The 47,493-nt window shown below is 37.7% G+C and carries 44 protein-coding genes and 2 tRNA genes; 10 read left to right on the top strand and 36 right to left on the bottom strand.

Annotated elements, in window-relative coordinates; genetic code table 11:
- Positions 1–437: 437 nt before the first annotated feature.
- From D5281_RS16580 to D5281_RS16660, 17 genes are all read right to left on the bottom strand, one after another.
- A tRNA-Ser gene (locus D5281_RS16580) sits at positions 438–525 on the bottom strand.
- A gap of 96 nt (positions 526–621) precedes the next feature.
- The gene (locus tag D5281_RS16585) at positions 622–1,350 is read right to left on the bottom strand and encodes a lysophospholipid acyltransferase family protein (protein ID WP_160561219.1); all 729 of its coding nucleotides are present in this window, start codon (positions 1,348–1,350) and stop codon (positions 622–624) included.
- Positions 1,351–1,378: 28 nt separating this feature from the next.
- A complete protein-coding gene (locus tag D5281_RS16590) occupies positions 1,379–1,930 on the bottom strand; it encodes a Fe-S-containing hydro-lyase (protein WP_160561220.1) in 552 nt (183 codons plus the stop codon).
- Positions 1,931–2,031: 101 nt separating this feature from the next.
- Positions 2,032–2,874 carry a fumarate hydratase gene (locus tag D5281_RS16595; protein WP_160561221.1) on the bottom strand — a complete coding sequence of 281 codons (843 nt, stop codon included), beginning with the start codon at positions 2,872–2,874 and terminating at the stop codon, positions 2,032–2,034.
- 35 nt (positions 2,875–2,909) lie between these two features.
- Positions 2,910–3,320, bottom strand: a complete 411-nt coding sequence (locus tag D5281_RS16600; protein ID WP_160561222.1) for an HIT family protein — start codon at positions 3,318–3,320, stop codon at positions 2,910–2,912.
- 29 nt (positions 3,321–3,349) lie between these two features.
- Positions 3,350–4,342, bottom strand: a complete 993-nt coding sequence (locus D5281_RS16605) for an SCP2 sterol-binding domain-containing protein (protein WP_160561223.1) — start codon at positions 4,340–4,342, stop codon at positions 3,350–3,352.
- Between the two features lie 49 nt (positions 4,343–4,391).
- On the bottom strand, positions 4,392–5,747 hold the full coding sequence (locus D5281_RS16610; RefSeq protein ID WP_160561224.1) for a DUF6382 domain-containing protein: 1,356 nt from the start codon (positions 5,745–5,747) through the stop codon (positions 4,392–4,394).
- A gap of 104 nt (positions 5,748–5,851) precedes the next feature.
- Positions 5,852–6,280, bottom strand: a complete 429-nt coding sequence (locus D5281_RS16615) for a hypothetical protein (protein ID WP_160561225.1) — start codon at positions 6,278–6,280, stop codon at positions 5,852–5,854.
- Positions 6,273–6,689 carry a prepilin peptidase gene (locus D5281_RS16620; protein WP_160561226.1) on the bottom strand — a complete coding sequence of 139 codons (417 nt, stop codon included), beginning with the start codon at positions 6,687–6,689 and terminating at the stop codon, positions 6,273–6,275. Before D5281_RS16620 ends, D5281_RS16615 begins: the two co-directional genes overlap by 8 nt.
- Positions 6,690–6,792: 103 nt before the next feature.
- Positions 6,793–7,527 carry a hypothetical protein gene (locus tag D5281_RS16625; protein WP_160561227.1) on the bottom strand — a complete coding sequence of 245 codons (735 nt, stop codon included), beginning with the start codon at positions 7,525–7,527 and terminating at the stop codon, positions 6,793–6,795.
- A gap of 183 nt (positions 7,528–7,710) precedes the next feature.
- Entirely contained in the window at positions 7,711–9,087 is a 1,377-nt protein-coding gene (locus D5281_RS16630; protein WP_160561228.1) for a DUF5702 domain-containing protein, read from the bottom strand.
- Positions 9,088–9,098: 11 nt separating this feature from the next.
- On the bottom strand, positions 9,099–9,284 hold the full coding sequence (locus D5281_RS16635) for a Flp1 family type IVb pilin (protein ID WP_160561229.1): 186 nt from the start codon (positions 9,282–9,284) through the stop codon (positions 9,099–9,101).
- A 54-nt stretch (positions 9,285–9,338) separates the two neighbouring features.
- The gene (locus D5281_RS16640) at positions 9,339–10,724 is read right to left on the bottom strand and encodes an immunoglobulin-like domain-containing protein (protein WP_160561230.1); all 1,386 of its coding nucleotides are present in this window, start codon (positions 10,722–10,724) and stop codon (positions 9,339–9,341) included.
- A 12-nt stretch (positions 10,725–10,736) separates the two neighbouring features.
- Positions 10,737–11,504 (bottom strand): type II secretion system F family protein, encoded by a 768-nt coding sequence (locus tag D5281_RS16645; RefSeq protein WP_160561231.1) that lies wholly within the window; start codon positions 11,502–11,504, stop codon positions 10,737–10,739.
- Entirely contained in the window at positions 11,476–12,681 is a 1,206-nt protein-coding gene (locus tag D5281_RS16650) for a CpaF family protein (RefSeq protein WP_160561232.1), read from the bottom strand. Before D5281_RS16650 ends, D5281_RS16645 begins: the two co-directional genes overlap by 29 nt.
- Positions 12,671–13,693, bottom strand: a complete 1,023-nt coding sequence (locus D5281_RS16655; RefSeq protein ID WP_160561233.1) for a P-loop NTPase family protein — start codon at positions 13,691–13,693, stop codon at positions 12,671–12,673. The genes D5281_RS16650 and D5281_RS16655 overlap by 11 nt, the downstream gene beginning before the upstream one ends.
- 285 nt (positions 13,694–13,978) lie before the next feature.
- Complete coding sequence (locus tag D5281_RS16660; protein ID WP_160561234.1) at positions 13,979–14,251, bottom strand: pro-sigmaK processing inhibitor BofA family protein; 273 nt, start codon at positions 14,249–14,251, stop codon at positions 13,979–13,981.
- Between the two features lie 179 nt (positions 14,252–14,430).
- On the opposite strand from D5281_RS16660, the gene D5281_RS16665 reads away from it, so the two are divergent.
- Positions 14,431–14,733 (top strand): YaaL family protein, encoded by a 303-nt coding sequence (locus tag D5281_RS16665; protein ID WP_160561235.1) that lies wholly within the window; start codon positions 14,431–14,433, stop codon positions 14,731–14,733.
- On the opposite strand, the gene D5281_RS16670 is transcribed toward D5281_RS16665, so the two are convergent.
- The 7 genes from D5281_RS16670 to D5281_RS16700 form a co-directional block, all read right to left on the bottom strand.
- Positions 14,695–15,171 carry a flagellar export chaperone FliS gene (locus D5281_RS16670; protein ID WP_160561236.1) on the bottom strand — a complete coding sequence of 159 codons (477 nt, stop codon included), beginning with the start codon at positions 15,169–15,171 and terminating at the stop codon, positions 14,695–14,697. The two genes, D5281_RS16665 and D5281_RS16670, sit on opposite strands and share 39 nt — an antisense overlap.
- Before the next feature lie 87 nt (positions 15,172–15,258).
- On the bottom strand, positions 15,259–16,374 hold the full coding sequence (locus D5281_RS16675) for a flagellin N-terminal helical domain-containing protein (RefSeq protein ID WP_160561237.1): 1,116 nt from the start codon (positions 16,372–16,374) through the stop codon (positions 15,259–15,261).
- Positions 16,375–16,461: 87 nt separating this feature from the next.
- Entirely contained in the window at positions 16,462–19,476 is a 3,015-nt protein-coding gene (locus tag D5281_RS16680; RefSeq protein WP_160561238.1) for a DUF6240 domain-containing protein, read from the bottom strand.
- Between the two features lie 188 nt (positions 19,477–19,664).
- Entirely contained in the window at positions 19,665–21,584 is a 1,920-nt protein-coding gene (gene glgB, locus D5281_RS16685) for a 1,4-alpha-glucan branching protein GlgB (protein ID WP_160561239.1), read from the bottom strand.
- A 21-nt stretch (positions 21,585–21,605) separates the two neighbouring features.
- Positions 21,606–24,641: a tetratricopeptide repeat protein gene (locus D5281_RS16690; protein WP_160561240.1), complete on the bottom strand. Its 3,036-nt coding sequence runs from the start codon at positions 24,639–24,641 to the stop codon at positions 21,606–21,608.
- A 155-nt stretch (positions 24,642–24,796) separates the two neighbouring features.
- Positions 24,797–25,675: a 16S rRNA (adenine(1518)-N(6)/adenine(1519)-N(6))-dimethyltransferase RsmA gene (rsmA, locus tag D5281_RS16695; RefSeq protein WP_160561241.1), complete on the bottom strand. Its 879-nt coding sequence runs from the start codon at positions 25,673–25,675 to the stop codon at positions 24,797–24,799.
- 22 nt (positions 25,676–25,697) lie between these two features.
- Positions 25,698–26,495: a TatD family hydrolase gene (locus D5281_RS16700; protein ID WP_160561242.1), complete on the bottom strand. Its 798-nt coding sequence runs from the start codon at positions 26,493–26,495 to the stop codon at positions 25,698–25,700.
- 139 nt (positions 26,496–26,634) lie between these two features.
- On the opposite strand from D5281_RS16700, the gene D5281_RS16705 reads away from it, so the two are divergent.
- Positions 26,635–26,707: transfer RNA gene (locus D5281_RS16705), tRNA-Lys, on the top strand.
- 48 nt (positions 26,708–26,755) lie between these two features.
- Here D5281_RS16705 and D5281_RS16710 read toward each other — a convergent pair.
- The 7 genes from D5281_RS16710 to D5281_RS16740 all read right to left on the bottom strand — a co-directional run bounded on the left by D5281_RS16710 (position 26,756) and on the right by D5281_RS16740 (position 35,072).
- The gene (locus D5281_RS16710; protein WP_160561243.1) at positions 26,756–27,628 is read right to left on the bottom strand and encodes an AraC family transcriptional regulator; all 873 of its coding nucleotides are present in this window, start codon (positions 27,626–27,628) and stop codon (positions 26,756–26,758) included.
- A 111-nt stretch (positions 27,629–27,739) separates the two neighbouring features.
- Positions 27,740–28,600 (bottom strand): putative manganese transporter, encoded by an 861-nt coding sequence (locus D5281_RS16715; RefSeq protein ID WP_160561244.1) that lies wholly within the window; start codon positions 28,598–28,600, stop codon positions 27,740–27,742.
- A gap of 75 nt (positions 28,601–28,675) precedes the next feature.
- Positions 28,676–30,442, bottom strand: coding sequence for a ribulokinase (locus tag D5281_RS16720; RefSeq protein WP_277935419.1), 1,767 nt, complete (start codon positions 30,440–30,442; stop codon positions 28,676–28,678).
- A complete protein-coding gene (locus D5281_RS16725; protein ID WP_160561245.1) occupies positions 30,396–31,763 on the bottom strand; it encodes a sn-glycerol-1-phosphate dehydrogenase in 1,368 nt (455 codons plus the stop codon). The genes D5281_RS16720 and D5281_RS16725 overlap by 47 nt, the downstream gene beginning before the upstream one ends.
- Positions 31,764–31,867: 104 nt before the next feature.
- On the bottom strand, positions 31,868–33,070 hold the full coding sequence (locus tag D5281_RS16730; protein ID WP_160561246.1) for a class I SAM-dependent rRNA methyltransferase: 1,203 nt from the start codon (positions 33,068–33,070) through the stop codon (positions 31,868–31,870).
- Positions 33,071–33,341: 271 nt separating this feature from the next.
- Complete coding sequence (locus tag D5281_RS16735) at positions 33,342–34,133, bottom strand: heparan-alpha-glucosaminide N-acetyltransferase (protein WP_277935420.1); 792 nt, start codon at positions 34,131–34,133, stop codon at positions 33,342–33,344.
- Between the two features lie 237 nt (positions 34,134–34,370).
- Complete coding sequence (locus D5281_RS16740) at positions 34,371–35,072, bottom strand: hypothetical protein (protein ID WP_160561247.1); 702 nt, start codon at positions 35,070–35,072, stop codon at positions 34,371–34,373.
- Positions 35,073–35,254: 182 nt separating this feature from the next.
- Between D5281_RS16740 and D5281_RS16745 the strand changes: the two genes are divergently transcribed.
- From D5281_RS16745 to D5281_RS16755, 3 genes are read left to right on the top strand one after another with little or no spacing between them, the layout of a single operon-like run.
- Positions 35,255–35,503 carry a TIGR03905 family TSCPD domain-containing protein gene (locus tag D5281_RS16745; protein ID WP_160561248.1) on the top strand — a complete coding sequence of 83 codons (249 nt, stop codon included), beginning with the start codon at positions 35,255–35,257 and terminating at the stop codon, positions 35,501–35,503.
- An 18-nt stretch (positions 35,504–35,521) separates the two neighbouring features.
- Complete coding sequence (locus tag D5281_RS16750; RefSeq protein ID WP_160561249.1) at positions 35,522–36,610, top strand: undecaprenyldiphospho-muramoylpentapeptide beta-N-acetylglucosaminyltransferase; 1,089 nt, start codon at positions 35,522–35,524, stop codon at positions 36,608–36,610.
- A gap of 2 nt (positions 36,611–36,612) precedes the next feature.
- A complete protein-coding gene (locus tag D5281_RS16755) occupies positions 36,613–36,888 on the top strand; it encodes a lysophospholipid acyltransferase family protein (protein WP_160561250.1) in 276 nt (91 codons plus the stop codon).
- An 87-nt stretch (positions 36,889–36,975) separates the two neighbouring features.
- On the opposite strand, the gene D5281_RS16760 is transcribed toward D5281_RS16755, so the two are convergent.
- On the bottom strand, positions 36,976–38,052 hold the full coding sequence (locus D5281_RS16760) for an SGNH/GDSL hydrolase family protein (RefSeq protein WP_160561251.1): 1,077 nt from the start codon (positions 38,050–38,052) through the stop codon (positions 36,976–36,978).
- 12 nt (positions 38,053–38,064) lie between these two features.
- The gene (locus D5281_RS16765) at positions 38,065–39,561 is read right to left on the bottom strand and encodes an MBOAT family O-acyltransferase (RefSeq protein WP_160561252.1); all 1,497 of its coding nucleotides are present in this window, start codon (positions 39,559–39,561) and stop codon (positions 38,065–38,067) included.
- Positions 39,562–39,840: 279 nt separating this feature from the next.
- Here D5281_RS16765 and D5281_RS16770 point away from each other — a divergent pair, with 279 nt between their 5' ends.
- Together D5281_RS16770 and xth are read left to right on the top strand one after the other, a co-directional pair.
- Positions 39,841–40,455, top strand: coding sequence for a DUF4358 domain-containing protein (locus tag D5281_RS16770; RefSeq protein WP_160561253.1), 615 nt, complete (start codon positions 39,841–39,843; stop codon positions 40,453–40,455).
- A gap of 77 nt (positions 40,456–40,532) precedes the next feature.
- Entirely contained in the window at positions 40,533–41,291 is a 759-nt protein-coding gene (gene xth / locus D5281_RS16775) for an exodeoxyribonuclease III (RefSeq protein ID WP_160561254.1), read from the top strand.
- Positions 41,292–41,299: 8 nt separating this feature from the next.
- Here xth and D5281_RS16780 read toward each other — a convergent pair whose 3' ends face one another.
- Together D5281_RS16780 and D5281_RS16785 are read right to left on the bottom strand one after the other, a co-directional pair.
- A complete protein-coding gene (locus D5281_RS16780; protein WP_160561255.1) occupies positions 41,300–41,977 on the bottom strand; it encodes a P-II family nitrogen regulator in 678 nt (225 codons plus the stop codon).
- Positions 41,978–42,008: 31 nt separating this feature from the next.
- On the bottom strand, positions 42,009–43,553 hold the full coding sequence (locus tag D5281_RS16785; RefSeq protein WP_408637288.1) for a DUF1538 domain-containing protein: 1,545 nt from the start codon (positions 43,551–43,553) through the stop codon (positions 42,009–42,011).
- Positions 43,554–43,826: 273 nt separating this feature from the next.
- Between D5281_RS16785 and D5281_RS16790 the strand changes: the two genes are divergently transcribed.
- The 3 genes from D5281_RS16790 (at position 43,827) to D5281_RS16800 (ending at position 46,327) form a co-directional block, all read left to right on the top strand.
- On the top strand, positions 43,827–44,273 hold the full coding sequence (locus tag D5281_RS16790; RefSeq protein ID WP_160561256.1) for a DUF2975 domain-containing protein: 447 nt from the start codon (positions 43,827–43,829) through the stop codon (positions 44,271–44,273).
- 70 nt (positions 44,274–44,343) lie between these two features.
- Complete coding sequence (locus D5281_RS16795; protein WP_160561257.1) at positions 44,344–44,550, top strand: helix-turn-helix domain-containing protein; 207 nt, start codon at positions 44,344–44,346, stop codon at positions 44,548–44,550.
- A 73-nt stretch (positions 44,551–44,623) separates the two neighbouring features.
- Complete coding sequence (locus tag D5281_RS16800; protein ID WP_160561258.1) at positions 44,624–46,327, top strand: DUF4153 domain-containing protein; 1,704 nt, start codon at positions 44,624–44,626, stop codon at positions 46,325–46,327.
- A 117-nt stretch (positions 46,328–46,444) separates the two neighbouring features.
- Here the strand turns inward: D5281_RS16800 and D5281_RS16805 are convergent, their stop codons facing one another.
- On the bottom strand, positions 46,445–47,233 hold the full coding sequence (locus tag D5281_RS16805; protein WP_160561259.1) for an AraC family transcriptional regulator: 789 nt from the start codon (positions 47,231–47,233) through the stop codon (positions 46,445–46,447).
- Between the last annotated feature and the right edge of the window lie 260 nt (positions 47,234–47,493).

Genomic DNA, 47,493 nt, shown 5'->3' on the forward strand with positions numbered 1-47,493 from the left:
TGCCTTTTTTGACAGCTTCCTCTTTTCTCTGAATTTTCTTACGATTCCCTTCTGATGAATGTACTTTGGGCCTCTCTCCCTCTTACTTCCATCTGAATGTCCTCTTTGAATTTTCAGGGTTGCATTGCTGTTTATTTGTCAAGGTTCAACATTTTTCTCTTGTTCAAACAGAACTTTTATAGTTTACCATGTGTTTTAATCTGTGTCAAGAGTTTTTTAATTTTTTATTTTCACGCATTCATTCCCGCGCGATGGATTTACATTATAGCATTGTTTCAAAAATTTGTCAATAAATATTTTTATTAATCACAACAAATTTTCTAAAAAATAGTGGCTTACAATCCAGCTTAATTTGTTTCAGGTATACTATAATGTTCAGCACCAAACCAAAAATTAAGAAGTATCACTTGGATACTTCTATTCTATTGGTAGCTAAACGGAGAAAGAGGGATTTGAACCCTCGCGCCGCGTGAACGACCTACACCCTTAGCAGGGGCGCCTCTTCAGCCTCTTGAGTATTTCTCCATGCTCTGAATTACACCACTACCAATATTGTTTGCGTTTTATAACGCAAAAGTTATTATACATTAAATAGATTTTATTTGTCAATGCTTTTATAAACTATTTTTTAAAATTATAATTTTCGCAATTATAATTCTCTATTGTAGCCTCTATTCTGTGTTTAACCTCTGCTGCAATATCCACTGTCTTCATATCTTTATATTCTTCATAATATATAGGCGGCAGATAAATCAATTTCACAGTCACCAATTGAATAGAATTTTCATCAAATGGTTTAAAAGAGTCAATCAATGCACAAGGTACAATCGGGCATTTTGCTTTGGTAGCACTTTTAAAGCTTCCTCCTTTAAACTCCAATAGTTTATTCCCCATTTTACTTCTTGTTCCTTCTGGGAAAATCAGGAAATTCCTTCCGGCCCTTACATCCTCTGCCATAGCGTTTATTACCTTCATAGACTGTCTGATATCCTCCCGATCCATAGCATAGGCACCCAATGCTTTTATGACTTGTTTTAAAAGAATTATATTACTTACTTCTTTTTTGGCAACAAAAGAAAATGGTCTTGGGCAGGATTCTAAAAATACAAGTACATCAAACATTCCTTGATGATTGGGGAAAAGAATAAATCCGTTTTTTTCAGGTAGATTCTCTAGTCCATAGTCTTCTATTTTTACTCTTCCCGCATGATTTGCTTTTTTTGTGACCTTTTTAATTAACCAAAAAGCTTCATCATATGAAATTTTTTTACTTACACCGCACCACCAAACTTGAAATAAATAGTATGGGACTTGAAAAAATAATCTGATTACCATCAACGCAATTCTCATAGCTGTTTTGCTCCCATTACCATTTTATTTAATTTTCTTTGTACATTTCTACCGCACTTTCATACAAATCATTTCCTTCGGTATCAATCACCACAATAACCGGAAAATCTTTAACTTCAAGTTTACGAATAGCTTCTGTTCCCAAATCCTCATATGCAATTATTTCAGATTTTATAATGGATTTTGAAAGTAATGCACCTGCTCCTCCTACCGCTGCAAAGTAAACCGCTTTATTACGAATAATGGCCTGTTTTACCGCATCGGATCTTTTCCCCTTTCCAATCATTCCCTTCAACCCTATTTCTAATAAAGAAGGCGTATATTTATCCATTCTGCTAGCAGTTGTGGGACCTGCTGAACCTATTGGACGCCCTTCTCTTGCAGGGGATGGCCCCATATAATAAATCATATTATCTTTTACATCAAAGGGAAGTTTCTCACTCTGATCTAAAGCTTCATACATCCTTTTATGGGCCGCATCCCTGGCTGTGTAAATGGTTCCTGTTATGTACACATAATCTCCACTACGCAACTCTTTTATTACTTTTTCCTCGCAAGGTACTGTAAGATATCTATTCATAAAAATCCCCATTCTTGCCAACACCCTCAAATTGCAGCGCAGGCACAAATTCGTATACTGGCATAAGCTTGTTACTTAAATAAACCTCAAACCTATTATTCTTAAAGTATTCTGACACAATGTCTGTTCACATGGCAACAAATGTTAACAGCAACTGGTAATCCTGCTATATGTGTAGGATATGTGTTAATATTTACCGCAAGCGCCGTTATACTTCCTCCCAATCCTCCCGGCCCTATACCGGATTGATTAATTTTACTTAATAGTTCTTCTTCCATTTCTCGCACATAAGGAATCTGCGAACGCTCACCAACAGATCTGGTCAATGCCTTTTTTGCAAGGATTGCACATTTTTCAAAAGTTCCGCCTATTCCCACACCAACTACCATTGGCGGACACGCATTAGGGCCTGCATCCTGTACCGCAGTAAGAATCGAATTTTTTACGCCCTCAAGCCCATCTGCCGGTTTCAACATAAAAACACGACTCATATTTTCACTGCCAAAGCCTTTGGGTGCAACAATAAGTTTTACTTTATCACCTTCCACTATATCGTAATGAATTACGGCTGGTGTATTATCCTTAGTATTTTCTCTTAAAATAGGATCCTTCACCACCGACTTTCGAAGATATCCTTCCTTATATCCCTGCCTTACACCTTCATTGATAGCTTCTGTAAGCAGGCCTCCTTCTATATGCACATTCTGGCCAATTTCCAAAAAGACAACTGACATACCTGTATCTTGACAAATCGGTATCATATCCTTTGAAGCGATCTGAAGATTGTCCTGAAGCTGACAAAGTACCTGCTTTCCAAGGGGTGACTTTTCCATGTCCGCTGCTTTTGTTAACGCCAAAACCATATCATCCGTGAGATAATGATTTGCCTCAATACACATTTCTTTTATATTTTTTATGATTTCTTCCGTATGAATTGTCCTCATTCTAACTCCCATGCTGCCGCTTTACACCATATGCTTTATTCTGTTATTATCTTTTTTATTTCTCCAAGTTCTTTCTGACTAGGATTTCCAGCAATATACTTTAAAATTTCTCCGTCATTCTTATATCTAGGTATCAGATGCATATGAAAATGAAATACAGTTTGGCCAGCAACCTCTCCATTATTTTGCACCAAATTAAAACCATCACATTTAAGCTTATCTGTCATCACGGCCATCATTCTCTTTGCCAACTTTATAGCATCTACCGCTTTCTCCTCAGGTAACTCATATAGATTTGCATAATGATCTTTCGGCAAAATAAGTGCATGTCCTTTTGTTGCCGGTGCCACATCCAATATCACCTTAAACTGATCATCCTCATAAATTGTCTGTGACGGAATTTCTCCCGCTATAATTTTACAAAAAATACAACCATTTTCTCTCATCTACTTTTCCTCTTCTCTCTTTTCCTGTTTTATAAAACGAATATCTGATCTAACATGCGGAAAACCTTAAAATCTCCTTTCATCTTCATAGCACCGCCCATGAAAGCCCGTTGAAAAGTCATTTTTGCATATAATATATCATCCATTGTTTCCCTGCCCATTTGTATTTCCACATCAGGATTTTCCACATTTCCATAATAATAATTGGTTTCTGCTCCATCAATTTCTATAATAAGTGGTTTCTTTTTTTCTTCCACCTGAATCTTGTATATAGCTTTAAAACCTGGCTGTGGAACAAAATGCTCTTTAAATTCATTAATAAATTCTTCTTTACTTTCTTCCTGCTCATTACTTCCCATTAAATCTCTAAATAAGCTGGTAAGCTCCTGTATATCCTTCTTTTGCGTTTTCACATAACTGTCATCGGCTACATATTGAGATAATTGCTCAGACTCCTGTGGCGTAAGATCTATATCCTTGGTGATGGAAACCTTCTGTTTGACAGCTTGATTACTAGCAGGAAAACTGGCCATTTTCTGATTGATCGTACGATACATATTTTCTGCTTTTTTCTCGATAATTCTATTATAATCTTCATTATCTTCTAAAATAGATACATCTGCAATATAACCACAAATTCCGCTGCAGGGAAGTCCACCCAGCATTTCCCAGGCACTGGCAAGGTTTAATTTTCCTTCCCTCTCTCCATAGGTAGTTGACATAATAATAGGGCACATGTAAGTTTTAGAAATTTTTTCTTTATCGCCATAAAGCCAGCATGAATCCAGAAATTGGTACATGTATCCGCCAATTCCATACCATTCCACCGTTGAGGCAAGTATTATACCATCTGCATTTTTTATCGTTTGAGGTAATGTGGTGATACGGTTCTTCAATTCATAAAGATTAAACCTCTCAACAGTAACATTTAGTTCCTCTAAAACTCCCTGCATCTTATTAATCACATATAGTGTAGGATCATCCATCACTCCCCTACCGCCATAATAAATATTTACTTTCATCTTACCCCTGCCTTTCACTAAACTACTCTTTAGTATAAGGCGGTTTTTTCTATCTGTAAATAAATTTTAATTTTCCTAAACGAATTTCATCGCCCGGTTCGATTATTTCCGAGGCATTAGGCGCAAGCCGCATTCCATTTCTAAAGGTTCCATTGGTCGAATTAAGGTCTGAAATATAAATTTTATTACCATCTCTGAAAAATTTGGCATGCATACGGCTTATACTTTTTTCATCAATTACCATATCTACTGCACCTGCCAGCTTGCCTACCGTAAGAGGCAATCCTCCTAAATCAATATGACACTTTACTTTTTTATCCATACTGTACAGTTTATTTTCATAATTTTCTGTCCATGGTATAAAAACCGTATTTCCCATATCCTCATCCGAACAAGACTCATCATTCTCAAAGATAGGTGCATAATATTTTTCGCTCTCAGCGCTCTCCTGTTCCTGTATCATTTTCTTTTTATTTAACAAAGGAAATAAATACCATATCATTGTACCCAGAATCAAAGCCGCTATCAAAATCCACCCCAAAATAAGATAAATCTCTTCTTCATAAGATAGCTGATAAAAATACATAATATAAATTAAAATACCTGCACCCAATACACTCAGACCCAAAACGGGCAGTATTTTTTTGAAGGTTCTCTTATTTTCCTTCATAGTCTTTCCAACAAGAGCTGTCTGTTGCTTGGAAGCTCCACAAAGCCCCTTACCGTCAGCGTCATATTCTGTTTCATTCGGTAAAAAATCATTGCCATATCCGCTCTCTTGACTTTTGGCCCCTTGGCTTTGACTTGAGAGCTTTTGGTTCTGATATTGCACTTCATGATGAAAATGGCTACCTTTTTTTCCTTCACTGATATCATCCTGAAACCATTTTAGCACTTCATCTAGTACAAATTGTTCCCTGTTAATCAAATCTGCAATCTTATATACAGCTTCTACTGCTTCCATATCCTCACTATCTACTCTGGAAATGAAAAAATCCATCAACTTTGAAAGACTGCCCTCGCCTGAGCCAGGGTAATACAAAAAAGAGTACTCGCCAGTCTCAATATTTTGAAAAATATATTCCGGTGATAAAATCAGACAACTTCCATCCAATAAATATTTTTGAAGCATATCATTTACTACCTTTAACTGTACAAAAAAGCTTCCAAGTTCTTCCATTCCAAACCTTTTTCCATCATAAATATGAAAAAGACTTTGTCTTGAAGTAATTTCATAATACAAAAGTATTTCCCCATTAATATATCTTTCCTGACAATCCAGTAATCCTTTTATCTTATTTTCCGCTACCATTTTTCGCTGATAGACATTTTCTGATAAACTACCATCATCTTTTATAATCAGGTAATTATGTCTGTAATCTTTATAGTATTTTACATCTAACATTTGGATTTCCCCCCTTGCCTGTTCAATTTATATTCACTTGGCATTTTATTTTTTGCCTTATTTCCCGTTATAAAGTATTTGGCATAATAAAGTGTCTGACACTCTCACGTTGTTTCACTTCGCACTTGCCTAATACCTGTTATGGGATTTATCATTTTGGTTATTTTAGTAATGGAAGCCTTAGACCCTTTTTGCCTGCCTTCTACCAAAACTGCATCATCACGTACTATGCATCCCCTTTCCTGCGTTGGGAAAAAGGGATAAAAAGCCCTCTTATAATCCAGTCGTTTTTCAACATATGCTTCTGCCAGCCAAAGGCTCGTATCTTTTTCTGCATAAATCACTTCTCCATAATCATCTTCTCCCCAACTAAATCGTCCTGCCCTTATACTGAGTAAAAAATTATCCTGTGATATTGCACTTCGGCAATATAAAAACAATGCTGCAAGTATAATCAGCAGATATAAAAACAAAATAATAGGCATAATAAAGGATGCTTCTACCGTCAGATATCCTTTCCACTTTTTACGCATATACAAATGCCACCTCCATTCCCAATAATAAAAAAGGAAGAAAAGGAATCGTTTCCTTTTTCCTTCTAAACAGGCAAATACCTCCCCAAATTCCTGATAATGTAATTCCAATCCATACAACAAATGCCGTAAACCATCCTCCTGTCCACAGTCCAAGGGCTACAACTGTCATCCCATCGCCATATCCTATACTTTCATCTGTCAGAAATGAAAGCAGCAGCAGGATGCTGCCTGGAATCAAACATCCGCTTATCTCATTCCAGTTAAATTCTCCTGCTATCAGTCGAAACAAAAAGCCCAAAAATATAAAAAATATCACTTTGTTAATAGATATTTCCTTTGTCTTAATATCCTCTACCGACAATTCGGCAAGAAAGAAAAGACCAATACAATATGCAATCTCACTCATAACTTCTTATTGTCTATTTGTCTATAATGTTTATCGTACCTTTACAATATTTTTCTTCCGGAATATCCGTCTGCTATTTTCGTCTCATCTATAACTTGGTATTCTATCTGGCACACTTACTACACGCGCCATAACCTTTGGTTTCACTAATTGGAATCATATAGATAGTTCTCTTAAGAGAAGAACAATCTGCCTGTCCATGATAGCTGTTTCCTTCTGCAGTGATATAAACCATACTGCTTCCTTTTGGTTTACATCTTTGACATGCATAGTATTTTCCTCCTGAAGCGTTTCTTAAGGATGAAACTTTTTTATTATCTACAGACTGTATTTTCACTCTCAAATATGCGCAGTCATAAGACATATGATACCTCTCTCCTGTCTTTGTTACATAAACATAGATTTCCTGCTTCCCGCCATTTTCCATTCCTGCTTTGGTGTATCCCACCCAGGCATGGCTGAAAAATCTATCTTTGATGGTTATCTCTTCTATAGGCAGCCAGCCAATAAATGGTTTTAGCCTATATTCTGCTGTAATTTCAATAAATCCGCTTTTATTTATATCAGATAAATCCTGCAATATTACACCATCTTCTCCACCAGCCACGCATAAATAAGGGAAGATTTGATTTCCTAAATATTCCTTTATCGCTCCCCCCACTTCAGCCCTCTCCTCCTTTGCGTATTTAACCTGATATCCCATAAAAGCACTATTATTTCCTGACAAAAAAAGAGCTTCTTGCATATTACATTGAAAACGCACTGCCTCCAAGCTCAGAAGAACCGTCATCATAAAGAACAGGAAAATGGGCAATGCTAAGCTTCCTTCTAATGCCATGCTTCCTTTGGACTTTCCGGAAGAAAAGAAAAATGCTCTCTTATAAAACTTAGACACCAATTTTATTAATTTGTTTCCGATTTTCTTGAGAGAAGGGATTTTTATCATAATTTATTTCCAGTTGCTTTGTTCTGTCTAAAGAGAGCACCTTTCCTTTCTTCCGGGTTTATTTTTTAAATGTACTTAAAAATATCCATATTTGCGCCTGAGAAAATAATGACTCAAATAGTTTCCTTGTGCAGTAACCTCAGCCTCATATCTTTCTATACACCAATCCATCTTAAAATTTCTGTTGTTATCATGGAGTCGAATGTCCATTTCTATCAGATCCATAGCCCGCAAATTCATATCCTCATCTCCAATTAGTAGAATCATACTGGCAAGGTATTGTCCATAGTTCCAACCATATGCACTTTGACTACTGTAAAGACTTCCATCAAGTACTCGATTTACCGACATAGTATGGTCTGATTTTCTGACTGGTACGGTTCCGCCTGCATAAATTGTACGCATATCACCTACAGTCTCAAGAAAAGCACAGGCATACAAAATGCTTTCCGCTACGGGATTCTTAAATTCTGCTTTTAACTGAACCACCTGCAACAGCTCTGCTGCCGCTGCAGCCTGCGCCCTTAAATCTCCATCTGCCAGAGCGCAGGCCACATTATCTGCAAAACGAAGTTCAAATAATGTTTCTGCCACAGCTCTTACATTCTCAAGATCAGAATCCATTCCTTTCGCTACGTATTCTAATTGACAGGAAAGAAACGAATCATCTCTGTAATTACCTAAATACCCCATCTTATCAAAAAGATAGGAAAGAAATACATCTGTGTCTTCTCTGTAATTTCGGTCTTTACTGCCGGTATTTTCTATTGGTCGGTGAGAAATATATTCTCCCAAGGATATTTTAGCCGGACTGATAGATTGCAGATCTACCTGTGCCAGAAATAAAACATCACTCCCAATAAGCCCATATACCCAATCCGCTGGATTAGACAACGGAACTTCCTCCCATTCACCTTTTACATTTTGTATAAGAGGAAGCTCCATTCCCGCCAACTGTTCCATAATACTGCTCCACTGCGCTAAGGGGGAAGCTGCCCGCAATACCTGTATCTCATCCATTTGCCTAACGATTTCTCTTTCCTTTCCGTAAATTCCGGTATCCTCTACATAACAAATTGCCTGATTCCGCATGGATGCTCCAAGATCTGCTGCCGCTGTTTCAAAAGAAGGAATTGTTATCTCCTCCAAAGTTAAATTCCCCCATGGCGCATTCTTTTTTCCTAAAACTTCTTTCGTATTTTGCTCAATAAAATACCAAAGCCTCTCCTCCACATTATCAATATTCGGATGTTTTTCTAAGTACGATGCATCAACATAAATGAGGTCATATCTTTCCAAAAGTCCAATATGGAACTCTGATAAAACAGCATTCATACCTGTATCAACAGCACATTCATATCGAACCTTTACTCCATTTCTAATAGCATTTCCGGTAAGCAACAGTACAAATCCCGTAAGCAGCGAAAGAGACAAGGCAAGAAATATTGTCAAATACCCTTTCATTAGGACAAAATAGCCGCACTATCTACCGAAATTTTTTGAAAAATCGTAGCAGCAAGCTCTTGAATCTGCGTTTTAAATATTAGTACCAAACCAATTAAAACCACGATAATCAATATCATTTCTACCGTTCCCATACCTGAGTTGTCTTTCCAAATTTCCAGTAATTTGTTTGATTTTCTTTTCATCTTAATTCCTCCATCTTTCTAATAAGCCACAAAATTCGTCCTCATTTTTATTTCTCAAATACTTCCAAATCCCATATAAGCAGGCAATAACACCAACAACATAACCACCACCAGCATCAGCATCATAGGCAAAAGCAATTTGGTGCCTGCCTCATCCCCTGCTTTTTTTGCCAGATTCTTTCGCTCCTCCTGTGCATCATCAGCCTCCTTTGCCAGCATCATAAGAAGTTGATCATTCCCTTGCTTTAAGTGTACAGCTAACAAAAAACTTAACCTGCGATATCTCATTTCGCCACACCGTTTCCCAAAATCCTGATAAACTTGTTCTTCCATCACGCCATTTTCTAATTGGTGGCAGGAAATCTGCATTTCCTCAAGCAAATACCACTGTTCTTTTTCCCTATTTCCCTGCAAAATTCCCTGCGCTTGCCATTTTGCATAATCTCCCGTCATTCTAAGAAAGGCATTTTTAACAGTAAGACCAGCTGACAGATACAAGCGAAGCTTACTTACAAATTCTGAATAATCTAGAGCTAACTGATACTTTCTTTTTTTACAGCTTTTTTGCAAATCACTTTCCATGCCACTACCAATTAGAAGGCTTCCAAGAAAAAACAGGGTAAATATAAAGATACTATTATCTTGTTTTATCTTTTTCCACTTAATTCCTTTCCCCATTAGATAGTCTGGCAATATGATTTGTTTTTGGCTTCTTGCCTCTAAATCTGTCTGCAGAATCTCTCCTTCTAATGCTCTAAAAAAGATTTCTTCCTCGTCCAATGTTTCCGGAAGCAGTAATATTTCATATGTAAAACTGGTTCTCTCCTGTCCTCCTGTAACCGTTACCACCAAACTGACTTTTTCTCCTTCTTTACCTACACCCTTCCGATTTACCTTTCCGCCTGCACTTATTCTTTCGCTGTTGCTGCTGTTCCAAGTAAGGTTATAAGGATATCCTGGCATAGTGGATATTAAATTTAAATCACCAGCTACGTGATCAAGGTCCATATTTTCATTCCTGATTGTTTCAGGCAAAGCATGATAGAGTTCTTCTTTTAGATAGACCTCCTCAGCATTTGTCAGTTCTCTTTCCTTCACCAAAAAAGGAATTTCTCTATCCCAATTTTCTGTCACTGCACGCAATGTAACTTGATAATCCCCCACACCCTTCTCATTTCTGATAAGTTGCGCCCCTTCTGCCAATTTCCCTTCTATCCGGCTGCACAAATGAAGACAGATGGCAGACACAATCCCTATAACCAGAAACGTAATTATAAATGTTAATTTACGGATCTGGAAATTATCATACAGTCTTTCGCCATTTTCCATAGGATAAAGCTGTAATAACGTTTTATATATTTTAGAGTCATATTTTTTACCTGAAATATGCTTAATCTTCCTATAAACCCATGTAACTAAAGGGAAAAACGGATTTTTCATGGAATACCTCTTTTAAATTTCTACGGAAATCATATGAACAGAAAGGGCATAAGCTCCTAAATAGACCGAAAGGCAAACACTCATAACTAGAATACCTGACAAGGAATGATACATTCCTCTAAAATAGCCTGGGGATGTGATACTGATATATAGTAATATCAAAAATGGCATGACATTCATAATTTTCTGTTCCAGTCTTCTGGCACTTAATAAGACTGCAATTTCCTTTTCTGTCTCTATCTTGTGAATAATAATATCTGCTGTTTTTTCCATTACAGAAGCTAAGTTTCCGCTGCTTTTTTGGGAAATTTCATAAACCTGTGCAAACTCAATTATTTCTGTAATTTGAAGCTCACTGCCTATTTTCTGCCATAGTTTAGAAAAGGCAATGTTATTTTCTCTCCCAGACTTTAACAAATTTATTATTCTGCAAACAGTGCTATCCCTGCCAAATAAAGCTCTCATGTCCTGATAGCTAGAAAGAAATGCATTTTCTGCGGAATATCCTGCCTTTTGTCCTGTTGCTGCTAACAACATCAGCTCCTTAAATTGTTCTCTTGCCTGTTCTTTTTTCTTTTGAAAAAGTATTCTTTTTTCTAATTGGTAATACCAATACCCCACGCCGGAAAGAGGGATAATAGCCCATATAGATTGATAAAAAAAGTAATCAAGAAACAAAACAATAAAAAAGCTTTTCATAATAAGCCACCTTTTTTCTCTCACTGTAACTGGCAATAATTCATAATGGCTGCTATCCTGCCCTTTTAAATTTGTCCACATTTTGAATCTCTCCTACCTTTTTCAGACAACCTTCTATTTTTCCATTTTTTTGTATACCATTTTGTTCAAACCGATAAATAGTCTGCATTTTTACTTCTCCCTCCAAAAACGCTACAGGTTCGGCAACTTCCAGTACATGCCTGCTTCCATCTCTGAGTCTCCCTAAATGAACCATGAAATCAAAACCAGATACTATTTGCTTTCGTATGGCAGAAAGAGGCATTTCCATTCCCATTAAAACCATTGTCTCTAAACGGCTCGCAACATCCCGAACGCTGTTTGCGTGAACTGTTGTCATTGCACTGTGTCCCACATTGATGCTCTGAAGCATATCCACTGCTTCTTTCCCCCGTACTTCGCCCACAATTATTCTATCCGGCCGCATCCGCAGAGATGCTTTAATCAAGTCTCTTATGGTAATCTCCTTACATCCCTCCACATTGGCATTACGTGTTTCAAGACTTACCAGATTGGGGATGTTTCTAATCTGCAACTCCGCAGAATCTTCAATTGTAACCACCCGTTCGGTTTCCGGAATAAACTGTGATAAAACATTTAAAAAAGTTGTTTTTCCGGACCCTGTCCCTCCACTTACTAATATATTGCAGCCTGCCTGAACCATTTTCTCAAGCTCATCCCGGCACTCTACTGACAAAGATCCCATGGTAAGAAGCTGTTCCATGGTAATAGGATTAGGCGGAAACCGTCTGATGGTTAAAATTGGCCCATTGATTGCAACCGGGTCTAATACAACATTCACTCTTGCCCCATCGGGAAGCCTGGCATCCACAATCGGAGAGGCCTCATTCACAACGCGATTACAACCTGCCGTAATCTGCCAGATCACATGCCTTAGCTTTTCCCTGGAATCAAAGCAGATGGCAAGTTTTTCAAGCTTTCCACTTTGCTCTATAAAAATTCCTTCGGTTCCATTGACCATAATTTCCGTAATCAAAGGATTTTCAATCAATTCCTGCAAAATTCCCAGTTGCCTGACAGAATGAAAAATTTCCTTTCGAATTCGTTCCCTCACTGTAATCTCTAAATGCCGTTTCTTACCCTCTTGCGTAATGTATCCATCTATCAATTCCCTGATTTCATCTTCTGTCATCTGTTTGGAAAGATCCAGCTTTCCCATAATTAATTCCTGTAAGTCTGCATACTCCTTATAATTCATCTGATTCCTTTCTAAACAAGTCCGGAAAAATATTTGCTTTTATATAACCGGCCAACTCTCCATAGGTTAATTCCTCAAACCGTAACGGAAGCTGTTTAAAAATCGGTAATTTCCACTTAGAAGCTTTCGCCGCAACATCACCGTAATCCAGGCTTTCTAAAGCTTTTTCATATTGCTCCAACTTCGCCATGGCAATCCAATCTTCACGGGAAATCGTGTATATATGGTTGCAGCCCCTTAAAACATCCCACAAATCCATCATTCCATCTGTAAGATCTAATATTAAAAACTCATATTCAGAGGTTTTTTCTATTTCCTGAAATAGATCTAGCCATTGTTCCCCCCTGATTCCTGCTAAGCTCTGATGGATCTCCGTAGGCGGAATAAAATCCAGTCCGTTTACCGTTTCCACCATGCTTTCCATTCTGTAAGCCAGCTTTTCACGAGAACAGGTAAAATAATACATCAGATCTGAAATATCACTATTAAAACTCCTGCTCAGCATCCGACCTAATCCGGAATAGATTTCAAAGTTTAAATAAAGCGTTTTGTAATTTCTTGCAAGCATCTGTCCAAGGGTTAATGAGAATGTGGTCTGTAAACATCTTCCTATAGGTGTGTATATACCGATTATCTTCATTTTATTAAGTCCAACTCGTAAGGCTGCCGGTACATTTTCTGACTGATTGGTATAATATTCCACTACTTCATGAAGAATGTTTTCACATGATTGGTATTTGTTGATGTGATGTAAGGCTTTATTTAGATTTTCTCCGCTTTCGCTGAGAATGATGATGTGTGGAATTTTTAAAGATTCCACTTCTTTTGAATATACGTTTTCTGAGACGAGAAGACATTCAATGTCTTTTACTTTGGTACAAGAGAACAATTTACTTCCGTCTGTAAAAATATAAATTTCAAAGGGAAGATTTGTTTTTTCACTCATAAACTCCATCAACCGATATGCATAACTCTCCTCGCCGTCAAAAATCGCAAGGATTCTTTTGTCCAAAGACTACCCCCCTTCTTTTTCTACTGTAATTAAAATTTTCATTGATTTTCGGAAAGAAACTTATTCCAAAATGAATTAAGAAATAATTGATTTGTAAAGAACGTTCTTGATTTATAAATCGAATTATAAAGAATATGTAGAAAATTGTCTAGTGGCAAATTTAAATTTTTTTATTTTTGGCATTTTTTACAATAACACAGACAAAATTCTCTTAAAAGGTACCTAAAACCCTTGAAAATACGGAAAACTTGCCTGTCAAAGCAAATCTCTTTCCATCCCGAAACCTTATAAAAGCATGTAGAAATTTATCCCATAAAGCATAGCCAGTCCTGGAAATCCTAAAATTCCTGTCGTAAGGAAAGTAATCGGATTATAACCAATTCCCATTCCTGGCATGATATCTCCAAGAAAGGTATTCAGAAAATAAATTGACATCATTCCCAGTACGCCGCGCAGCATAAAATTAATCATCCATTCTGCACGACTTTTGACGGCTCCAATTAAAAGCACCACTGCTAATATTCCAACTATCAAAAAAATACCTGCATTCGTATCCATCAGCGGCCCTCCTCTTTTCAATTCAATATATGTCCAAATTTTCAAACCTATACCGGAATAAAAGAAAAAATATTTGCTTATACTCATAGCATATAGGCAATTATTGGATAATTTCGGAATAATATGTAAAGAGTCCATAGACACAAATTTGCGGGCTATTGGAAACATGGAGGGTTAAGATGAAGATGTATTTCAGCCGGATTTCCCAGGAAAATCATACTCTTTCGGAAAAAGAAATTGAACGCAATGCACTGCTTTCAGATTTGAAAAAGACAATAAAAGCGCTGGAAACAGCCTACGCCGGTTTTGATAATGTGACCGAGCCTGATTTGATTGACTGCTATATTTATGAGGTTAATTCTGTCCTAAAACGTTATCGGTTTTTAATGAAACAGGCAGCGGCTTTAAGCCTGCTGCCTGAAGAAGATCCACGTCCTACACCCTTAAACACGGAAGCCCCTGTTACTTCCTTGATCGGCTAAGCTTTCCGTTAAGCTATTTTTCCCATAGGTAAGTCCGGCATAAACTGTCTGCGTATTAGCCATTACCGGCCCGGACACATCCTGTTCGCTTAGCTTTTCATAAGCATCATGAAGTTTATTCATGACCATTTTTACATGCTGTAATTCTTCCACGGAATTACGGATATCGGCTTTTGCCAATTCCCTGTTGGCATAGAGATAAAGCTGCAATAAGTTCATAGCCGGTTCATATTCAAAATGCAGGGATGCCATAAGCTCCCTAAGGCATCCTTCTGCTTTTCTTATACCACTGCGAAATCCGCTTCGATCCCCATTACCATGGGCCTTTTCAGCATCTTCAATATAAACAAGAAGCATTTCGTAAAGTATAACCACCAGCTGCGTTTTATTTGCCTGTGTAATTTTAAGTGTATATTGCTGCTTTAATTCCTTCGTCATAACTTATAACCTTTCCAATAAAGCTTCTCACTTATTTTATAGTGCCACTAAAATATTTTTGCAACTCTGTATTCCCAATTACCTGCTTTACTGTAATAACTGTAATACCTGAGAAGGTCTTTCATTTGCCTGGGCTAACATAGAGGTACTTGCCTGAGCTAATACCTGTAATGTGGTATACTCCGTCATCTCCTCCGCCATATCTGCATCCATAATACGGGAATAAGCGCCTGTCATATTTTCATTGGTAATATCCAGCGTATTAATTGTATGCTCTAAGCGGTTTTGATAAGCACCGAGGCGTCCTCGCACAGAAGACACAAAATGTACCGCTCCTCCCATTCTCCTGAGTGCATCATCCGAATCCTCTTTTGTTGACAAGTCAATATGCTTAATACCCATATTTTCCAAAGACACTTCGGGAATAATAATATCTAATTGCTGGCCTTCATTTGCCCCAATTTGCATATCCATAGAACCAAAACCTGTAATTTCCATATCCACTGATACTCGATTTCCACCAGCAGTTACAGCATCTTCACTGACACGAAGCTTGAGCTCAAAATTCTGACTTCCCTTAATAGTCACAATATTACCATCTATCTGACTCACTTTGGCATCCGCCGGAATATAAGGGCCGGTTCCATTAACATAGTCCGCCGTATCTACCGTACCATCTGCCTTAAATGTCACATCTAAATCCATATGATATTTTCCGCTTTTTAGTGTATCACTATAATAGGTTACCTTTACATTCTCATTATCTGTATAGCCCTTCAAATCAAAAGAACCATCCAAAATTCTTTGTCCATTAAACTCAGTATCTCTGGAAATTCTGGTAATTTCCTCCTTTAACTGCTTCACTTCCACCTCAATCATCTCACGATCACCGCTTGTGAGCGATTCAGTGCTTGCTTTTACAGCAAGTTCATTGATTCTCTGAAGCATTTCATGAACCTCCGCTAATGCTCCATCTGCAATCTCAACCACAGATATACCATCACCTGCATTTTGTGTTGCCTGGGTAACGCCTTCAATCTGTGCATTCATGCGTTTTGCCATAGCAAGACCGGATGGATTGTCCTTTGCATGTACTATCTTTAGACCGGAGGAGAGTCTTTCCAGTGACTGCTGTAATCTGTTGTCATTTTTTGTCATTTGATTGGTGGCAATAACTGCCGATGCATTAAAATTGATTTTCATAAACTAAATTCCTTTCTCTATGCTTGTTTCCTGGTAAAATCTGTTCTCTCTCAGAAACTTTACAATAAATGCAAAGTCCCAGCACTACTATTGCGTTTCCTGCACATATTCTATAAATGCCCTGGCTGCCCGGTAAAGCAATTGAGAGTCGTTTCCCTCCTGACGTTTTGCCGATTCTTTTAAAGAGAAGTCTTTTAGATTCAAATTTTCTCCAACCGCAAAATAAATTTCTCCGGCCTGTATTTTCTCTCCATTTAGCTTTTCTTCAAAAAGCTCCTTGCCCTCTCTTAAAAATTCACAACCCTCTCTGGTATTACAGATACAAAAACCTGTAAGTCCCTGATCTGTCATTTTAAATTCCGCAGCGGTTTTTCCTAACGCTTGCGTCTCAAAGGTTATGGCAACCTGACTTTCCAATTGCCCGTCATGTATTATTTTAAGATTAATAGAAGCAGGCATACCTCCGATTTGCGTTGGTATCTCATAATTTTCTTCTCTGGACAAATTGCCCATAAAGGACATCTGCTTGTAAAGAACGCCTATGGCCTTTACGTCAAACGCCGTATGAGAATCGGAAAATGCCATATTCTCAAGTACTTCCTGCACTCGTTCTTTAAATCCCTCATAGGCTTTTTGTGCATTTTCCCTGCCATCTAAAGCCTTTACTACATCCTCTCCTGCTTCCTTAAGAAAATCCGTTTTCGCTCCTTCTTTTGGTTTTTCATTCTCAGGCCTGCTTTTCCTTTGCAGATCTCTGAATTCCTGCCACACTGCTCTGGGATTATTTAAAAGATTCCCTGCCGCCAAAAGATGATCCGCCGTAACCGGCTGATTATAATCATTTAAATGTTTAAGAACCGCTTCCTCGGATTTAGCTGCACTGCGCACTTCCTCATACAACATACGGTCAAATTCTTTTCCGGCCTGTTCATCTCCTGCTTCCTCAAGGAACTGCCTTAGCTTTCGTATATTTGGTATATGATCTGACTGATAAGCTTTTTCAATCTGGCTGGTAATACTTTCCACCCCTGTCTCACGAACATTTACGCCGCCAAACGCATCATCCACGGAATAATCCATAGGACCGCGCTTGCTGCTCCTTACCGCCTTTAATAAATTGCCGAGGGTAAATTCTGTCCCGGACTGCCACAGAGCGCCTACCGCAGCGTTATCTGCCTTTTCAAGCTGACGAACCAGTCTATAAATACCAATGTATGCACTTCTTTCCTCCTGAGTAATATTGTTTTGTTTTTCAAGCTTATATAAAAATTTGCTGTATGATTCTATTTCCTCAGCGGTATCTGTCTGCTCATTTAAATAATTCTTAAGCTCCTCTAAAGACATGGTAAGAGGATTGACGCCCTCCCTAATCATATTTAAAACCCGCGCCGGCTTCATTTCTTTTACCACGCCGCTAAGTAAATCATCCTTATCCCGAATTTGACGGATATTTTCCTTTGTAATTTCCACATGATTATATCCAAGAATACGGACAGCACGTCTGTTTTCATCGGAAAGCTCCAAATCCATATCCTGTAAAATATCATCTACGTTTCTAAATGCCTTTTGGATAGAATCACCCATATCACTTCTGGGTTCTGTCATAAGAGCTTCATAGCTCTGTCCGGCTTTTTCATAGTCGCGTCTTTGGCTGACTCCATAAGCATGTACTTCCCTTAGAGTATCTGTTCTTGATATCTGCCAAAGAACTGCTGCCGGCGAAGAACTGATTCCCTCAAGAATATCCAGGGTTTCACGATACAAAGAAACCTTTTCCCCGGCCTTGGTATCATCTACCTGCCCCATTAGTGATTTTGCATAACTATCCTCAGCCTCTTTCAGCTTAGTGATTAATTCCTCCAAAGGTGCGGTTTCTATCTGATAACCGCTTCGCAGAAGCTTTAAATTTGCCTCCACTGTCATTGACAGTCGAATCTCCTCAAGCATTCTTCGTCCATGTATATTTTCAGCTGAATCCAAAGCATGCCCACTGCCATATAACATTTCATTCTGAATAGCCAGCAGGTTTTTTAAGGTAAGCTGCAAATCTCTAGCTAAAATAACATCTGCTGCCCTATCTTCTATGGAAACGGCTTCCTCTAAGATTTCTACTGCCTTTTCTGTATATGTCTCGTTTTTCCCTAAATCCGCTTTTGAAGGCGAAACTCCATCAGCTATAGCACGGGATGCTGCTGCCATAAAATCCTCATAAGATACCGGCAAATGCTGTCCTTTTATATTATTAAGCAGGGAAAAGGTGTCTGTATTTAAAGGAATTCCCTTTTCCACCAGCCATCTGGCATTACTTAAATTTTCTTCATCCACCACATAGCCGGCTTCTCCAATTACCTTTTCCATCTGAGGCAGAAGCTTTTCAAAATCAATCTCCTCAGGCTTTTTGGCATAATAACCTCCAACGCCACCTTCCGCATAATATCCTTTTCCCTGACGGCTTCCATCACTGGCTGCCGAGTATTTTGCTGTGTACAGATTTTCAGGTGTAGGCGGCATATCATTTTCGACCATGTATTTAACGCTGCCATCTGAAACAGAATCTGTCCCCGCCAGCATATTCCATGCTTCCGTTACAGCCGTAACATTTTCCTCCGTTAAAGGAATATCCCTTTTGGCAAATTGTACTTTCAGTTCATTCGCAAAGGCCTGACTCCCGGTAATCTCTTTCAACGCATCATCACTTACTGTGTCCGTATATCCAATGATTTCCTCGCCGCCCTTTAAAAGCGCTGCCTTAATATGATCTAAAATCGTCACAACTGTCTCAATATCTGTACTTCCCGGATGAAAACCTTCCTTTTGCAGCTTTGCAAAATCTTCATCTGACATACAATTGGACATTACTGCCATATAGTTTCGCTTGGCAGTGATATCCTCCTGCCCTGCTTCCAGCATAATTTCCTCTACGGTCCGTCCATGACCCGCATAAGCGCTGTTATCCATAACTGTTCCAGAAATGTCCAATGCAAACCCGCCGCTTTCCAAATTTTGTGTCTTTTGGGGGGTACGATATGAAGTTGTTTCCCTGCCCGCATTCACAGGCGCCTGAGCGGATCTTGCATCCGCTCCTTCTAATACAATATTCATAAAAATCCTTTCACTCAGGCATGATATCTTTTTTATTCTTTAAATTAATTCATTGAATTTAACAAACGCTGCCACGCTCCGTGAGCCAGCTTATTGTAAGAAAAGGGTAGATACATCAAGTATCCACCCTTTATTTCGGCATAACTTTTCATTTTCTTAATATTTAATACTCTTAATATTTATACCCTTTAAAAAGTAAAGATGGCAGCGGCATATGGAGGAAGGTCAAACGTAATGCTGTAATCTCTGTAATCACACAATTCCTTTTTAGCAGTTATCTCACTGGGTACTATTTCGCCGGAACCTCCAAATCTCTCCTCCGTACTGCAAAGCAGCAATTTATATTTTTTCTTTACAGGTACGCCCAGCTTATAATTTTCCCATGTCATAGGCGTCATATTAATCACGAACAAAAGGTTATTTTTCTTGGTAGATGATTTTCTGAAAAAGCTATAGGTACTTCTCTCCTTATCATCACAGTTAAGCCACTCAAATCCATCCCAGGAATTATCAATCTCATATAAGCAAGGATATTTTCTGTAAATCTTTAAAAGTTCCTTCACATATTCCTGTAGGCCCTTATTCAAATCCTCTCCAAGCAAGAACCAATCCAGCTCGCGCTCCTCGCTCCATTCACGCTCCTGCCCAAACTCCTGTCCCATAAAAAGAAGCTTTTTACCTGCATGACCGAACATAAAAGTATACCCGCAGCGGAGATTTGCATATTTATCTACTTTATATCCCGGCATCTTGTTTAACATAGAGCATTTTAAGTGCACCACCTCATCATGTGAAAGAGGCAGAATATAGTTTTCACTGTCATTATAAGACATAGCAAAGGTCATGCCATAGTGGTTATCTTTTCTGAAATACGGATCCAGCTTCATATACTCACAAAAATCATGCATCCAGCCCATATTCCACTTAAAGGAAAAACCAAGACCGTCATCTTCTATTTTCCCTGTGATTTTAGGCCATGCCGTGGATTCTTCCGCAATTGTTAAAAATCCCGGATAGGTGCCTAAAACTACCGAATTTAAATGCTTGAAAAATTCTATTGCCTCCAGATTTTTGTTTCCACCATAAATATTAGGCACCCACTGACCATCCTGTTTTCCATAATCCAGATACAACATAGAAGCTACTGCATCCACACGGATACCGTCAATGTGAAATTCTTTGATCCAAAACAGCACATTGGCAATCAGGAAATTTTTTACCTCGGTCTTGCCGCAATTAAAAATTTTAGTACCCCAGTCCGGATGCTCTCCTTTACGAGGATCCGGATCTTCGAAAATACACTGTCCGTCAAATCTTCCAAGTCCATGGGCATCCGTTGCAAAATGTGCAGGCACCCAGTCCAAAATAACACCTATTTTATTCTTGTGAAGCTTATTGATAAGATACATGAAATCTTCCGGTTCCCCATAGCGGGAGGTAGGCGCATAATATCCTGTCACCTGATATCCCCAGGAACCGTCAAAAGGATGCTCCGCAATACCCATCAGTTCTACATGGGTATACTTCATCTCTTTTAAATATTCTACAATCCTGTCTGCAAACTCGCGGTAATTGTAAAATCCTTTTTCCTCCGGCCTTGGATGACGCATCCAGGATCCTATATGGCATTCATAGATAGCCAGCGGTTCTTTGTTGTAATCTTTACCGGCTCGTTCTTCCATCCAAGCGTCATCTGTCCAATTAAATCCTGATATATCCACTGTGCGGGAAGCCGTACCTGGACGAAGCTCTGCACTGTTGGCAAAAGGATCTGCTTTATACAGTTTTTCACCGGAAGGCGTTTTAATCAGAAATTTATATAATTCATGAACACCCACCCCGGGAATAAAGGTGGTATGTATTCCTCCCGGTCCAATTTTTTTCATAGGATTTGCCATTTCATCCCAGCCGTTAAAGGTACCTATTACGTGGACGCTTGCAGCATTTGGCGCCCAAACGCCAAAAAACATACCCTTTTCCCCATCCTGCACAGAAGGATGCGCACCTAACTTTTTATAAATATCATAGTGTGTCCCCTGCGCAAACAGATATTGATCTGCTTCTGAAATAAAAACCTCTGCTTCTTCTTTTTTCTTTGTTGCTTCCATACTTAAAACCCCCAATTTTGTTTAATAGTGCATAAAATCCTTTTCCCTTAACACAATCATATCTTCTTCATCATACCGTTTTCCCAACAAAACATCAAAAAAATGTTTTGGTGTTTTCTTATCGGCATAATAAATTGCCTCATCCACTAACTCCTCAATTTCCGTAAGAGTAACCTCATGGTCACTGGTCTGCATATCTGCGATTCTTGTGTGTAATGCTAAAACCCCCAATTCATCAATTACATATTCCTGACCCAGCGCATATTTCTTTGCATATTTTACAAGGGTCTGATCATCTAAGGCTTCCACATCCACCCTTAAATTAAATACATCTTTCAGCTCAGGATATTTCTCAAGAAAATTATTCATTCCTGCTTTCATATCCTCTAAAAGAACAATCAGGCCTTTCTCCTCTTGATTCAGCTCTTTGAGAAGCTGTCCGACCGTATCTTTTTTCATAGAAGCTGCGCCCTCTATAATCAGTGCGCCGCCGGAAAGCTTGGACAAAGTAGCCGGCACATCCTTTTTATTCATGGTAGGGCCGGAAATTTTGGCAACCTTGCCGGAAAAATTATTGTCTGAAAGCTGTATCTCTTTTACAAGCAGTTTCGCAAGGGCTATCGTTCCTGTGCCTTCCTCACCGGTTATGATTACGTTTCCGGTATAGGATGCCATGCTGATATTATCAATCGCTTCCACAATTTGTCTTCTGGTTCGTTTGTGATGGATAAAAGGAGCAAACTGTTCTCTCTCGCTGATTGTCATTTCCCTGACGGTAGATCTGCTTTCTTTCTCCTCCTCCTCGTCCTTCTTTGTATTTTCTTCTTTCTTTTCCTTTGACCCCTTTGCTTTGGATTCTCCAGCCTTTGCAGAGACTTTTTTGGTACCCTTCAAATTTAAACTACCTTTTGGTACTTTTTTACGCACATTTTCCGTATCCGGTGTGTCTTCTGCCTCTCCATCTATATTGTCAGATATACTGTCCGCTGCAGCGCCATCTTTCTCATTCACATCTTCAACTAAATCATTAACTTCTGTTTCATATTCCTCTTCGGAATCTTCCTCGGAGTTTTCCAATATCCTATCCGTCTCTGGGTATTTTTCTAAAGATTCATCCATAGATTCCTCTGCCGAAACTTCTGCTTCCTCATCGTCTGCCTCTAAAATCTTAGCTACAAGTGGATTCAGCTTGTTTTCAAAATCTTCAAAGTCCTTAGCATTTTCTACCGCTTCTTTTAAAAGCCGTTTTTTAATTGCATCCTCAGATGCTGTACTATCATCTTCCTTTGCCTTCTTGTCCATATCAGCTGCCTTTACAACCTTTGGACGTTCTTTAGCGGCTCTTCGCTTTTCTTCCTTTATGGCCGCTGAGACCATTACCTTTTCTAATTCCTCCAAAAGACCGGATTTGGTTGCTTCATCAAAATCTGCAAAAAGTGTATCTGTCTGCTGATGTACACGTTTACGGATATCCTCCATCCGTTTACGCTCATTTTCCTGCTTCATTTTTTCCCATTCAGCCATAATATCTTCTATACTAAGCTGACCGGTAATTTGCTTTTCTATCTTTTCTTCCTCAGGAACTACCAGTGAAATCTGTCCGTCAAAATCCTGAGAAAGCATATCATCATAGCCTGACTTTTTATGAAAAGTTCTGATAATTCCTGTATTGCTGATTGCCGAATCTGCACTGGCCCTTCCAAGGGGAACCTCTTCGTCTTCCGGCTGTGCTTTTCCATCTCCTTCTCCTGCCATTCCAAGCTGTTCCTTTACTGGTTCGAACAGTGATTTAGAACCATTTTTTTCCGCCAGCTCTGAAATCACATCCTGAATATTCACCTCAGCCGTATTTCCAAAAAAGACTTCCTCAGAATTTGCAATTTCAGCCTTTCCCGAATTTACTGGAGCTGCTGCCGGTTGTTCAGTACTTATATTTGTTTTATCTTCTTTTTTATCGGGAAAATCGACATTCAAAAAAATATTATCTTTGGAAGTTTCCTTTAAAGGAACATTAATTGGCTCAGGCTGAATCTCCTCCACTTCCTCCTCCAAAGAAGCATCCTGCATCTCTACAGACTCTTTTTCTTCGGGATGAATCTGACTGTCTAATCCCGTAACAGGTTCATAGACCTTCGTCTTCATCAACCTGCTAATTCCGCTGTCCTCAGGTATTGTTGTATCTGGAACCTTATTTTCTTCCAGAAACTCCTTCATACTCTCTGCCAGCTCTTTTTGAAGATTGATGGTATTATACTGACTTACATCAACTGTCTTTACCTCTATATCAAGTTCTTCCTTTTCAGGCATCTCCTGTGTATTATTTTTTAGTATATTTTCTTCAAGGCTAAATTCATTGTCATCCTCATCCTCTGTTGTTACTTCGACAGCCTTTTCCTGCATTTTTTGCTGGTCAACTGCATAATCAGATTCTATGAATCCGCCCGTTTCTTTCATTTGTTCATATTTGACCTGTTGTTCTTCGCTAAGAGGTTCATGCAACATTTTCAGCTCTAAAGCCTTTAATACATACCTTCCCTCCCCAAACCACAGGAACATTTCATCACATTCCTCAACACATTTTGAAGTAAGACCCACCCTGTGATAAAGATACGCTAATTCATAAGCCCATTTTTCCCGGTAATCACGTTTTTTAAGTTCCTCTAAAACCTCAATTCTTTCCTCTAAGCTTACCTCCTGCGCTTCATATAGCTTATATTGCAGAATATACCTACCACTGTCCTTTGGCGCTAACTGCACAAATTCCTTATAATATTCGAGTGCCTGAACATACTCGCCCAGCTTAATGGATAATTCGCAAAGAGAATAAACAATTAAACGTCCTCCCGTATGCCTCTCATAGGCTAACAGGAGAATATCTCTGCTGTCTTCATATCTTCTGTTAATCTTATATAAATCACTGATCGTGCACAGCATCATAACACTTTTTACTCTGCGCCAATCAATGGCATCTGCTATCTTAACAGCTTCTGCATATTCTCCCTCTGCAATCAGGGACTTAATTTCATCTGCGCGCACTTTGTATTCATATTTATCCAAGGTACTCACCTCATATATCATCTGCCGCAAGGCATAGTCATCCTATTTTCATTTTCTTAGTTTACCATATGCCTTTTCTTATGTCAAAAAAATATGACAGAAGTCGTCAGAATATAGCAAAAATAAGTTGCTCTTTGTTAGCTGTTCTCTGAAAATCAAAGTAAATTGCATAAAGCAATAAATTGTTCTAAAGTGAGTGCTTCCCCCCTAATAGAAGAATTTACCCCTATTTTATCAAGAGCATCACATACTTCCTGCCTTATTACCCTCATTGGGTTTCCTTTATCATCTATAAGCAACGAAGAATTAGAGAGGGCGTTGGCAAGGGTTTTTCTTCGTTGATTGAAAGCAGCGCGTATAATAGAAAAAAGTTTCTTTTCACTTTCTACTTTTATCACAGGTTCCTCAAATCTGGTAAGTCTGATGACAGAGCTTCCCACACCGGGTTTTGGCATAAAGCATCCAGGCGGGACATGCATCATGACCTCCGGCTTTACATAGTACTGCACAGCAAGGCTGAGTGCACCATAATCCTTAGTGCCAGGATGAGCCTGCATCCGGTCTGCCACTTCTTTTTGCACCATAACAGTAATACTGCGAAAAGGAACCTGACCCTCTAACAGCCCCATAATAATTGGAGTTGTAATATAATAAGGCAAATTAGCCACTACTTTAATTGGTTTGTCCTCATTTTTTTCCTTTGCCAATCTTCCTATGTCCACATTCAATATATCTTCATTGACTACAGTCACATTTTTATATTCCGAAAGGGTTTCTCTGAGAATGGGAATCAGGTTTTTGTCGATTTCTACTGCTACTACCTCTTTGGCACTTTCCGCCAGGTACTGCGTCATAGTACCTATGCCTGGTCCAATTTCAATTACGCAGTCCTCTTTCGTGATTTCCGCCGCATCAATAATTTTACCTAAGATATTTGCGTCAATTAAAAAATTCTGCCCATATTTTTTTTGGAAATGAAATCCATACTTTTTTATCATCTCTCCTGTTGCTGTAGGTGTTGCCAAATATGCCATAATATTTACAGCTCCTTATTCTCTAAATCAAATTTTTATCTGAACTGTCAAAAACCCCACGGAAATAAAAGTCTTTTGCGTTCTGCATAGTCTGCATCAGTACTTCTTCCTTACTGATTTGTTTTATCTCTGAAATCTTCTGTGCCATGTAGTCGATGTAAGAGGACTGGTTTCTTTTTCCACGATAAGGCTCCGGTGCAAGATAAGGGCAGTCTGTTTCCAGTAATATCCGGTTTATGGGAATATAAGAAACCGCTTCTACCAGTTTTTTCGCATTTTTAAAAGTAATAACTCCCCCAATTCCAAAATAGTAATCCATATCTAAGTATTCTCTTGCACTCTCCTTGGTGTAGGAAAAGCAATGAATAACCCCAGATGTTTTGTCCTTATGCCAGCTTTTCAAAATTTCAAGCGTGTCTTTGGCTGCTTCCCTGGAATGTACAACAATGGGCAGATTTACTTCACCTGCCAGATAGAGCTGCTTTTCAAACCATTTCTTTTGAATGTCTTTACCCGGATCTGGCCAATGATAGTCCAGTCCTATTTCCCCTATAGCAACCACTTTTGGCTCTGCTGCTTTCGTTTTAAGCCATTCTATATCTTCCTGTGTCAGTTCACCTGTCTCCGAAGGATGGATACCAATTGCCGCATAAATAAAAGAATACTTTTTTGTAAGCTCTAATGTTTTCTTTGTAGAATCTAAACTGGCTCCAACATTTACAATAAATTCTACTCCATTTTTCCTCATATTATTTAATAATTTATCCCTATCTGCATCAAAAGCTTCGTCATCATAATGTGCATGTGTATCAAATATCATCTCTGAGTACCTCTTAATTTAAAAAAAATTAATATAATTAAAAAAAAATTAAAAAAACACTTGCAAACTAAAACACATTATACTATAATAACTCTTGCGTTGTAAGTAAAGTAAAATTTTATAAAAAATTTAATTTTACGCGCCTTTAGCTCAGTTGGTAGAGCACCTGACTCTTAATCAGGGTGTCCAGGGTTCGAGCCCCTGAAGGCGCATCAGAGTACCATTTTTGAGGACATAAGAGCCTTGGGGATGGTGCTTTTTTATTCCCTGTAATTCTTTTTAAACTGCTTCGGCGTAACACCCTTCCACTTTTTAAATATCTTAATGAAATGACTGCTGTCAGAAAACCCTGTCTCCTGACTGATATAATTCAAGTCAAAATCCGTAAACAAAAGCAGGTCTGAAGCCTTGCATACTCGTATAAATTCAATGTATTCCTTACAGGATCTCCCATAATACCGCTTAAAATTCTTAGCAAAGCAGGAATAGCTCATGTTACACATGTCCGCTAAATCCTCCACTTTAATTTGCTCGTTGGCATGTTCATCAATATATGCCGTGATTGCACGGATAGAATTTATTTCTAAAGGATGCGACACAGCTCCATCCGTGTCAAATCCATTTTCCCTCCAGAGACGAATCAAATGTACCAAAAGAAAGCAAATCCGATTATGGACAATAATATCATATCCATAATTTCTCTGCTCCAATTCTCTGCGGCATTCCTCAAATATTTCCTTTACCCCTAATCCCTTAAGCTGTTCTCCCTGAAAGAAAATATCGGCTCTCTCACTTTTAGCCGCACTTTCCAAAATAATACGAAGCTTTGGCGCATAGCTGTTTTCGGTATAAAGCTTATTTACATCGAATTTGATTACTTCATATTTTAGTGGACCATCTGATGCCGCATAAATTGCATGCACGGATTCAGGATGAAAAATAATTATATTCCCTGCTTCCACTATATAATTTTCCCCATTACATTCTACTCTGCTAGTTCCCTCTAATATGTAAATCATCTCCATAAAATAATGCCAATGGGGACGTATGGGAAAATCCATGACAGAAGCATCACACAAAAAAGCCTCATACGGCGAATTAAGTGTGTCAATATATTCAAAAAAATGCTGCATGTCTTTTAATCTCCTGGACTATAGCTCCATTACCAATAACTTTAGTGTAAATACAACACATACCGTATAAAACATACGATTTCACTTTTTACGACCATCTGCTTTTCGGTTTTAAAATATCAGACCCGTCATCTCAATAAAAATACCAGATATTACACCTATTGTATAAAGCAACAGAGTAATTTTTATATTCTCCTTCAGACTATCATTTACTCTGAAAAGCACCAATAAGCCAACTCCGGATCCCGCAAGCAACCCGGCAAGCATGGAACCTGCTCCCAGCACCCCTTCTAAATAAAGCTGTGTTAATACAACAGATGATGCACAATTAGGAATTAACCCTAGCACTCCCGCAAGCAACGGACCTAAAAACATCTTTCCTGAGGCGAACCCTGCCAGTTTTTCTTCTCCTATCCCACCAATCATAAGATTAATAAGAAAAGTAATAAGAATCACAAATAAGAAAATCTGCAAGGTGTGGCTAAGTGCCGATTTTAAAATATTTCCTTCCTGACAGTGACAATGCTGGTGCTCACACAAATGGTCTATTTTCAGTTTTTCGGTTTCATTTCCCTTTTTTCTTCGAATAACCCAATCCATCAAAAATCCGGCAGATATTCCTATTACTACTTTTACTGCCAGAATCCTAACAATGGTAATGAAAGGTACCTGCTCCGATATAAAAATCGGAAGCATTTCATCCGATGTTGATAAAAATACCGCAAACAAAGTACCTAACGTGATAATTCCTCCTGCATACAAATTGGATGCAGCCGTGGAAAATCCACATTGAGGAATAATTCCAAGCACTCCGCCAAGGAATGGCCCCCATTTTCCTGATTTTTGCATCATTTTTCCAGCCCTATCACTGGTCTTATGTTCAACGTACTCCATCACCAAATAAGTAAGAAACAAAAATGGAAACAGCTTGATTCCATCTATTAACGTATCTAATATGATATCTTGTATCATAATTGAACCTCTTTATTTATTGTTATCAGGAATAAAACAGCGGCTTTGACCGTAATTTCAAAACCGCTGTCAGACTTATTTCAACCGGTGCATAACCTCATTGCCACCTGACCCAAAATAATTATGCAGTATTTTATATTCTTTGTAAAGCATATTATAAGCTTCTACATTACATGGAATCGGATCGTACTTTTTCTCACCAATATTTCCCATAGCCCGCGCCGCTTCACCCACAGACAAATAACCTCCTGCGTCATTACCCGCCGCCACCGCTGCATAAATGGATGCGCCAAAAGCCGAACCTTGATTTGTTGAACTTGTAAGAATTGTTTTACCAAGTATATCCGCGTAAATCTGCATCATAAACGGATTTTTAGAAACAATGCCTCCACATGCATATAGCTCCTTTGCTATAATACCGCCTTTTTCAAATTCTTCAAAAATAGCCCGCATTCCAAAGGCAGTCGCCTCCAAAAGCGCCCGGTATATATCCTCCGGTTTTGTCCTAAGCGTAAACCCAAGTATCATTCCCGACAGCTTCGAATCGGCAAGACAGGAACGATTACCATTCCACCAATCCAGAGCAATGAGGCCGCTTTCCCCAGGTGCAAGATGTGCTGCTTTTTCAGAAAGAAGTGTATGAACTGAAATTCCCAAATCCGCCGCTTCTTTTTCATAGCTGCCTGGCACACTTGTCTTTACAAACCAATCAAAAAGGTCTCCCACAGCGCTTTGCCCTGCCTCGTAGGCATAAAGTCCCGGAAGCACCGCATTTTTCACACAGCCGGAAATTCCCTGTATGTAAGAGAGCTTTTCTGAGCACAGTAACATACAGCAGGAAGTCCCAAGAATCATCAGTGCCTTTTCGGAACCGTCAATCCCTGCAGAGGGAACTGCCACGTGCGCATCAATCATAGAAGCCGCCACCGCTGTCCCTGCTTTTAGCCCCATCCTGCGGGCTGCCTCCTGTGTCAATCTCCCAGCGCACTCGCCTACTTGAACTTCTCTGCCCTTCAGCTTTACTTTTAAATTAGAAAGACCGGGATGGAGTTCTTTTAAGAAATCCTCTGACGGATAACCATCTTCTTCATTCCACAAAAGCTTATAGCCTGCATGGCACATACACCGGGTTACTTCCCCTGTCAGCAGATAAACGAGATAATCGCTTACCTCCATGAAATTATCTGTCATCTCATATACATCCGGCGCTTTCCTTACAATTTCCATAAGCTTTGGCAGCATCCATTCCGCGTTCACTCGTCCTCCGCAGCGCATCAGAAATTTTTCGTTACGCTTTTTGGCAAGCTCCGTAATGCAGTCCGCCTCCTTTTGTGCTCCATGATGTTTCCAAAGCTTTAACCATGCATGGGGATTTGTCCGGAAACGTTCTGTCTTACATAGAGGCTCTCCGTTTGCTAAGACAGGCAAAAATGTAGAAGATGTGGCATCAATGCCGATACCAATTACATTTTCCGGCCTACAACCGGATTTTTCAACTACCTCACCAATTGTATGATACATTACCTCCACATAATCATCAATTTCCTGAAGGGCAAAATCCACAGGCAGTTTCATTTCTGTTTCAGGTAAGTTATCCAAAATTCTATGAGAATTTGTCTCATGGGGATACATCCTAACAGGATGCATCCTATTAGGATATATCCCATTAGTATATATCCCGTTAGGATAGGGATAAACACTTTCCGCTATTACTTCTCCACTGCCAACGCAAACCAGAACAGCTCTTGCCGAAAGCGTACCATAATCTAATCCAATTACATATTTATCCAAATTTTCAGGTTTCATCACAATATTTTTCCACCAATTTTTCCGCTGCCTCATCCAGTTCTCCAATATCCCACATCAGCTGTAATATGGTATAACGGTCGCGCAGCTCTTTTCCAAATCGTATACTGTCATAGACATATTCACGACAAATTCCAACATCCGCAGGAACTTTTGCTGCACCCATTTTCTCAAGTACATCATAAATCTCAGATGCTTTCGGCGCTGTTTTTGCAAGTGCCTTAATTTCATCCCATCTTTTTTCCATAACCGAAAGACGCTCAAGCAATCCTTTCGAATCATTCTTTTTTGTTTTTTTCTCCAACTGAATAATTCCCTCTGCGCCGTCCCGATAGCAGCGATGTATTTCCTTTTCCCAGACTTCCATGGAAAGACGGCAGGATATATTCTCGCGAATTTTAGAAAAATCCGGTTTTTCCATCTCTGCCAGTTTATTGTAAAGCTCTAACATCAGCACAGTACCAATTCCAACCTTTGTGCCGTGTAAAACTGCCGGAATACGATCAAAGAGGAACTGCATTTCCCAGTAATGTGACTGGTGGTGCTCCGCACCGGAGGCGGGGCGTGAGTTGCCGGAAAAGTCCATGGCAATACCGGAAAGCACCAATGCTTCCGTAAGCACTGAAACCGCCCTGCTGTCATGGGATGCAAGTCCATTTGTACTTTCCATGGTCTGATCTACTGCCGTTCGCATGATATCTGCAATAGTATCACAATAATATTCGTCATTTATAATGTTAGAAAGTTTCCAGTCAAGAAGACAGTTATATTTTCCAAGAATATCCGCTGCTCCTGCTGCCAGCATTTTAAGCGGAGCAGCCGCCATAATTTCCGGGTCGCATATAAGCGCCAAAGGCTCCTGTGCAGGAAAAGTAACCTTCATATTATTAAAAATCAGTGGCGCCACACCGCTTACAAGCCCATCCATGGAAGGTGCTGTCGCAATCAATAAAAAAGGCCTCCCTGTAATATAACTAAAATAACGGCCAAGGTCATTAATCGTACCGGTACCTACGGAAATGATTATGTCCGCATCCTTATCATTTCCCATTGCTATACTTCCTAGCGCGTGCTCATCGGCCGCTAAATCTCCCTTATTAGGGCTTTTTAGTATATGCGAGGTGAAACGGATATTTGCCCCTTTCAGCACTTCTTCCGCCTGATGTCCTGCAATTTCATGGGTATGCGTATCCGAAATCAAATAAGGCCTTATATATCCTAACTGAGCTAAAAGATCCGGCAGCTTTTTAATAGCGCCCGGCTCAAAAATGTAATGTGCAAACAATGATTTATGTGTTCGTCCACAGCTGCATTCAAAACTACAGTTTAAATATGGTTCTATAGACTTAGTCTGCATATGATCCTCCATTCTTTTCAGCAACCTGCAAATTTGGGCACAAGCACAAATTTGTCACGTTAATTTCTTTTTGTAATTGTTATATGTATCAAACAATAGCTTTCCTACTTTTCTTCACATACCTGAAAGATGTAGAATTTTAAGTAATAGGATTCATCCGCCGCCCATAAAATAGGGTGATCCGGAGCCTGTGTTCTAAATTCTACCTGACGCAGCCTCTTATGTACATTTTTTGCCGCCTGATGAATCACTTGCGTAAAAAGCTCGTAAGACATAAAATGAGAACAAGAACAGGTAGCTAAAAAACCTCCTTCCTTAACAAGTTTCATAGCCCTAAGATTTATTTCCCGATATCCCTTTACCGCATTTTTAACAGACTGACGGGATTTTGCAAAGGCGGGCGGGTCAAGTATGACAACGTCAAATTTCTCCTCTTTTTCTTCTAACTCAGGCAAAAGTTCAAAAACATCCCTGCATAAAAATGTTGTCTTATCTTCTACTCCGTTTAATATGGCATTCTTAACAGCCTGATTTATTCCTGTCCAAGATGCATCTACCCCAATAACTTCTTTTGCACCTGCAACTGCGGCATTTAGGGCAAAGGAACCGGTATGGGTAAAACAGTCTAATACTTTCGCATCTCTGCAAAGCTTTTGGATTGCCAGACGGTTATATTTCTGGTCAAGAAAAAATCCTGTTTTCTGCCCATCCTTCACATCCACATAAAATTTGACTCCATTTTCTATTATCTCCACATTAGTGTCAAATTCCTCTCCAATAAATCCTTTGGTTCTCTTAATTCCTTCATTCTCTCTTACCTTAGCATCACTCCTCTCATAAACCCCCTTGATTACAATGCTATCCTCTAAAAGAATTTCTTTTAGCAGATTCACTATGTCTTCTTTAAATCTGTCAATACCAAGTGCAAGAGATTCCACAACCAATACATCGGAAAACTTATCAATTACCAATCCCGGTAAAAAGTCCGCCTCCCCAAATATAATCCGGCAGTTCTGCGTATCAACCACTTTTTTGCGATATTCCCAGGCTTCAAGGACTCTTTTCTTAAGAAAATCCCTGTCCACCTCCTGGTGAATATTTCTGGTCATGAGCCTTATCCTGATCTTGGAATTTTGATTGATAAATCCTTTTCCCATGGGATAATCGTCAAAATCATGCACCCGCACAATATCACCGTTTGCAAAATTTCCCATTATACTTGCGATTTCATTATCAAATATCCACATACCCCCTGCTTTAATGGTACGGCCTTCTCCCTTTTTTAAAGTAACAATTGCTTCTCCCATATAAACCCCCCATGCTGCCAGTTCCTACAAATTTGGGCGTCAGCACAAATTTGTCTGTGAAAAATTTATTTTTCACAGTAACCCCTATTCTTCTCCCAATAGTCAAAAACTACACAGCAGCCTGACAAAACATTAAACTTGCTTTTCGAGGAAATAAAATACATCAAGTTAAAATAATTTACAAATTATTAAAATTATTATGTATAGTATACCTAATTGAACATCTTTCTTCAATGATTTTATATAAAAAATAAAAAACAGTTATTATCTTCTATAGCAGCAAAAGCTTATCCAACAAAGTAAATAATCCATAAATCAACGGCTGATGCAGCATATAAATTATCAAAGAATGTCTTCCTAAAATAGAAAGCGGTTTCCATCCTTTCATAAGATATTTTCCAAACTTCTCCTTTGTCAAACAATACAAAAAGTAACCTGATAAGAACAGGAAAAACCATGGTATCAGAGAAAAATAATCTGTAGAATAAAATTCCGATTTCGCAAAACCAAGAAAGGTCATGATATACCCTTTGTATAAAACTTCAGGCAGTCTTATCATATTCCAGCTCTCAAATCCCAAGTATCCGCTATTTATATTTCTGGTTAAAACAAATAGTAAAATGCTAAAGAAAAACCCCCATCCGGCGGCTGCTTTTCTCAAAATTTTTTCTAGTGGAACCATAAGCAGCATACAACTTCCAATCAACGTCAAAACACCAAATATCACCCGATCTTCAGGCATAAACACAATCGTAACCAAAGAAACAACAACGCCGGCTATAAAAACAATCATTCCCCTTCTCACAGGTCTTTTTCCCAAGGACCAGCAAAAACCTGAAAGCAATATAAATGTCCAGCATATACTTTGCTGCCATATATAGGCGCCATTGCTTTGGTACCAGCCAAGATTTTTTTTAAAAATATACACCAAATCCCAACAGGCATGATACAAAATCATACTGATCAATACTACTCCGCGAATACTGTCTAAGGCTTCATATCTCTGCTTTTTTCTTTCAAAATCTATATTTGTTTCCATTCTATCAAAGGTTCCTTTCTCCATCCGAATATCCTCGAAATACTTTTATTAACCTTATCATAAATGCCAGCCTTTGCAAACTATCCTTATATCAAATTCTTCCTAACCTGCCTGGTAACCCTTCGCCTAATATCTTATTACAAAAACAGCGCAGACCAAAATCAGTCTGCGCTTAATCCAAACAGAATACAATCATGTATAACACTTATGTAAATCAATCATGTAAATCTAATCTGTGTAACTCAATTATGCATAATACTTTCAGGCAAAAAATTCTTCCAATAAGTTCTCTAGTTCATCCTGATACTGCCCCATAACCGAATCCTCCATCATTGAAGCATTTTCTTCCTTCATCCGCACCTTTTCTTCTTTATCCTCCATTTCAAAAAATTCTTTTGCATATTTCTCTCTCTTTTTTATTCCCTCCTCCATAGCATTTTCTTTCTCCATTTCCAACCTTGGCGTATAGTAATTTTCCAGATAATCTGTCATATTTGTTTTTAATATTTTCTTTTTCTCCTGTACATCAACAAATCCTGAAACAGAAAAATACAAATATAGCCCAAGAATACTAACCAGATAATAGGGTATAATTTGAAATAAGGTATTGCCAGCTGCCAGTGAAAAGCAAATAGACAAACCTGTCACGAATATGGAAAGCATCATGAACTGCCCTGAAATATGCGTAAATCTGGAAATACGTATTTTTGCAAAACGCATTGTTTGTAAAAATCTATCCACAAAAACACCCGTATTAACCATCTTTCCGTTTAACTTATAATAATTGGCATATTTTTGTTTGCATTCCATTAACAGTTTGTTTTGTGTATCAGACATATTATCCGACTCAGAAATCATATTATGATATATGACACCGGCAATCATCTGACATGCAACACTGGACAATAAAAAAAATGAAATGAATCCCGTAAGTATTTTATGGTCTGACAATAATGTAAACATATTTCCTCCTTTCCTTACTATATTATAGTAGAAGGGGTTTTTTCCCTCAATAACTACAGGACTGTAAGTCATCGCCATATTTCTTCAAAATTTTGTAAAATCAGAGCAGGAAATACCTTTTCATACTGGAAATAGTATATAATTTCTGCTATACTTATCCATTAAAGAAAGGATGAGTGATTATGAAATATCAACCAAAAGGTACTTGCTCCACCTCTATTGATTTTGAGGTTGAGGATGGAATCGTTAAATCTGTTACATTTTCCGGAGGATGTAACGGCAACTTAAAAGGCATTGCAAGCTTAGTAACCGGTATGTCTGTAGATGATGTGATTTCTAAACTTAAGGGCATCCGCTGTGGTTTTAAAACTACTTCCTGCCCCGACCAACTGGCACATGCGCTGGAACAATTTAAAAACAGCAATTGTTAAAAATTGGAGGCTCCTTTTATGGGCAACTTAAATTCAACAAAAAAAATAGTCCTTACCGGCGGCGGAACCGCAGGACATGTAACACCCAACATTGCCCTTCTGCCTTCCCTTAGGGACGCTGGTTATGAAATTTCTTATATTGGTTCCTATGACGGAATTGAAAAAAAACTGATTACAGATTTTGATATTCCTTATTATGGGATTGCTACCGGTAAATTCAGACGTTATCTGGATATTAAAAATATAACCGATCCCTTCCGTGTGATAAAGGGTTTGGGAGAAGCAAGAAAGTACCTGAAAAAAATAAACCCTGACGTTGTCTTTTCCAAAGGAGGATTTGTCAGCGTTCCGGTTGTGCGGGCAGCTGCTTCTTTGCACATTCCCTGTATTATACATGAATCCGACATGACACCGGGATTGGCAAACAAACTGTGTATTCCTGTAGCTGAAAAAGTATGTTGTAATTTTCCGGAAACCATGACCATGCTGCCAAAAGAAAAAGCAGTACTAACCGGCTCTCCCATCCGTGAAGAACTGACCAAGGGAGATAAAATAGCTGCTCTTGATATGTGCGGTTTTACTGCAAACAAGCCTGTTATCTTGGTGATTGGGGGAAGTCTTGGGGCTGCCTCCATCAACAAAGCGGTACGAGAAGCTCTCCCAAAACTTCTGACAGACTTTCAGGTTATCCATATCTGTGGAAAGGATAAGATTGACAATATGCTTCTCCACATGGAAGGATATGTGCAGTTTGAATATGTTAAGGCCGAATTAAAAGATATGTTTGCCCTGGCGGAACTTGTTATTTCCCGGGCAGGCGCTAATTCCATCTGTGAATTATTAGCCCTTAAAAAGCCTAATCTTCTCATTCCTTTATCTGCAAACAGCAGTCGCGGAGACCAGATTTTAAATGCCAAGTCTTTTGAGTCCCAAGGATTTTCTATGGTACTTGATGATGACAATTTATCTCCTGGCTTGCTGGCTGAAAAGGTTATGGAATTATACTTTACAAGACAAACCTATCTTGACGCAATGGGAAAAAGTAATCTCCTCGCCTCCATCAAATCAATTATGAAATTAATTGAAGATGCGGCTGCAAAAGAATAATTATGAATGTAGATATTACAATTGACGCTTTATGGCAATTACTAAACGAACATCAAAACGAAACTTTCTATACCATGAAAAAGCTGCCTTTCACTTTTACCGTGAGAGGCGGTGAGATTTTTGTGGACAGACGTTCCAAATCTATTACAAAAGCTACTTTTAAACAGGCTTTAAACAAGCTTAAATCAAATTCTGACCAAATCAAAGGCCCAAAGTCATTAAATGTTTTTGGAGCGCCTTATGTATGGGCAATTTTAAAAACCTTTGAAATTGTATAAGAATATTCTAGGTATCCTTTCATCTAAAAGAATACATTATTTTTAGATATATTTTTTGATATTTTGTAATGTATTCATCTAAAATAGTTAGTCATCATAAATGTCCACCTTAATTCTGTCTTCATATGGTTTCACCAGCTTTTCTACTATCTCATAGGATAACCTGCGCATATCATCAATATTTTCCTGATAATTACTTTTATCAACCTGATGTTTGCCACTTATCAGGCAATCGCAGATATAATGGTTAATCTCCGGTGAAAAGTGCAGAATATCCATATAATTTTCAAGGTTAGTAATAACCTCTCTGTCATTTTGAAAATAGTAAAGTTTTACATTTTTATAAGAAAGCAATTTTTCCATTGCTCTTTCTATATTATACAGATAAGCCTCTGTATCCCCCTCACGATAAATATTATCCCACCACATCATAGAATAAGGCGGTATAAATATATAGAAAACAGTATCAGGATTCTCCTCAATGCGGCTTTCCAACAAAGCAAGATTTTCTTTGAGCACATCTTCATAATAATTGGCCGGCTTCATTTTTGAGATAGACGGCTTGCGTATATAAAGCCCCAAAACCATGTCAGAATTAAATTCCTTCCACTGGGCCCAATTATAAGAATTATTCTCATCATAGTCTCCAATAGTAGAATTGGCTATCAAATAGGGAATCTTTTCCATCAGGACCCCTTTATTAAACCAATATGCAATATCATTGAAATAATTATCATCGTACAAATACATAGGACAGCCGGTAAGAGCGTAAGTAGTTTCCGGGTCGGCCACCAATGCGGAAGGATCTAAATTATAAAAGACATATTTAAGGTCCTGATGTTCAAAAGCAATATCTAAAAGAAAGCATAAATCCGCCGTGGCGCCATAAGAGCGGATTGCTTTAATCACATTACAATCAAAGCCCTGGTTAAACCAGTCGTTATAATAATTTTCTGCAACAGATGAACCTGCAACCACACTGTCATAATCAAATGTCTTAAGAGAACCTACACACTGATACTCTTTGTCAGTCAATACTGCCTTCAGTCCCTTAATAGGCTTATGGTATTGAAAAAAGGGATCAAACACCACTACCGCTAAAATGCAAAGAACAAATAATACTCCACTCCATATAAAAAAATGTTTTAAAAATTTTTGTGACATCTAAACCACCTGCTAAAAATTAAAATAAATAAAGGTGCTAATCTGTGAAAAAGATATTACAGACCATACAAAAATAACAGTAATAAAAAGACAAAGTTTTGAATTTAAAGGGTGATTTCTTACAATTTGAATCGTATTTTTACGGGTAAGAATAAATCCGCTTATAACCAATAAAAAAATAAAAACAGCCATATACATATGATTCAGCATATCCGGTTTTACCATATTAATCACTTGTTTTAATAAATAAAATTCCGGAATATCCAAATTTACCACAATCTTAGAAAGATATCCTGTATTCTTAAAAGCTAGAACATTTTTAAACATCTGAAAGGCATTTTCCATATTTTCACTGCGGAAGAAAATCAAAGACAAATTAAAAAATCCAAAAGTAAACAACCATCCCAGCCATCTTGGTATATATATTTTGGCCGGAACCTTTTCATTGGTTCCTTTTACACCTACGATTCCCATATTATCCCATATTACCAATAGTCCTTGCATGGTCCCCCATGCAAGATAAGTCCAGTTTGCCCCATGCCACAGGCCGCTTAAAAAGAAAACCATAAAAGTATTAAAAATTGTCCTTATTTTTCCTTTCCTGCTGCCGCCTAAAGGAATATATACATACTGAATAAAAAACCGCGACAATGTCATATGCCATCTCTGCCAAAGCTCCTTCACGGAACAAGCTTTATAGGGAGAATTAAAGTTTACGGGCAATTCAATGTTAAACATTTTTCCAAGTCCTATTGCCATATCGCTATAACCGCTGAAATCAAAATATATTTCAAAGGTATAGACTAAAATCACAAGCAGCGTAGATGGAGTATCAAGAAAAGCCGTCTGCTCAAATCCAAAATTTACAGGAATAGCCAGAACATCCGCCAACAATACCTTCTTTCCAAGACCTATCGTAAAAAACACGATTCCTTTTGCAAAATTATCCTCATTAAATTTACGGTTCTTTATATCCTCAAACTGTGGCATCATCTCTTTGTGCAAAACAATAGGGCCCGCGATTAATTGGGGAAAGAATGTAACAAATGTTACATAATTTACAAAGGAATAATGCTCCGCCTTTCCGGTACATCTGTCAATAATAAAGGATAACTGCTGAAAAGTAAAAAAACTAATTCCCAGAGGAAGTAAAATAAATTTTAAATTAAAATTCGTATGGAATACCAAATTTATATTTTCAAAGAAAAAATCGTAATATTTAAAATAGAATAAAAACCCAAGGTTTAACAACATACCGGCTATAAGCCCCGCATGTCCGGCTATTTTTGAACGGGAGAACTTCATCAAATAACTGATGAAATAATTACCTAATATACTGGCAATAATAACCCCAAGATAATAAATATTAAAATACCCATAAAACCACAATGACATACCGGCCAAAAAAACCTTGGCAAGTTCATAGGCTTTAAAATGATTAAGAGCATACCAACCAACAAGAGTAAGCGGTAAAAATATAAATATGAATATATAGGAATTAAATAACATTCTCTTTCTCCCTGTCTCTCAAACGGACAAGCCTCTCTTTTGCCCTGTACGATATATTAACATACCTTTACATATTTTGTCTAATACATGGAAATACTTAGTAAAAAATTAGTAACTATTCAGCCTAGGACTTTGTATTTGCTACAAAGTCCGTAAGAACGCATATATTCTGCCAAGAGCAAATCCAGCCCTTCATCGTAGATGAATTTAAAATAGTCGGATTCGGTAACAATTTGGCCGAAGGCTGAACTGTTACAAAAATTAATAAGGGGGTTAAATATGAAAAAAAATAATTTCTTTTTAATAGTATTAAGTACATTTTTATTTCTTACCGGATGTGTAGATAAAAACAAAAATGATGAAAGTCATGCATTTGTGGATGAAGGAAATGGGGAAGAAGATGCCATTAATACTTTACAAGTGGGCAGTAAGTATAAAATTGTAGGGCCTATGGACGAGCTGAAAGATGCCGTAATGGATATACTGGACAGCAATTACTGGCCGGATACCCTGCTCAGCTCTGAAGAACTAGCAGAACGGACAGGCATTTCCGAAAATATGTATGATGACTATATGGCCGAATACCAGCATACGGAGGCCGGTATTGATATGATGATCATAGTCAAAGCCAAAGAAGGACAAATACAGACCGTTGAACAATATTTAAATGAATACCGGGAATTATTACTCAATATTTATTCCAACCAGCCCCAAAATAGAGCCAAGATCTTTGCATCCAGAATTGAAACGATTGAAAATTATGTCTGCTATATCCAGTTAGGCGCTAATCTTTCGCCCTTTGAAAAAAATGGAGATGAAGCAATGATATATCACTGCCAGCAGGAAAATGAACGGGCCTTAGATATCATTGAAAAACGAATTTTAAATACTTAATTTTTTAACTTTAACATCTATTTTTTTAATTTCTATTCCTGTATAATATAGGCATCTAACAGAAAGGAAAAATACCTATGAAAAAATTTATTTCCTGGAATGTAAATGGTTTGCGTGCATGTGTGGAAAAAGGGTTTTCTGGTTTTTTTCAGGAAGCTGATGCCGATATCTTTTGTCTGCAGGAAACCAAATTGCAAGAAGGCCAGATAACCTTAGACCTTCCCGGTTATTATCAATATTGGAATTATGCAGAAAAAAAGGGATATTCCGGAACCGCTATTTTTACCAAGGAAGAACCTTTATCTGTTTCCTATGGCCTTGGCATTGAAAAGCATGATCATGAAGGCAGGGTTATCACCTTGGAATTTGAACACTTTTACATGATTACCGTTTATACTCCTAATTCTCAGGATGAACTAAAGAGACTGGGTTACCGTATGGAATGGGAAGATGATTTTCTTTCTTATCTAAAAAAATTAGAAGAAAATAAACCCATCATTGTATGTGGGGATATGAATGTGGCCCACAAGGAAATTGATTTAAAAAATCCTAAAACAAACCATAAAAATGCAGGATTTACGGATGAAGAAAGAAATAAATTCACATCATTACTAAATGCAGGATTTACAGATACTTTTAGATATTTTTATCCCGACCTTGAACATGCATATTCCTGGTGGTCTTATCGCTTTAGGGCAAGAGAAAAAAATGCAGGGTGGCGTATCGATTACTTTTTAGTCTCGGATGTCTTAAAAGATACTCTTAGAGATGCCATTATTTACAAGGATATTATGGGCTCTGACCATTGTCCTGTGGGATTAATAATTTTGGATTAACCGTAAGGTTAATCCTCTATTAATCTTAAACCTGCTGTATCCGTCACAGGAAGAGAAAATACGATCGATTTTGCCTTAGTGTCCATACCAGCATTTTCCATAATTGCCTTCATAATATTGTTTTTTTGTTCTTTCTTTGTAACAATAAAAATCATTTCTTTCTCAGCCGCTATGGAAACTCCCATAAATTTCTCAGCAAGTTCCATACCTGTTCCCCTTGCATGGATTACCGTGCCGCCATAAGCACCGGCTCCTCTTGCAGCGTTCATAATTAATTCTATATTTCCCTGATTAGCAATTACAATAATGAGCTCATGTACTGTATCCTTCAAGGTTGATTCTTCCTCCTTTTGATAATCTTGACTTTCCAATAAAAACTGCAAGGCTTTCTTTCCCCCGATACTGCTAAGCGGTACAAGAAAAGCAATTCCGCCTCCGGGGGCATCTATTTTCATTTTCTTTTGGAGCTGCTTTTTGACCAAAAGCCAACCGCTCTCCTCCTGCACAGAAAAAAACACTACCTTTTCCGTTGCCTCTAACCCCATATAATCCAATATGTCGCTGGCTGCCGTACCTGCTCCTAAGCTGGTAAACATTACATTTTGTTCACTTTCCTTGTAAAGCTCCATATATTTTCTGCCAACTTTTCTGTCAACGATTGTTATCATCAGATATAATTTACCCATATGCCATCCCATTTCTAAAACAATATGATTTTTACAACTCGATAATTTCCATATCTCCAAATTCTTCCAAAGGTACATAAACCTTTCTTCCGGATACTTTCCTGCGAAGTCTGCTTTCCTTTATCTTAAATACCATACCCATTGTCTGAATTGTAATCAGAGGTGTCATGGCTACCATAGCTATAATACCAAAAGCATCCGTTATAATATTTCCACCTCTTGCCCCACATGCACCCATTGCAAAGGGAAGTAAAAATGTAGCTGTCATAGGACCAGATGCCACTCCGCCTGAATCAAAAGCAATAGCCGTAAATATTTTAGGAACAAAAAATGTTAAGATAAGCGCAATCGCATAGCCGGGAACAACCAGCCACATAATAGAAATACCTGTCAGAACTCTGACCATAGCAAGCCCTACTGACATACACACACCAATCGATAAACTGGTTCCCATAGCCTTAGCGGATATTGCCCCGGATGTCATTTCCTCTACCTGCTTTGTCAGGACAAACACTGCCGGCTCCGCCTTAACAATATAATAACCAATTATCATACCGATCGGGATAATAATCCATGCAAAGGAAAGCCCTGCTATGGTCTGTCCTAAATAATTTCCTGCTGGCATAAACCCCACATTCACGCCTGTAAGAAAAAGCACAAGTCCTACATAAGTATATATAAGACCAATACCAATCTTAATCAAAGCCTTTTTACTAATATCTCTTGAAGCCATCTGAAACAGTCCGAAAAAAATTACAATCGGCAAAAGAGAAACTGCCATTTCTGTTATGTAAGTGGGAAATCCGCTTGCAAATAATCCCCATAAATCTACCGTATTATCAACTACAGGAATGGAATCTGACACAATCTCGCTTTGTCCCGGATTATAAATCATTCCCAAAATAAGCACTGCCATAATAGGCCCGATAGAACATAAGGAAACCAGACCAAAACTATCGTCCGATGCATGTTTATCACTTCGGATTGCTGCAATACCGATACCAAATGACATAATAAAAGGTACTGTCATAGGACCTGTCGTAACACCTCCGGAATCAAATGCAATCGCTAAAAAATCCTTTGGCACAAATAAAGTTAAAATAAAAACAATTGCATAGAAAAATACCAATAAATTAGGTAATGCAATGCTAAAAAGCATACGCAGTAATGCAATTACCAAAAATACGCCCACACCTGCTGCCACTGACAAAATTAAAACCATATTAGGAATAGAAGCCACCTGCTCTGCTAAAACCTGCAAATCCGGTTCTGAAATCGTAATGATAAAGCCCATAATAAAACCAATTGCTATCATGACAAAAAACTTTTTAGATTTTGTCATAATAGTACCGACTCTCTCTCCCATAGTTGTCATGGACATTTCCACGCCAACATTAAAAAGCAGCATTCCCACAATCAATAATAATGCCCCAATCAAAAAACACATTAATATACTGGGAGGAATGGGAGCAATTGTAAAGCATAATAGCAAAACAATCGCCAATATTGGAAATACCGCTTTTAAAGTTTCGTTAAGTTTTTCTTTAAATTTTGATCGATTAACCTGCAATAATATCAAACACCTTTCCTAAAAATATCCCTAAATTGAATCCTATTATTTTTATTATAGCATTATTACCTGTAAATCTGCCACAATAAAAATAATTTTAACAATTCCTTTATTTTTATTGATTTAAAGAAAATATTTATTGATTTACAATAAATATTTATTGACAATCGAATTATTTGATGATATATTCCATATACAACAATTGAAAAGCATTCATTCAGCCTGTCTGAAGCATGACTTTATAAAATCTTAGGATGATGGAAAGCATGGAGGATTTTTATGAACGGCAAATTAACCATTTTTACAAAAATACTTTTAGACTTCCTGTATTATACCGGAATAATTGTTACCGCTATTGTTCCGCTGATTATCTCTTTTTATGGAAATTACAATACTTACTTTGCACAAAACACTTTTCAACTGAGTATCCTGTTTATTTTTTCCGGCATTTTTGCAGTACTTATTATTTATGAGCTGCGAAAAATATTTAAAACCGTACTGGCAGATGATTGTTTTATCCGACAAAACGTAACGAGCCTTAATAAAATGGGAACTTACAGCTTTTTCATAGCCTTGTGTACCAGTTGCCGGTTATTTCTTTACCTGACTCCTGCGGTTATCATAGTCATTTTGGTATTTGTAATAGCAGGATTATTCAGTAAGGTACTCTCCCGCGTCTTCGATAAAGCTGTAACTTATAAATTAGAAAATGATCTTACAATCTAAATTTGCAAACTGTCAAACGCTGACACTTTTTACCAGTCAGCTTATGGATCAAAAAATGGGAGATGTGAATATGGCGATTAAAATAAATCTTGATGTAGAGATGGCAAAACAAAAAAAAGGACTTACAGAGCTTGCTAATGAGGTGGATATTACCCTTGCCAACCTTTCTATCCTAAAAAACAATAAAGCCAAAGCAGTCCGGCTTTCCACCTTAAATGCTATTTGTAAAGCTCTTAACTGTCAACCCGGCGATATTTTAGAATATGTAGAAGATTAAAAACCTAAATCTGGCTGAACCGGATATATGTAAAACAAACGCTGCAACGCTTCGGCAAGAATGGAGGATTATTATGACAACAGAATCAATTTTAAATGAAAATCAAAACCAAAAACCTGAACCAGTCACGATTCAAGAAACTGAAAAAACAATTAAAAAATCAAACCCTCTTTTTATCTTTATGGCAGCAGGAAGTTTCATCTATGCCTTTTTCTACACTTTATTTTTATATAAAAACAATTCAGGTATCACTTACCCTTTTTTTGTAGGCGGAACCTGCTTACTTTTCTTCTTATATATGAAAAAGTCAGGGATTACCGCCAAAAAATTTTCTCTTTTTCTTCTCATTAGCCTGCTTTTACTTGGCATAAGTACCTGCTTTACAGATTCTTATATTTTAATTTTTTTTAACAAAGTGGGAATTTTCTTTTTATTTTTTTACTTAATGCTCCATAATCTGTATGAAGATAAAAACTGGGATCTGCCAAAATATTTAGGTGCTATCATAAACATTTTATTTACCAGCCTGGCGTTTATCTTCAGGCCGTTTACTGATTTTTCCACTTATCATAAAAATAGAGCTTCTATCAAATTTTCTTCCGAAAATAATGAACACTGTGAACCTTTACAATACGGCTCATCCATTAAAAAAGATAATTTAAAATATATCTTATTCGGTATTTTAATTGCAATGCCTCTATTATTTATTATCCTGCTTCTTCTTTATCAGGCTGATGCGGTATTTTCAAGCATGCTAGATCAGATTTTTTATTTCGACTTTTACATTGACTTTGAAGATGACATTTATGGAATTATCTTTTTATTTTTATTTGCTTTCTTTGCAACTTACAGTATTATGAGTCGTATTTCTGTTCATAACCTGAAAGAAGAAATTCCTGATAAGAGAACTGGGGAACCTATCATGGGAATTACTTTTACAGGGCTAATTTCACTGGTTTATCTGGTATTTTGTTATATCCAGGTGGTATATCTCTTTGGAGGCTTCGGTACACTTCCTGCCCATTATACCTATTCCTCTTATGCAAGAGAAGGGTTTTTCCAATTGGTGTTTGTATGTATCATCAATCTGTTATTGGTTCTTTCCTGCATGAAACGCTTTCGTGAAAGTAAAATTTTAAAGGGCATTCTTACTTTTATATCCATCTGTACTTATATTATGATTGCATCCAGCGCCTATCGGATGCTGCTTTATATTCAGGTATACTATCTTACCTTTTTAAGAATATTTGTATTGTGGGCGCTTTTTGTTATTTTCCTGCTTATGAGCGGCGCTTTGATTATGATTCATAAAATTAAATTTCCATTGACCAAGTATTGTTTGATAACAGTGACCATACTCTATATCCTGTTTTCCTTTTCCCATCCGGATTATTGGATTGCCAGATATAATTTAATGAACAGCTTAAGCCAAGAAACTGTTACCGAAAACGAAAATAATTTAGAAGAAAGCTATCAGACTAAAAACACATTCCATGATTATTATTATTTACGACATTTGTCAGATGATGCCGCACCTGTTATTTTCGCAAAAGCAAAAGAACTTGGTTATGAAAAAAATGACTGGTTCCTTAATTATGCTGCAAGTATTGTAACAAAAAATACGGATTGGAACCATTCTGATAAAATAGAAGGTTATTTGCCACAAAAACCCTCTATAAGAAAATGGAATATGTCCAGATGGAAAGCCATTTATACATATACGGAGTATTATAATTCAAATAAGGAATTTGCCCATAAAGTTATCAATTATATTTAAATTAAATAGTGATTTAATTTAAATATATTCCAAACAATCCCTATTTAGAATTTTCAATAAAATCCTTCCTGACAAAAGAATGTTCTAAATAGGGATGAAATTATATATAGTATCAATCTATAGCAAAGTAGACGGAGGGATTCCTTTTCTGTTCCCATACTCATCTACAAAAATTTCATAGTATTTTTCGCGATACTGCTTTGGCGTTATACCTTTTTTCTTTTTAAAAGCCCTGATAAAATGACTTTGAGAGCTGAAATTCAAAAAGGAACTTATTTCTGCATAAGTATAGTCTGAATACTTCAACATATTACCGACCGCTTCTATCTTTTTTGATAAGATATAATCTGAAATCGTAATTCCGGTTTCTTTTTTAAATAAAGTGGATAAATAGCTGGCATTCAAATTTGCCACCGAAGCTAGTTCTTGTACCGGAATAGATTCGTGTAAATGATGATAAATATAATCCATACAAAGCGTAATAGGCTTAGAAAACACACTTTTCTTATCTAACTCTGCCATCTCATGAGTATAAAGAGAAAACATATCAACCTGTAGTTTTTGAATTTCTTTAACCGTATTTAATTTATCCATTTTTTGAATATACAAATCGCTGATATTAAAAGCCCTTTCTGATGGCATACCTCCTGAAATGGCTGTTCGACTGGCTAAAGTAGCGCCGCATACAAAAATATATCTTGCATTCCTGACAGGGTCATCTGATAAATGTCCCTGAAGACCGGAATATAATATTTTTTCACTCTCCTCTACCGCTCTCGGATCTCCTGCTCTTAGCAAATCATATTGAAGGTTATCCTCAAGTGAGGTATGGTGCCGTTTATCCATTTCCCGATTCAAAAATTCTATGTATCTTAATTCCTTTTCATTTACAACATGGTTTTTCATATTAACTTACATTCCTCTCGCTTCGCTCAGGCACAAAAATTTTCTTTTTTCATTACAGTAATATATATAAAAAAAATATCACAAAACCAATTTAAATACAATAATCATACTTATTGTTCTGATAGAATAAAACCATCTCAAAGATAGATTAAAAAATAAACCAATCTAAAATTTATTATATTTCAAATAGGAGCTTCCTGTATAATTCAAATATAGGGAATTCCAAGAAGGGTGGTTGATAAAAAAATACCTCAGAGTAA

This window comes from Parablautia muri (assembly GCF_009917485.1).
GTDB lineage: Bacteria > Bacillota > Clostridia > Lachnospirales > Lachnospiraceae > Suilimivivens > Suilimivivens muri.

Coding starts and splice junctions, on each gene's coding strand:
- D5281_RS16730 (WP_160561246.1), bottom strand. CDS start 33,070: ATGGGAGAAGCAATTGTTACTTTAAAAAAGGGAGAAGGCCGTACCATT.
- D5281_RS16700 (WP_160561242.1), bottom strand. CDS start 26,495: ATGATATTTGATACACATGCACATTATGATGACGAAGCTTTTGATGCA.
- D5281_RS16715 (WP_160561244.1), bottom strand. CDS start 28,600: ATGATACAAGATATCATATTAGATACGTTAATAGATGGAATCAAGCTG.
- D5281_RS16735 (WP_277935420.1), bottom strand. CDS start 34,133: ATGGAGAAAGGAACCTTTGATAGAATGGAAACAAATATAGATTTTGAA.
- D5281_RS16710 (WP_160561243.1), bottom strand. CDS start 27,628: ATGCAGCATTTTTTTGAATATATTGACACACTTAATTCGCCGTATGAG.
- D5281_RS16650 (WP_160561232.1), bottom strand. CDS start 12,681: ATGAATTATAAGGAGTATGCAGACTTACAGGAATTAATTATGGGAAAG.
- D5281_RS16765 (WP_160561252.1), bottom strand. CDS start 39,561: ATGTTATTTAATTCCTATATATTCATATTTATATTTTTACCGCTTACT.
- glgB (WP_160561239.1), bottom strand. CDS start 21,584: ATGGAAGCAACAAAGAAAAAAGAAGAAGCAGAGGTTTTTATTTCAGAA.
- D5281_RS16640 (WP_160561230.1), bottom strand. CDS start 10,724: ATGAAAAATCCGTTTTTCCCTTTAGTTACATGGGTTTATAGGAAGATT.
- D5281_RS16660 (WP_160561234.1), bottom strand. CDS start 14,251: ATGGATACGAATGCAGGTATTTTTTTGATAGTTGGAATATTAGCAGTG.
- D5281_RS16740 (WP_160561247.1), bottom strand. CDS start 35,072: ATGTTTACATTATTGTCAGACCATAAAATACTTACGGGATTCATTTCA.
- D5281_RS16795 (WP_160561257.1), top strand. CDS start 44,344: ATGGCGATTAAAATAAATCTTGATGTAGAGATGGCAAAACAAAAAAAA.
- D5281_RS16675 (WP_160561237.1), bottom strand. CDS start 16,374: ATGAAAATCAATTTTAATGCATCGGCAGTTATTGCCACCAATCAAATG.
- D5281_RS16725 (WP_160561245.1), bottom strand. CDS start 31,763: ATGCAGACTAAGTCTATAGAACCATATTTAAACTGTAGTTTTGAATGC.
- D5281_RS16780 (WP_160561255.1), bottom strand. CDS start 41,977: ATGGGTAAATTATATCTGATGATAACAATCGTTGACAGAAAAGTTGGC.
- D5281_RS16635 (WP_160561229.1), bottom strand. CDS start 9,284: ATGAAAAGAAAATCAAACAAATTACTGGAAATTTGGAAAGACAACTCA.
- D5281_RS16585 (WP_160561219.1), bottom strand. CDS start 1,350: ATGAGAATTGCGTTGATGGTAATCAGATTATTTTTTCAAGTCCCATAC.
- D5281_RS16625 (WP_160561227.1), bottom strand. CDS start 7,527: ATGGCATTAGAAGGAAGCTTAGCATTGCCCATTTTCCTGTTCTTTATG.
- D5281_RS16665 (WP_160561235.1), top strand. CDS start 14,431: ATGAAGATGTATTTCAGCCGGATTTCCCAGGAAAATCATACTCTTTCG.
- D5281_RS16590 (WP_160561220.1), bottom strand. CDS start 1,930: ATGAATAGATATCTTACAGTACCTTGCGAGGAAAAAGTAATAAAAGAG.
- D5281_RS16750 (WP_160561249.1), top strand. CDS start 35,522: ATGGGCAACTTAAATTCAACAAAAAAAATAGTCCTTACCGGCGGCGGA.
- D5281_RS16605 (WP_160561223.1), bottom strand. CDS start 4,342: ATGAAAGTAAATATTTATTATGGCGGTAGGGGAGTGATGGATGATCCT.
- D5281_RS16755 (WP_160561250.1), top strand. CDS start 36,613: ATGAATGTAGATATTACAATTGACGCTTTATGGCAATTACTAAACGAA.
- D5281_RS16680 (WP_160561238.1), bottom strand. CDS start 19,476: ATGAATATTGTATTAGAAGGAGCGGATGCAAGATCCGCTCAGGCGCCT.
- D5281_RS16670 (WP_160561236.1), bottom strand. CDS start 15,171: ATGACGAAGGAATTAAAGCAGCAATATACACTTAAAATTACACAGGCA.
- D5281_RS16595 (WP_160561221.1), bottom strand. CDS start 2,874: ATGAGGACAATTCATACGGAAGAAATCATAAAAAATATAAAAGAAATG.
- D5281_RS16615 (WP_160561225.1), bottom strand. CDS start 6,280: ATGCGTAAAAAGTGGAAAGGATATCTGACGGTAGAAGCATCCTTTATT.
- D5281_RS16720 (WP_277935419.1), bottom strand. CDS start 30,442: ATGAGGCAGCGGAAAAATTGGTGGAAAAATATTGTGATGAAACCTGAA.
- rsmA (WP_160561241.1), bottom strand. CDS start 25,675: ATGGCATATTTGGCAACACCTACAGCAACAGGAGAGATGATAAAAAAG.
- D5281_RS16745 (WP_160561248.1), top strand. CDS start 35,255: ATGAAATATCAACCAAAAGGTACTTGCTCCACCTCTATTGATTTTGAG.
- D5281_RS16620 (WP_160561226.1), bottom strand. CDS start 6,689: ATGAGTGAGATTGCATATTGTATTGGTCTTTTCTTTCTTGCCGAATTG.
- D5281_RS16610 (WP_160561224.1), bottom strand. CDS start 5,747: ATGTTAGATGTAAAATACTATAAAGATTACAGACATAATTACCTGATT.
- D5281_RS16760 (WP_160561251.1), bottom strand. CDS start 38,052: ATGTCACAAAAATTTTTAAAACATTTTTTTATATGGAGTGGAGTATTA.
- D5281_RS16800 (WP_160561258.1), top strand. CDS start 44,624: ATGACAACAGAATCAATTTTAAATGAAAATCAAAACCAAAAACCTGAA.
- D5281_RS16790 (WP_160561256.1), top strand. CDS start 43,827: ATGAACGGCAAATTAACCATTTTTACAAAAATACTTTTAGACTTCCTG.
- D5281_RS16600 (WP_160561222.1), bottom strand. CDS start 3,320: ATGAGAGAAAATGGTTGTATTTTTTGTAAAATTATAGCGGGAGAAATT.
- D5281_RS16770 (WP_160561253.1), top strand. CDS start 39,841: ATGAAAAAAAATAATTTCTTTTTAATAGTATTAAGTACATTTTTATTT.
- D5281_RS16645 (WP_160561231.1), bottom strand. CDS start 11,504: ATGTGGACAAATTTAAAAGGGCAGGATAGCAGCCATTATGAATTATTG.
- D5281_RS16805 (WP_160561259.1), bottom strand. CDS start 47,233: ATGAAAAACCATGTTGTAAATGAAAAGGAATTAAGATACATAGAATTT.
- xth (WP_160561254.1), top strand. CDS start 40,533: ATGAAAAAATTTATTTCCTGGAATGTAAATGGTTTGCGTGCATGTGTG.